The organism is Desulfothermus okinawensis JCM 13304, from assembly GCF_054654515.1.
This window is the reverse complement of the sequence record NZ_BAAIEW010000017.1, coordinates 1-57671: the sequence shown is the minus strand read 5'-3', so window position 1 is coordinate 57671 and position 57671 is coordinate 1. Positions and strand designations below refer to the sequence as shown.

At 34.3% G+C, this 57671-nt stretch carries 52 protein-coding genes, 1 pseudogene and 2 riboswitches (1 of these 55 running past the window's edge); of the genes and pseudogenes, 21 read left to right on the top strand and 32 right to left on the bottom strand.

Going from position 1 to position 57671, the window contains the following annotated elements; translation table 11 throughout:
- The 10 genes from ACYQ0O_RS07995 to ACYQ0O_RS07950 all read right to left on the bottom strand — a co-directional run.
- On the bottom strand, window positions 1–317 hold the beginning of the coding sequence (locus tag ACYQ0O_RS07995) for a TonB-dependent receptor plug domain-containing protein (protein WP_459891909.1). Its footprint begins 1654 nt before the window's first position; the window shows 317 of its 1971 coding nt (coding positions 1–317); it begins with the start codon at window positions 315–317; its stop codon lies beyond the left edge, outside the window.
- A gap of 53 nt (window positions 318–370) precedes the next feature.
- Window positions 371–631: a hypothetical protein gene (locus tag ACYQ0O_RS07990; protein WP_459891907.1), complete on the bottom strand. Its 261-nt coding sequence runs from the start codon at window positions 629–631 to the stop codon at window positions 371–373.
- A gap of 129 nt (window positions 632–760) precedes the next feature.
- Window positions 761–1042: riboswitch (cobalamin riboswitch) on the bottom strand.
- Complete coding sequence (locus ACYQ0O_RS07985; RefSeq protein WP_459891905.1) at window positions 1035–1952, bottom strand: ABC transporter substrate-binding protein; 918 nt, start codon at window positions 1950–1952, stop codon at window positions 1035–1037. (Overlaps the previous riboswitch by 8 nt.)
- Before the next feature lie 56 nt (window positions 1953–2008).
- On the bottom strand, window positions 2009–4039 hold the full coding sequence (locus ACYQ0O_RS07980) for an adenosylcobinamide amidohydrolase (RefSeq protein WP_459891903.1): 2031 nt from the start codon (window positions 4037–4039) through the stop codon (window positions 2009–2011).
- A 1-nt stretch (window position 4040) separates the two neighbouring features.
- Entirely contained in the window at window positions 4041–7973 is a 3933-nt protein-coding gene (locus tag ACYQ0O_RS07975; RefSeq protein WP_459891902.1) for a cobaltochelatase subunit CobN, read from the bottom strand.
- Window positions 7915–8253 (bottom strand): DUF2149 domain-containing protein, encoded by a 339-nt coding sequence (locus ACYQ0O_RS07970; RefSeq protein ID WP_459891901.1) that lies wholly within the window; start codon window positions 8251–8253, stop codon window positions 7915–7917. Before ACYQ0O_RS07970 ends, ACYQ0O_RS07975 begins: the two co-directional genes overlap by 59 nt.
- On the bottom strand, window positions 8250–8873 hold the full coding sequence (locus tag ACYQ0O_RS07965) for a MotA/TolQ/ExbB proton channel family protein (protein WP_459891900.1): 624 nt from the start codon (window positions 8871–8873) through the stop codon (window positions 8250–8252). Before ACYQ0O_RS07965 ends, ACYQ0O_RS07970 begins: the two co-directional genes overlap by 4 nt.
- Window positions 8870–9589, bottom strand: coding sequence for a DUF2162 family putative transporter (locus ACYQ0O_RS07960; RefSeq protein ID WP_459891898.1), 720 nt, complete (start codon window positions 9587–9589; stop codon window positions 8870–8872). Before ACYQ0O_RS07960 ends, ACYQ0O_RS07965 begins: the two co-directional genes overlap by 4 nt.
- 119 nt (window positions 9590–9708) lie before the next feature.
- Window positions 9709–9987: riboswitch (cobalamin riboswitch) on the bottom strand.
- Between the two features lie 126 nt (window positions 9988–10113).
- Window positions 10114–10236, bottom strand: a complete 123-nt coding sequence (locus tag ACYQ0O_RS07955; RefSeq protein ID WP_459891897.1) for a hypothetical protein — start codon at window positions 10234–10236, stop codon at window positions 10114–10116.
- Between the two features lie 20 nt (window positions 10237–10256).
- Complete coding sequence (locus tag ACYQ0O_RS07950; protein ID WP_459891927.1) at window positions 10257–10871, bottom strand: hypothetical protein; 615 nt, start codon at window positions 10869–10871, stop codon at window positions 10257–10259.
- On the opposite strand from ACYQ0O_RS07950, the gene ACYQ0O_RS07945 reads away from it, so the two are divergent.
- The 3 genes and pseudogenes from ACYQ0O_RS07945 to ACYQ0O_RS07935 all read left to right on the top strand — a co-directional run.
- A complete protein-coding gene (locus tag ACYQ0O_RS07945) occupies window positions 10798–11157 on the top strand; it encodes a nucleoside recognition domain-containing protein (RefSeq protein ID WP_075070220.1) in 360 nt (119 codons plus the stop codon). The genes ACYQ0O_RS07950 and ACYQ0O_RS07945 overlap by 74 nt on opposite strands.
- A 6-nt stretch (window positions 11158–11163) precedes the next feature.
- Window positions 11164–11772 (top strand): nucleoside recognition domain-containing protein, encoded by a 609-nt coding sequence (locus ACYQ0O_RS07940; RefSeq protein ID WP_459891925.1) that lies wholly within the window; start codon window positions 11164–11166, stop codon window positions 11770–11772.
- Between the two features lie 128 nt (window positions 11773–11900).
- Window positions 11901–12917: pseudogene (locus ACYQ0O_RS07935) on the top strand (IS256 family transposase); the annotation flags it as partial.
- On the opposite strand, the gene ACYQ0O_RS07930 reads toward ACYQ0O_RS07935, so the two are convergent.
- The 3 genes from ACYQ0O_RS07930 to ACYQ0O_RS07920 form a co-directional block, all read right to left on the bottom strand.
- Window positions 12815–14011 carry a FeoB small GTPase domain-containing protein gene (locus ACYQ0O_RS07930; RefSeq protein ID WP_459891896.1) on the bottom strand — a complete coding sequence of 399 codons (1197 nt, stop codon included), beginning with the start codon at window positions 14009–14011 and terminating at the stop codon, window positions 12815–12817. The pseudogene ACYQ0O_RS07935 and the gene ACYQ0O_RS07930 sit on opposite strands and share 103 nt — an antisense overlap.
- Window positions 14008–14247, bottom strand: coding sequence for a FeoA family protein (locus ACYQ0O_RS07925; protein ID WP_459891895.1), 240 nt, complete (start codon window positions 14245–14247; stop codon window positions 14008–14010). Before ACYQ0O_RS07925 ends, ACYQ0O_RS07930 begins: the two co-directional genes overlap by 4 nt.
- 70 nt (window positions 14248–14317) lie before the next feature.
- Window positions 14318–14536 (bottom strand): FeoA family protein, encoded by a 219-nt coding sequence (locus tag ACYQ0O_RS07920; RefSeq protein WP_075069606.1) that lies wholly within the window; start codon window positions 14534–14536, stop codon window positions 14318–14320.
- Between the two features lie 696 nt (window positions 14537–15232).
- Here ACYQ0O_RS07920 and ACYQ0O_RS07915 point away from each other — a divergent pair.
- The 3 genes from ACYQ0O_RS07915 to ACYQ0O_RS07905 all read left to right on the top strand — a co-directional run bounded on the left by ACYQ0O_RS07915 (window position 15233) and on the right by ACYQ0O_RS07905 (window position 18552).
- On the top strand, window positions 15233–17230 hold the full coding sequence (locus tag ACYQ0O_RS07915) for a TonB-dependent receptor plug domain-containing protein (RefSeq protein ID WP_459891894.1): 1998 nt from the start codon (window positions 15233–15235) through the stop codon (window positions 17228–17230).
- 14 nt (window positions 17231–17244) lie between these two features.
- Window positions 17245–18027 (top strand): DUF4198 domain-containing protein, encoded by a 783-nt coding sequence (locus ACYQ0O_RS07910; protein WP_459891893.1) that lies wholly within the window; start codon window positions 17245–17247, stop codon window positions 18025–18027.
- Window positions 18028–18093: 66 nt separating this feature from the next.
- Window positions 18094–18552, top strand: coding sequence for a hypothetical protein (locus ACYQ0O_RS07905; protein WP_459891892.1), 459 nt, complete (start codon window positions 18094–18096; stop codon window positions 18550–18552).
- Between the two features lie 304 nt (window positions 18553–18856).
- On the opposite strand, the gene ACYQ0O_RS07900 is transcribed toward ACYQ0O_RS07905, so the two are convergent.
- From ACYQ0O_RS07900 to ACYQ0O_RS07870, 7 genes are read right to left on the bottom strand one after another with little or no spacing between them, the layout of a single operon-like run.
- Window positions 18857–19597, bottom strand: coding sequence for an ABC transporter permease (locus ACYQ0O_RS07900; protein ID WP_459891891.1), 741 nt, complete (start codon window positions 19595–19597; stop codon window positions 18857–18859).
- 4 nt (window positions 19598–19601) lie between these two features.
- The gene (locus ACYQ0O_RS07895; RefSeq protein WP_459891890.1) at window positions 19602–20435 is read right to left on the bottom strand and encodes an ABC transporter ATP-binding protein; all 834 of its coding nucleotides are present in this window, start codon (window positions 20433–20435) and stop codon (window positions 19602–19604) included.
- Between the two features lie 2 nt (window positions 20436–20437).
- Window positions 20438–24313: a cobaltochelatase subunit CobN gene (gene cobN, locus ACYQ0O_RS07890; protein WP_459891889.1), complete on the bottom strand. Its 3876-nt coding sequence runs from the start codon at window positions 24311–24313 to the stop codon at window positions 20438–20440.
- Window positions 24310–25080 (bottom strand): ABC transporter ATP-binding protein, encoded by a 771-nt coding sequence (locus ACYQ0O_RS07885; protein ID WP_459891888.1) that lies wholly within the window; start codon window positions 25078–25080, stop codon window positions 24310–24312. The genes cobN and ACYQ0O_RS07885 overlap by 4 nt, the downstream gene beginning before the upstream one ends.
- Window positions 25080–26099, bottom strand: a complete 1020-nt coding sequence (locus ACYQ0O_RS07880; protein ID WP_459891887.1) for a FecCD family ABC transporter permease — start codon at window positions 26097–26099, stop codon at window positions 25080–25082. The genes ACYQ0O_RS07885 and ACYQ0O_RS07880 overlap by 1 nt, the downstream gene beginning before the upstream one ends.
- Entirely contained in the window at window positions 26086–27129 is a 1044-nt protein-coding gene (locus tag ACYQ0O_RS07875; protein ID WP_459891886.1) for an ABC transporter substrate-binding protein, read from the bottom strand. Before ACYQ0O_RS07875 ends, ACYQ0O_RS07880 begins: the two co-directional genes overlap by 14 nt.
- Complete coding sequence (locus ACYQ0O_RS07870) at window positions 27071–29257, bottom strand: TonB-dependent receptor plug domain-containing protein (RefSeq protein ID WP_459891885.1); 2187 nt, start codon at window positions 29255–29257, stop codon at window positions 27071–27073. The genes ACYQ0O_RS07875 and ACYQ0O_RS07870 overlap by 59 nt, the downstream gene beginning before the upstream one ends.
- 140 nt (window positions 29258–29397) lie before the next feature.
- Between ACYQ0O_RS07870 and ACYQ0O_RS07865 the strand changes: the two genes are divergently transcribed.
- Both ACYQ0O_RS07865 and ACYQ0O_RS07860 read left to right on the top strand, forming a co-directional pair.
- A complete protein-coding gene (locus tag ACYQ0O_RS07865) occupies window positions 29398–31389 on the top strand; it encodes a magnesium chelatase subunit D family protein (protein WP_459891884.1) in 1992 nt (663 codons plus the stop codon).
- Entirely contained in the window at window positions 31386–32414 is a 1029-nt protein-coding gene (locus ACYQ0O_RS07860) for a magnesium chelatase ATPase subunit I (RefSeq protein WP_459891883.1), read from the top strand. The genes ACYQ0O_RS07865 and ACYQ0O_RS07860 overlap by 4 nt, the downstream gene beginning before the upstream one ends.
- A gap of 5 nt (window positions 32415–32419) precedes the next feature.
- On the opposite strand, the gene ACYQ0O_RS07855 is transcribed toward ACYQ0O_RS07860, so the two are convergent.
- Window positions 32420–33376, bottom strand: a complete 957-nt coding sequence (locus ACYQ0O_RS07855; protein WP_459891882.1) for an FmdE family protein — start codon at window positions 33374–33376, stop codon at window positions 32420–32422.
- A gap of 412 nt (window positions 33377–33788) precedes the next feature.
- On the opposite strand from ACYQ0O_RS07855, the gene ACYQ0O_RS07850 reads away from it, so the two are divergent.
- The 3 genes from ACYQ0O_RS07850 to ACYQ0O_RS07840 all read left to right on the top strand — a co-directional run bounded on the left by ACYQ0O_RS07850 (window position 33789) and on the right by ACYQ0O_RS07840 (window position 36920).
- A complete protein-coding gene (locus ACYQ0O_RS07850; protein ID WP_459891881.1) occupies window positions 33789–34805 on the top strand; it encodes a TRAP transporter substrate-binding protein in 1017 nt (338 codons plus the stop codon).
- 88 nt (window positions 34806–34893) lie between these two features.
- Window positions 34894–35376: a TRAP transporter small permease gene (locus ACYQ0O_RS07845; RefSeq protein ID WP_459891880.1), complete on the top strand. Its 483-nt coding sequence runs from the start codon at window positions 34894–34896 to the stop codon at window positions 35374–35376.
- 233 nt (window positions 35377–35609) lie between these two features.
- The gene (locus ACYQ0O_RS07840; protein WP_459891879.1) at window positions 35610–36920 is read left to right on the top strand and encodes a TRAP transporter large permease; all 1311 of its coding nucleotides are present in this window, start codon (window positions 35610–35612) and stop codon (window positions 36918–36920) included.
- 22 nt (window positions 36921–36942) lie between these two features.
- Here ACYQ0O_RS07840 and ACYQ0O_RS07835 read toward each other — a convergent pair whose 3' ends face one another.
- Window positions 36943–37629, bottom strand: coding sequence for a DUF1847 domain-containing protein (locus tag ACYQ0O_RS07835; RefSeq protein ID WP_459891878.1), 687 nt, complete (start codon window positions 37627–37629; stop codon window positions 36943–36945).
- A 468-nt stretch (window positions 37630–38097) separates the two neighbouring features.
- Between ACYQ0O_RS07835 and ACYQ0O_RS07830 the strand changes: the two genes are divergently transcribed.
- Window positions 38098–39939, top strand: a complete 1842-nt coding sequence (locus ACYQ0O_RS07830) for a tetratricopeptide repeat protein (RefSeq protein ID WP_459891877.1) — start codon at window positions 38098–38100, stop codon at window positions 39937–39939.
- A 27-nt stretch (window positions 39940–39966) separates the two neighbouring features.
- A complete protein-coding gene (locus ACYQ0O_RS07825; RefSeq protein WP_459891876.1) occupies window positions 39967–40959 on the top strand; it encodes a DUF4384 domain-containing protein in 993 nt (330 codons plus the stop codon).
- Between the two features lie 67 nt (window positions 40960–41026).
- On the opposite strand, the gene ACYQ0O_RS07820 is transcribed toward ACYQ0O_RS07825, so the two are convergent.
- Window positions 41027–41716, bottom strand: coding sequence for a PHP domain-containing protein (locus ACYQ0O_RS07820; protein WP_459891875.1), 690 nt, complete (start codon window positions 41714–41716; stop codon window positions 41027–41029).
- A gap of 57 nt (window positions 41717–41773) precedes the next feature.
- On the opposite strand from ACYQ0O_RS07820, the gene map reads away from it, so the two are divergent.
- Window positions 41774–42655, top strand: coding sequence for a type I methionyl aminopeptidase (map, locus tag ACYQ0O_RS07815; protein WP_459891874.1), 882 nt, complete (start codon window positions 41774–41776; stop codon window positions 42653–42655).
- On the opposite strand, the gene rpiB is transcribed toward map, so the two are convergent.
- Genes rpiB through ACYQ0O_RS07785 form a run of 6 tightly spaced genes read right to left on the bottom strand, consistent with a single transcriptional unit; the run spans window position 42650 to window position 47665 of the window.
- On the bottom strand, window positions 42650–43084 hold the full coding sequence (gene rpiB / locus ACYQ0O_RS07810) for a ribose 5-phosphate isomerase B (RefSeq protein ID WP_459891873.1): 435 nt from the start codon (window positions 43082–43084) through the stop codon (window positions 42650–42652). The two genes, map and rpiB, sit on opposite strands and share 6 nt — an antisense overlap.
- Window positions 43085–43140: 56 nt before the next feature.
- Window positions 43141–43476: a hypothetical protein gene (locus ACYQ0O_RS07805; RefSeq protein WP_459891872.1), complete on the bottom strand. Its 336-nt coding sequence runs from the start codon at window positions 43474–43476 to the stop codon at window positions 43141–43143.
- Between the two features lie 14 nt (window positions 43477–43490).
- Window positions 43491–44243, bottom strand: a complete 753-nt coding sequence (locus tag ACYQ0O_RS07800; RefSeq protein ID WP_459891871.1) for a hypothetical protein — start codon at window positions 44241–44243, stop codon at window positions 43491–43493.
- A 32-nt stretch (window positions 44244–44275) separates the two neighbouring features.
- On the bottom strand, window positions 44276–45946 hold the full coding sequence (locus tag ACYQ0O_RS07795; protein ID WP_459891870.1) for a tetratricopeptide repeat protein: 1671 nt from the start codon (window positions 45944–45946) through the stop codon (window positions 44276–44278).
- The gene (locus ACYQ0O_RS07790; protein WP_459891869.1) at window positions 45925–46680 is read right to left on the bottom strand and encodes an HD domain-containing protein; all 756 of its coding nucleotides are present in this window, start codon (window positions 46678–46680) and stop codon (window positions 45925–45927) included. The genes ACYQ0O_RS07795 and ACYQ0O_RS07790 overlap by 22 nt, the downstream gene beginning before the upstream one ends.
- The gene (locus ACYQ0O_RS07785) at window positions 46670–47665 is read right to left on the bottom strand and encodes a sigma-70 family RNA polymerase sigma factor (RefSeq protein WP_459891868.1); all 996 of its coding nucleotides are present in this window, start codon (window positions 47663–47665) and stop codon (window positions 46670–46672) included. Before ACYQ0O_RS07785 ends, ACYQ0O_RS07790 begins: the two co-directional genes overlap by 11 nt.
- A 26-nt stretch (window positions 47666–47691) precedes the next feature.
- Here ACYQ0O_RS07785 and ACYQ0O_RS07780 point away from each other — a divergent pair, with 26 nt between their 5' ends.
- The 5 genes from ACYQ0O_RS07780 to radA are packed head-to-tail and all read left to right on the top strand — an operon-like array spanning window position 47692 to window position 51381.
- Window positions 47692–48159 carry a TlpA family protein disulfide reductase gene (locus ACYQ0O_RS07780; RefSeq protein WP_459891867.1) on the top strand — a complete coding sequence of 156 codons (468 nt, stop codon included), beginning with the start codon at window positions 47692–47694 and terminating at the stop codon, window positions 48157–48159.
- A 3-nt stretch (window positions 48160–48162) separates the two neighbouring features.
- On the top strand, window positions 48163–48630 hold the full coding sequence (locus ACYQ0O_RS07775) for an N-acetyltransferase (RefSeq protein ID WP_459891866.1): 468 nt from the start codon (window positions 48163–48165) through the stop codon (window positions 48628–48630).
- A gap of 28 nt (window positions 48631–48658) precedes the next feature.
- Window positions 48659–49186 (top strand): hypoxanthine phosphoribosyltransferase, encoded by a 528-nt coding sequence (gene hpt / locus ACYQ0O_RS07770; RefSeq protein ID WP_459891865.1) that lies wholly within the window; start codon window positions 48659–48661, stop codon window positions 49184–49186.
- Window positions 49187–49213: 27 nt separating this feature from the next.
- Window positions 49214–50017: a DUF3426 domain-containing protein gene (locus tag ACYQ0O_RS07765; RefSeq protein WP_459891864.1), complete on the top strand. Its 804-nt coding sequence runs from the start codon at window positions 49214–49216 to the stop codon at window positions 50015–50017.
- A gap of 2 nt (window positions 50018–50019) precedes the next feature.
- Complete coding sequence (radA, locus tag ACYQ0O_RS07760) at window positions 50020–51381, top strand: DNA repair protein RadA (RefSeq protein ID WP_459891863.1); 1362 nt, start codon at window positions 50020–50022, stop codon at window positions 51379–51381.
- 6 nt (window positions 51382–51387) lie between these two features.
- On the opposite strand, the gene ACYQ0O_RS07755 is transcribed toward radA, so the two are convergent.
- Together ACYQ0O_RS07755 and ACYQ0O_RS07750 are read right to left on the bottom strand one after the other, a co-directional pair.
- Window positions 51388–52053, bottom strand: coding sequence for a septal ring lytic transglycosylase RlpA family protein (locus ACYQ0O_RS07755; RefSeq protein ID WP_459891862.1), 666 nt, complete (start codon window positions 52051–52053; stop codon window positions 51388–51390).
- Window positions 52050–52844, bottom strand: coding sequence for an undecaprenyl-diphosphate phosphatase (locus tag ACYQ0O_RS07750; RefSeq protein WP_459891861.1), 795 nt, complete (start codon window positions 52842–52844; stop codon window positions 52050–52052). The genes ACYQ0O_RS07755 and ACYQ0O_RS07750 overlap by 4 nt, the downstream gene beginning before the upstream one ends.
- A 129-nt stretch (window positions 52845–52973) precedes the next feature.
- On the opposite strand from ACYQ0O_RS07750, the gene ACYQ0O_RS07745 reads away from it, so the two are divergent.
- Complete coding sequence (locus tag ACYQ0O_RS07745; protein WP_459891860.1) at window positions 52974–54245, top strand: radical SAM protein; 1272 nt, start codon at window positions 52974–52976, stop codon at window positions 54243–54245.
- Window positions 54246–54559: 314 nt separating this feature from the next.
- Here the strand turns inward: ACYQ0O_RS07745 and ACYQ0O_RS07740 are convergent, their stop codons facing one another.
- Window positions 54560–55831: a multiheme c-type cytochrome gene (locus ACYQ0O_RS07740; protein ID WP_459891859.1), complete on the bottom strand. Its 1272-nt coding sequence runs from the start codon at window positions 55829–55831 to the stop codon at window positions 54560–54562.
- A gap of 317 nt (window positions 55832–56148) precedes the next feature.
- Between ACYQ0O_RS07740 and ACYQ0O_RS07735 the strand changes: the two genes are divergently transcribed.
- Complete coding sequence (locus ACYQ0O_RS07735) at window positions 56149–57564, top strand: ISAs1 family transposase (RefSeq protein WP_459891858.1); 1416 nt, start codon at window positions 56149–56151, stop codon at window positions 57562–57564.
- Window positions 57565–57671: the final 107 nt, after the last annotated feature.

Sequence of the window (57671 nt, the reverse complement as noted above, 5' to 3'; positions counted from 1 at the left end):
AGAACATGCCCAAGTAAATCATTTCCATGTGTATCTGTCCTAAAACCCCTGATCCCTACTGACGTGAGAGTACCAGGATACTCCCTAATTGTGCCTATCCCTTTTTCAGCAAGAAGCTCCCCTAAATCTTTAGCAGATGATGCCTCTATCTCTTTTTGTCCAATAACCTCAACATTCATAGGGGTATCTTTTATAGATTCTTTGTATCTACTTGCAGTTACCACCACTGTATCCAGAGAATATTTACCTTGCTGTGCAAATGAATTTTGTGAAACAGTAAAGATTAAAATACCAACAAGAAAAATCCATTTTTTCATTTTTACTTACCTCCTACCCCAAGTTTGCCAAAACCTGGGTAAAATAAATTTTGTTAACCATATAATCTCATTTCTTTGCCAGTAAACTTGATTCCCATGTCCCTTCCAATTTCAACAAATCTGAGAAAAATTCTTTTCATGCCTTTGGTGGTCATCTGCCACCACGCCCTCATTATGTCTTCTTCACTCCCTGGAGAATGGGCAATTTCTATTAAGTCTGCATCCTTAAAAACCTTCTTTAACTCATTTTTTACCTGGTCTAAATCCAATCTCTCTGTGTCTGTCCTTACATAACAAATAACTCCTGTCTTCATAACCATTCCTCCTTTTTCTGGTTTTTAAATAAAAAAATCCCTGAAATCCTAATTAGTTAAGGACTTCAGGGATTTCCCGTTTTTATCCCCAAAGACTTTTGTCTTAAGCCCCTTGCCCCGAAGGAACTTAAAAATCTCATTGTTCAGGCAGGTCTTCTGACTCAAAGGATCATCCTACTCGCTGCGCCTTCCCTCTCCCCGCCACCTTTTTAAGCAAGGACATAGGTGAAGCCAAAAGTTTTTGACCTTCACATACTGCTACTTGCAAATAGCAAGTCCTTCACTTGAAAAGGTGGCGGGGGAAAGTGGCCTTTTGCAACTTTCGTCCCCTTATCACAGCCGCGGGCCGGTTCCGGAATCTCACCGGATTCCCTTTTAAGCTTAAATGGCACCTGAACAATTTTTAATTGCTAATTTTATTTACTGCCTTTTCAAAGATCATGGACAAAAGTTTTAGTCCTTTAATCGCCCTTGGAGCGGGACGATTAAAAAAATCTGAATTTACCACGAACACATTTGAGTATTTAACTGCATCAATCTCTTTATATTTTTCCCAGAGACTTTTCAGTCTATTTAAATTTGAAGCAGAATGGACCATTGAAGTTATTATGATAATATCTGGATTTAGTCCAATTACCTGTTCAACGGATATTCTGGGATAACCATGAAAACTCCCAAAGATGTTTTTACCTCCAGCTATCTTTATCAAATTATCTATTAATGTATTCCTTCCAACTGTCACCATGGGATCTATTCCTATTTGAAAAAAGACCTTTGGTGGATATTTAAACAATTTTCCCTTTTGTGTGATACTATCTACTTCTTTTCTTAATCTGTCCACCGTTGATTTGGCCTTTTTTTCGCATCCTACTAGTTTTCCCAGAACAAGCATGGTGGAAAATAAAGAGTGAATATCCCTTGGATCTACTACAAAGACCTTTATGCCAATATTCCTTAATTTTAAGACTATGTGCCTTGGATTCCCATCTTTAGTTGCCAGAATTAGATCTGGTTTTAGAGATAATATCTTTTCAATGCTTGGATAAATATATGACCCTACCTTTGGTAATCTTTTTACCTCTTGTGGATAATTACTAAACTGTGTTACACCAACTACCCTATCTCCAGCACCAATTGCAAAGAGACACTCTGTTATACTGGGAGCAAGGGATACTATTCTTTTTGGATAAAAGGGTAGTTTTATAGTAGTCCCTGATATATCTTTTATTTGTTCACAATGTCCTGAAATTAACATTAGATTACAATATATTATTATCATTACTATTCCAAAACATCCAAAACACCATCTTATTATCTTCATGCGTATGGATGTACATCAATTGTTGTTGTCAGTCAAGCATTCCATAACACATACAATTAGTTTAGATTACTTTTATTTGTGCTCATATGTTTAATGTTATTAAATTTATCTGATATACCACTTAACATTGAATCAATACATATTCTTATGGGTAGGGGAATAGATTTATCATTAACATAAGATTTAATCTTAATATTATTATTCATTGCTATAGATGATGCTATGTGTTTTGCTAATTTTCTTAACATAGATAAATTATAAATTCTGCCATTTTCATATTGATCTGATAGTATGAGAAATTCATCAAAAACAGATGCATATTCTGGAGTTAAAAGGAGGCCTTCCATTTCTTTGATATACTGATTTTTCTTATATGTTGGAATAATTGGACTTTTATAAATTATATCATATATATTTATATATCTTTCTTTAAGTCTTTTAAATATATTTCTATTGAATATTATCTTGTTTTGTTTTGAAATAGCTTCTGTTACTGCATCATATACAGCCCTTGCAATTAGTTCTCCAAGTTTTGAATGGCCACCTGCATTGTGAAGTACCATTTCACCATCACCCTGAACAACTATTATATTGTCAGTTCCCGTACCTGTGGCCTGGTATTTTAATGGATTATATGAACTCCTTATATCCAGATCATTTAATGCTGCTGTTTTTGCTTCAGTGGCTGTAATAATAGCCCTGGTCATTGCCCTTTTGGTGAGTTTTGCATTGGATAAAATAATCATATTTATTGTACCTGGTTCAAAATAACTACCTACATCTTTTGACATCCTCATTGCATTTGACTCAACCCCGGCTGTGGCAATGACTACTACCTTAAGACTTTTATATTCTTTTGTTGCCACTGCGAGATTGTCCATATTTGCCCCAGTGAACAAAAGAGAGCTATTTTTCTCATCCAGATTTAATGCCTTGTAAATCCTATTTCTGGATTTCTCTAATCCAAGGTAATGTGTGATTCTCCAGCATGGAGGGGGAGTATAGTGATTTCCCACATATGTTATATTTCCCCTTGGCCCTTCTAAAGAAGAAACTATATACATGGGCCTTTTAAATTGAATTAGAAGGGTCTTGTTTATAAAGTCAAATACATATGATTTTATAATTGCAGCCTTTTTTATATAGTCTAAATCTATCTTTAATGACTTTTCTGAAATCTTATGATCTTTGTACTCCCAGTTTTTATCATTTAAAAACTGCTCAGAATAAATATCTGCTGCAAGCCATGAAACAAAATAACCAGTGTGTGCAGATAATCTACATGTAAGGCTACAGGGATATATGAACACTCTATTATTTTTTATTGCAGAAATAGAACTATACTCAGGAGTTTTTTTTATCTTTTCTATTAGTTTTTTATCTCCATAACATCCATATATCACCTGGGGATTAAATTTAATGAATTCATCCTCTGTAACGCTTACCATTTTCCCAGGTCCCTGAAAACGAGGTGGTATACCTCCAGCAAGGGAAATTATCATGTTCTGAAAAGAATCAACACCTGGAGTCATAATTGTATCACGCCCCATTATCCTCATAACCCTGAGTCTTTTTTTGGCAGGTATATGTTTTAACTTTGTCTTTATATGTTTTATCTGTCTTTTTATATCTGCAATTAATTTTTGACCCTTTTCTCTTCTATCAACTATCTTTGACAAAATCTCTATTGTGTTAAATAACGAATCTAGATTATTAGGAGATAAGAGTATAACTTTAATATTATTTTTTTCCAATTGAGACAGATTGTGAGCATTAATCTTAGAAACAAACACTATATCTGGCTTAAGCTCTTCTATCTTTTCTGTTGATGGATATAAAAAACCACCAACAATCTTTGCACCATCTATTATATATCTATCATAATAGGTAATGCCTTTTAAAAGATCCTTTGCTCCAATCTCAGCTAATATTTCTGTTATTGTTGGGCTAACAGATACAATCCTTTTAGGTTTTACAGACAAAATAATTTTTTTATTACTATTATCTGTAAAAGATACATAATATCCCATTGTTATTTTAGGTATAAACATTAAGACCGCTCCCATTAAATAAATTATAAATCTCATCTTATCTCCTGTCTGTTTTATGTCTTGTGATAGTACCAATTGACATCACAAATATAATCATTCCAACAAGCGCCATTAAATACCACTGAACTCCAGAAGAAGATAGCTCACTATCTTCTTTTTTGGTTTCTTCTTTTAATTCAAATCCTTTTATCTTTTTAGCTGTATTTATTTTACCATCTACATTTTTATTTTTCATATCCTTTATTATATTGCCAATTCTTTTTAAAAGCTTTTTTCTCTCCTTTAATTGCTTTTCAATAGTCTTTCCCAGTGCCTTAGAGAGGATGGCCTTAAATTTTTCTACTATTTTAGGGCTAAGCACACCAGGGATGGATACAATATTTACAACCATCTGATTTAGCATAGGGTTGTTACATGTATGGTCACAACAGGCAACACCATTTTTTACAACATTTGTTACATATTCTACTGCTAATTTTTGTATAATCTTTTTATTAGGCTTCCAATATCCTTTTCTAACCGCTTCTAACATCCTTGCTGTTATTGATTGATATGCCCATGGATTTTGTTTTTCAAAAAATTCTTTTATATTTAATTTATAGGAATCTTTCACATATACATTGTATGTTAGTTTCCACTTTACATCATCAACAGCAGATGGGACTGTTACCTGCCATCCCCACATATATTCCACAAATTTACTCATTTCCCTTGCACCTGCATAGCCTTCTTTCATCATTGCCCTGATCCACTCTGGATTTGTATATCTAATTCTAAATTCCTTTCCTATGGTCCTGGATATATCTTCAACAAATGAATTTTTAGGATCAGCACTTCTTGCCACATAGAGTTCAGGGGACTTTCCCTTTAATGTCCTTACAGCAAGCACTGCTCCACCAGCATATTGAAAGAAATCATCATTATCCATGGTTCCATATAGATTTGTAGAAAGGCTATGCACCACCACATCCACATCTTTTAACTGGGTTTTAAATATGTTTTTTAGAGGTTTCCCCCAAAAATCCCTTGAATAGCCATATGAGAGTCTATTTATATACACCTCTGCAATATCAGTTGAATTATCCCACATCCCAGAGTTGCCTGTGAGTTCAGCCACCATTGTACCATATGCAGAAGGTGGCGCACCAAATATTCGTATTCCAGCCAACTTTTCTGCCATGGTTTTCTTTACACCCTTTTTAATTAATTCTACTTCTATTTTTTTTGAATGAGCAGCTATAAAATTCTCAATATCCTTTTGTCGTTGCGCCATTTTCACTGCATCATCTAAAAGCTGAATGATATTTGGAAACATATCTCTAAATAGGCCAGATGGTTGCATAAGCACATCTATACGTGGCCTTTGTAGCACTTTACCTGAAATTGGTATCACCCCTATCACCCTGCCCTTTGAATCCCAAACAGGCTTAATCCCCATATAATATAGGGCTTGAGAAATATTTATCCCTTCATCTCTACATGTTTCCACACTCCATAAGATCACCTCTACTTTTTCTGGATATCTTCCACCATGGTATGTTTTATATTTTTCCAGGGACTCATCCACCAATCTTTTTGCAACCTTATATGCCTCTTTTGAAGGTATTTTGGAGCTGTCAAATGCATACAGATTTCTTCCAGTGGGAAGTGAGTCAGGAGACCTTATGGGGTCATTTCCATGACCTGGCGGGATATACCTACCATTTAGGCCATTAATTAGATTTTTTATCTCAAGTTGAGCGCTTTGTTTAAGCCTACTATAAAAATATTTAATGGGGTCTTTAGAGATATCCTTATAATTTTCAGCAAGTGTTTTTGCAAAATCCCTTGCACCTTTGTCCTGGATTTTTCCGTAAGTGTGCAGACCATAAGGCAGGTATTGCTGTTTTAGATCTATTAGATAATGTTCTATATCCTCTAAAGATTCTTCTGTGATCTTTTTGATCTTAAGATCCCTATCTATCCCTGTTTTCTTTACAAGTCTTTTTATCTCTAAAAGTTTTTCCTCTGTTACCCTGCTATTTTTATTTTTTGCAACTTCATATTCATTTAATTTTTCTTCAAGTTTTAAATATTTATCAAAGAGGTTTCCCTTTTTTATAACTGGAGTTAAATGGGAAAGTATTATTCCCCTGCCCCTTCTCTTTGCCTGTATTGCCTCTCCTATATCGTCCATTACATAAGGATATAATACAGGTATATCTTGAACTAGATAATCCCCATTATCCCAGTAAATGGTTCCAGCCTGCTTCCCTGGCATCCACTCATGGGTACCATGGGTTCCCAAATTGATTATTGCATCTGCCTTAAACTTATTTTTAAGCCATAGATATACTGCTACATATTGATGATGAGGAGGTAGTGTCACATCATGATACATCTTTATTGGATCCTGCCCCCATCCTCTAGATGGCTGGGGCAAGATAATAACATTATCACTTATCTTTACCATTGGAATAATAAAATTTCCCTTATAAACCATTATCTTACTATCTTCAGGAGCTCCCCATTTTTCCATAACTGGGGCTATAAAATTCTCAGGACAATCTTTTATCCATTCTTTGTATTTTGATATTGGTAAAAGTACTACTTTTTTAGAATCTACTAACCTCTGGATTTCTCCTTTTGCATAATTTCCAACATTTCTACCTGACAAAAGCATTGCATTTTTTAAAGTCTCATAGTCTAGTTTAATGTTCTCTCCTATATTGTATCCCTGTTTTCTTAAATTAATTAATATATTGGATAAAGATTTCATAACATTCAAATAACTTGCACCTATATTTTGTTTACCTGGATGATGATTGTAATAAATTATTGCTATTTTTTTATATTTATTTTCTTTTATCTGGAGTCTTCGCATTGCCTTAATCCTGTTTATTAGCCAATCAACTTGATAATCAATTATTTCATCTTGAAAATAATATTTTTGGACAGAACTATTGTATCTCTTTTCTTTGGAACTAATAACTGTGGGTTCAATAATACCACCTAATTCAGGTATGGATATCTGAAAACTAACCTCAAAAGGAGTAAGTCCAGTTTTAGATAATTCCCATTTATTTTTACTTAAATTCAGCAAGGAAATAACATTATAAACAGGGACATTGAGCTCCTTTAGTGTATTTTTGCCATTATCATCTAATGATGCAGAAAATTTATAGGAAATCCCTATAATAAAATCCACTTTATGGGGAAGTAGAAACTTCCTAACTCCCATGTAGGCTGGGAATCCATATACTACCATTACATTTATATTATTTGCCTCAAATTTTTGCACCAATTTTTTGATTAATGTATTATTTACCATAGAGCTATAATATGTAATTGCCACCCAAAAACCATGTTTTTTAAAATGCTTTGAACTTTTATACCATCTTAGATAATCTTCAATATTTGTAAAAAATTTGTCAGAGTAGGGATGAGCAATAAAAATTTTTGGAAGTATTTCAGGCTTTTTATATGATATCTTTACATTTAATTCTTTGTTTAGGACATATTTTAATAAATTTTCAGTGTTAGATGGAGATGGAAACAAAAAATATTTTATTATATTATTATCAAATATTAGTCTTTTTTCAGTAAAATATCCACCATGTTTTCCTCTCAATGAAATTATCTTTTTTTTATTAGATATCATGGAAATTATTTTTTTTGTGGCTGGATACATTATATCTACTAAAAACACATGGTATTTTCTTAAAAAGGATTTATCAATCTTCTTAAAATGTGATACCACCACAAAATCTATGTGTTTTTTTACATATATCTTTGGATATTTTTTATCTATATTATTTATAGCATGTAAAATTGGAGATGAGTAAGGTTCTCCTATTAAAAAAAGTATCTTGGAGTTTTTGGCATAGCAAATATTACTTAATACCACAAAAATAAAGAGTGAGAAAATAATTTTATTGGTTTTCTGGGATATAGATAATTCTACCATCTTTAAGCCTGTATGCTGTGCCAAGTTTTTCCCCTTCTCCCTGACCTATTTTTTTTGTAACCTTATATGCCTTTATAACCTTTCCCTTTTTTGTAATTATCTCCATTTTCACATGGTTATCTTTTTTTATTATGGTTATTTCTGTGTCTTTATTAAAAAAATCTGTTAAATGATAAACGCTTAAAAGAGCTAAAAGAAGACTTACAATAAATACTAGACCAAGATCAAAGAGGTTTGCAACTCCAGATAAGGGATCATCGTCAATATTAGAAAATTGATATCTCCTTGTTTTTAAGAATTTCATTTTAATACAATCCTCATAAAGGCCTCTGTGATTACCTCTATATACATGATATCTTCTTTAATCCATCTTTCCTTGATAATAGAGTAAAAGTAAGCAATAACTCCCAGGGCAAGCCCAACAACTGTTGTGGTAAAGGCAATAATTAAACTTGAAGATAACCGGGTAATGTCCCCTGAGCTAAGTGAACTAAGACCTGTTCCCATTGGAATAAGAGTGCCCATGAGTCCAAGACTTGGACCTATTCTAACTATCATTTTTATTCTGTTTAGTTCTGAAATCATATTTAATTCTGTATGTTGCAATAGATTTTCAACTGTTATATCAAGGAATCCATTTTTATTTTTTATTATATTATTTAATTTAAGCACATAATTTTTCACATTAAAGGTAAATTTATCAAGATATTGATCAGATAATTCTTTTTTACTGTCTATATCATTTAATAATATATCAATATTTAATGATTTTACTTTTCTTTTTCGTTCGACAAATTCAGATAAAAAATTACCTGAAACATACAAAATATAAATACCTAATATTACCAACAAAATCATTACAGGAAGCATCAGGGAAGATGAGATAACATATATAATAGTTTGTAAAATAGAGTTTATATTCATTTTATTAAATTCCTTTTATGAAAATAGCCAAATAATATTATAATAAGTGAGCTTATTATGATATACATATCTTTTAGACTAAATTTATGGCTTAAATTAGAATGCATTGATAGACGATAGATATTAGTGAGTTGTCCAATTTGTGGTGCAAGTAAATAAACCAATAAAAAATATATTCCTATAAAAATAAGTGTATATCCTAGAAAATTTATAAATGATACTTTCCTGTACCATCTAGTTAATATATCCAATAATATAAGGGTAAAAATTTGAATAGCTAAAAATATAAAATAAAAACTAATAAGATATTTGATATTATACTTACCAATAAATTTAAATAAAAAAGATAAAGTTAAGAATATAACTATCATACAAAGGGGACATGGTATTAATAAAAATAAATAGGCCTTTGTATTTTTTATTTCCTTACAAAGTATATTAATCCCCCAATATATCATGCCAAGTGCCATTATTAGATGGATGGACATTCCTGATTTTAAAAATCTTTCAAATAGAGGAAATATACTTGTTATATCAACGTATTTTATAATAAGATAAGATAAATAAAAGATAGAAAAATAGATAGCTACAGTAGTTCCCAGCATTGTATAATAATGCCTCTTGTTATTTTTTATATAATATAACCCCATGGCAGATTTTACCGCGAAAATTGATAGAGTAAATATTATTCCAATCAAAAATGACCTTATAATCATCCTTAAACTTTCCCTGAAAATAAAAAAATCCCTGAAATCCTACCAATTAGGACTTCAGGGATTTCCCGTTTTTATCCCCAAAGACTTATATTTTTAAGTCCCTTGCCCCGAAGGACCTTAAAAATATCCTTGCTCAGGCAGGTCTTCTGACTCAAAGGATCATCCTACTCGCTGCGCCTTCCCTCCCCCGCCACCTTTTTTAGCAAGGACATAGGCGAAGCCCAAAATTCTTGACCTTCACACACTGCTACTAGCAAATAGCAAGTCCTTCACTTGAAAAGGTGGCAGGAGAAGTGGCCTTATGCAGCTTTCGTCCCCTTATCACAGCCGCGGGCCGGTTCCGGAGTTTCACCGGATTCCCTTTTAAGCCTGACGGCACCTGAACAATTTTTTGTTTCTGCTTGGTTGAATCAATGCTTACAAAGATTAATTTTTGTTGTCAAGTTAGTTTGACAAAAGGATTTAATTAAATAACAGCCTCAATTCTTGTTACATTTTTATTGAACTAATTCAATTTCTTAAATTTATCCTATCCTTTTTATTTTGATTTTTGACTGGCTGTTAATCATACCATATTTTTTTGAATTCCATTTTTTCTTAATTATTTTGTCCCATAAATTAGATAAAAGATCTTTTCTAACACTCATCTGTTATCCCCCTTTTTTGTTTAATCATTAATAGACATGGGACATATGGAACTATTGCTACAACCATCACATCCTATATGTACTTGTTTTTTCAATGTCTCCACCTCTAAAATCTCAGCGCCTTTTGTTTTGAGAAAATAAAACAAAGCCATAAAAAATATGCATATTCCAATAATCCATGCAATTGATAAAATAGGGTGTTTATTAAATGTGGCAAGCTGATAAAATAGGGTAGATACTGACCAGGCAATGATTATTGTATATATTACAATAAAGGTTGTCCACCTTGGTCCTGCTTCCCTGTAGATTGTGGCAACTGCAACTAAACATGGGGGAATACCTATATTTTTATTTGCAATGTATCTTACCTTTATGTTTACTATTAATGTTGGAGGATGTTTTATTGATTTTTTTGATATTTTCTGTGGAACAGTATTCGTAGATGGTCTATCCCACTTACTAAGTAATTTCCATTTTCCAGCATGGATTATCACAATACTCGCCAATGGAGTAGGAGCGGGCATCCAGACTGTTGCAACCTTTATCCCCCCAATAGGATTTATGTTCCTGTGCCTTTCTATCTTAGAGGATTCAGGATATATGGCCAGGGCTGCTTTTGTTATGGACAGGCTCATGAGGGCAATTGGTCTACCTGGAAAGGCATTTATTCCAATGTTAGTTGGTTTTGGGTGTAATGTCCCTGCCATTATGGCAACCAGGACCCTGGAAAACGAAAGAGACAGGCTCATGACCATAGCCATGAACCCATTTATGTCTTGCGGCGCCAGACTCCCGGTGTACGCCCTATTTGCAGCTGCATTTTTCCCAACAGGGGGAACCAATTTAATATTTTCCCTGTATTTAATTGGCATCCTAATAGCCGTGATTACAGGTATCTTATTAAAAAATACTGTTTTATAGGGAGAGATTTCTTCATTTGTAATGGAACTTCCCCCCTATCACATGCCTACTCTTAAGGGCACTTTAATACACACTTATGACAGATTAAAGGTGTTTTTATTAAAGGCAGGTAAGGTAATTATTGTTATAGTAATGGTTTTGAGTTTCTTAAATTCCATTGGCACTGATGGAACATTTGGACATAAGGATACAGGTTCTTCTGTATTATCTCAGATCGGCAAGACCATAACCCCCATATTCCATCCCATTGGAATAGAAAAGGATAACTGGCCTGCTACTGTTGGGCTGTTTTCTGGTATATTTGCAAAGGAAGCAGTGGTAGGGACACTTAATTCCCTCTATGGAGCTGAGGCCAAATCAAAAACTAATGAGGAGACTGAAACATTTAGTTTGATTCAAGGGATAAAAGATGCATTTAACTCAATTCCTGAAAACCTATCAGGACTTATGGCTTCAATTACTGATCCCCTTGGAATTAGTTCTGCAACAAATGAAGGGCCTGAGGATGTGGAAAAGGCTACTTTTCAAATTATGCAGACCCATTTTCATGGAAAAGTAGGGGCATATGCCTATCTTCTCTTTGTACTCTTATACATCCCATTGTTTGGAAGTTAAAATAATTTTGTGTAAAGAGGGAATAGATGATAATATGGAGAACATAAAAGGGTATGGAAAAAAAAGATAGAGGTTCCCTATAGGGAACCTCTGCGAAAAACTCACTCCAAAACAAAATAAGTAAAATAATGAATAAAGACACGTTAAACAATCTCTTAGATGAATTAATACAAAACCTGATATCTGGCAAGTTATCTTCCCAAGATTTCTATGAAAAAATTAAACTCTCTGTAGTTCCTTTGATCCTTAATACCATTATGAAGGAAGAGAGGAATATTTACTTAAAAGAAAACACAGAAGAATATGCTAATGGTTTTTATCCAAGAACCCTGTATCTAAATAACACTCCTTTAAAAGTTAATATCCCTCGCACAAGAACTTCCAGCTTCTTTCCATCCTCTATTCCAAAATATAGTAGGTATCTTCCACAGGAATACTCCCATATCGTAGAAAGCCTATTTTTATCTACCAGTTCTATAGAAGCTTTAAAAGCTTCTCTTAAGAAACTAAATCTCCCTTTTTCTTCAGAAGAAATAAATAACATTACAAACAGGCTTTCAACAGAATTTCAGGACGTTATCACAAGGGAACTTTCTTCTCATTGGTTTGCTGTTTTTATAGATGCAAAAACTTTAGATGTAAAAGAAGATAATAAAGTAAAAAAAATGGTGTTATTAACTGCCGTAGGTGTTAATATGGAAGGCAAAAAAGAGGTTATAGGATCAAAACTCTTTGAAGGAAATGAAAATATTACTGTCTGGAGAGAATTTCTTTTAGACCTTAAAGATAGAGGTCTATTAAGGGTACTTCTATTTGTAACAGATAACTTTCCTGGCTTAACTAAACTCATAAAAGGACTTTTTCCCCTATCAATGCATCAATTATGCATTGTTCATCTAATAAGAAATGCAAAACTCCACCTCTCCAAGGATGAATACAGATATTTTAAAGAGGTGATAAGAGATATAGAAAATGCAAAAACTTTTGATAATGTCTATACATTATTTATGGAAATGATAGAGAAAATTAAATCCAAACATCCTCATTTCTCTAAAGAACTTAAATCAAAAGCCGAACACTTTCTAACCTTTACACGTTTTCCTGAACAGTTGAGATCCAGACTAAAATCAACCAATGCATCAGAAAATCTCCATAAAGAACTTGAAAAAATAATATTAAATACTGGAGGATATTTCCAAAGTAAAACAATATTCCATGCTAAATGGCACGTCTTTCTTAAAAAATTACATGCTAATAAATGGCAAAAACCAGAGCCAAAATTTAAAAGCGCACTCCCAAAATTACACTCTATGTTCCATAAAACTTTTGAAACCGATAATTCCTCCTTGGAGAATTTATATGCCTTTACACAAAATTCTTGACAAGTGCCCAAATAACGATTTAAAACAATTGAATCAATTCTATCAGTAATAGATTTTTTTAATGTCTCTTTTTTCTTTATTGCATTCTGGCATAAACTTTCTATGGCCATATATCTTGATGACGCTACAAAGGCATCCATATCCATGTCTGTTTTTTCTTTAATACTATTATTTGTTTCATCTAGATAAGAGCTTAAATCATCCTGTATGTATGAATTAATAGTATCATCTCCCTCTAATAATTTTATTGAAATCCAATCTTTATTTGGTACATTTATATCATCGGATATATAAGACTTTACTTTTTCTATTGCCCATTTTAATGGAGGGTTATAATTTATCTCAAAATGGCTTTTTTCTTTATTAGATACCACAGTTACAATTGTCTCTTTTAATTTATCAATACCTTCACCTTTTTTGGCAACAATTGGAACAACAGGACATTTTAAGGTTTTAGCCATTGCCTGTATATCAATTGTAGTCCTCTGTTTTTCTACTATATCCATCATATTTAATGCAATAATAACATGAACTCCCATTTCCAGTAACTGAAATGTAAGATATAAATTTCTCTCCAGGTTAGATGCATCTACTATATTTATTATTACATCTGCCTCGCCAGATAATATGTAGTCCCTTGCAATGGTCTCATCCAGGGAAGTTGCTGATAGGGAATATATCCCTGGAAGGTCCACCACGTTTACCTTTGTGTTCTTAAAGTTAAATTGACCTGTCTTTTTTTCTACTGTAACCCCAGGCCAGTTTCCCACTTTAAGATTTGCACCTGTAAGCTGATTAAAAAGAGTGGTCTTTCCACAATTGGGATTTCCAACAAGGCCAATTGTAATACTCTTCATCTCTCCCTCCTTTTTACCAGTAATATATTTGCTTCTTGTTTTCTTAGGGATAGATTAAATCCCCTTACACTAATCTCCACAGGATCTCCCAATGGAGCAATTCTCATTACTTGAAATTCAGACCCTATAGTGAGCCCCATTGCAAAAATCCTGTCTAAATACCCTTTGGCGCCTTTGCCATAACCTATAATCTTTCCCTTTTCTCCAACCTTCATCTCACTTAATTTCAGTTCCATAGTCTTCCTCCTTTTTAAGTTAGATAGGCTTATCTAAGTTAGATATATCTAACTTAGATGTTAAAAAAAATTATTTTACCATAATCTTTTCAGCCATGCCCCTGCCAAGTACAAGTTTAGAATTCCTGGCTACTAACACAATAGGACCTGAAGAGTTATTGTTAATTGTTTTTATCTTAATTCCAGGGGTAAGGCCCATGTTAAATAGTTTAGATCTAATACTCCTGCCTCCAATTATGTCCATAAGGATTACCTCATCTCCTTCAGTAACCTGGGAAAGTCTTTTCATATAGCCCTCCAACTTGTTATTATATTTCTTAATATTTTTATGTTATTATCGAATTTTTAGAAAATATTCGAAAGAATAAATTAATCCAGTTATATCTATCTTTTTCTTGATAAAAAAGTACAGATAAAATTAGTAAGATCAAACTTTTTAGCCATATAGCTCACTACCAACTCATTTTTTGCGTTCTCGTAGGACCGTAGGGTTAATAACTAAGTCTATATATTTTTATTAGATGCTACTAAAAAAGTTAGATAAGTCTAACTAATTTAATATTAACCAGCTGTCAAGTTTTTTTCTTAAAAAGTTAGAAGTTATTAAACTAACTCATAAAATTCATTATCAGTGGTTTTTGGTAATATTTATTTAGAATAAAATATTACTAAATAACAAAAAAATAAAATATTGACATAAAAAATTTTATTAAGTATACAGCTTTTCACTTAATTTGATAGTTAATTCTTATCGTTAAGTTTATAATCTTTTTTCAATATTAATCCTTATTCTTAGATAAGTATTTAAATATCTAAGAATGTTATCTTAACAATCTATGTTATTTTTTGTTTTTTTAGTTGTATTTTTTATATAAGGAGGTGGTATACGTGTTATAATTAATGCTGAGAACCTACAGCAAAGTTTTATATCAAAAGGACGGGGAAAATTTGTGAGGAACCCTATGAAAAAGGAGGAATGGATGAAATGGTTTTATGTAGGTTTTTAAAAAAATCTTTCTGGCTAGAAGACCCCCTGGTTTTATTTTTTTTCCTAATAGTTATGTTATGCTGGTCAAATTTTTCTTTAGCAGCAGATAAACAGCTGTCAACGAACACATTAAATACTGTGGTAGTAACAGCAACCAAGACACCTCATACCCAAAAGGATGTCCCCATTCCAACAAACGTTATCACTAAGGAAGATATAGAAAAAATGAATGCGCAGAACTTAATGGAAGTACTTAGGCATATTCCTGGTATAGATGTGTCAGTACATGACGATATCTTTGGGACTTATACCTGGAGAGCAAAATTACAGGGCCTTAGCATTAATGATGGATACGCCCTGGTTTTGGTTGATGGCCAAAGGGTCATGGGATGTGGCCAAAGTGGAGGCATGGGAGAGTATGGAATAGGTTTAAATCAAATTCCTGTAAGTATGATTGAGAAAATAGAAGTAGTACAGGGACCAGCATCAGTGTTATATGGTAGTGATGCAGTAACAGGTGTAATAAATATTATTACAAAAAAAGTTCCTAAAAAAGCTGAAGGTGGTGCTGGCGGATGGTATGGTTGGTATAAGATAAAGAAGAGAAAAAAATCTGACGGTACTATTCAAAGGCCCTCTGATTATGGTTCATATAGAAGTATGTCTCAAGGTTATGTATTTTATGGAGACAAATTATCTGAGAAATATGGATATTTATTACATTATTCCTATGAAGATGCAGAGGATGTTAGCGAAGATCCAATAAGGTCATATCGCCATTCTTTTATGTCAAAGTTTCATGGTGATATAAATGATAATCTTAATTTTGGTTTAAAATGGGAGTTAAGTGATTATTCCAAAACAAATAACAGAGATGAGAATACATATAGATTATCAGGAAACATAAATTTTAGACCCTTTGAAAATCATTTGCTTACTATAAAAGGTTACACATATTTATGGGATTTTGAACATGGTTATCCTGGATATGCATATGGATATAAAAATGGTGATATTGGATATAATCAAGGGGAGTTACAATATAGCTGGACTATTCCAGATGCAAACATCCTCACCCTGGGAGGAGAACTTCAAACTCAAAAAATAGATTATTCAATTGAAAATCCCGATGGAAGCCATATAAAGGTGAATGAAGATATAAGGACATCAAGTTGCTATATCCAGGATGAGCTTACCCTTTTTAAGAAATTAACCTTTCTTGGAGGTGTACGACTTGACCACCACTCTATATTTGGCAGTGAAGTAAATCCCAAGGTTGGAATAATGTATAAACTCACTCCTACTACTACCATAAGGGGTTCTGTTGGTAGGGCATTTAAATCTCCTACTATTCGACAATTATATTACGATGCACCATACAGACATGGGAGTTATTATATACAGTCCAATCGCAATTTAGACCCTGAAAAATCCATTGGATATACCATTGGATTGGAGCAGTACCTATTTAATGGAGATACTGTTTTGAATATAAATGGATTTAGAAATAATGTTGATAATATGGTTATTCGAGAAGATACAGGAGGGACATATAATGGTTTACCATTAAAGATATATAAAAACGTAGAGGAGGCATGGACTCAAGGACTGGAACTTAGCTTGAAGAGTTATATAACAGATCAACTCTCACTCTCCATGTCCTATACATATACTGATTCGAAAAACAAAGATACAGACAAAGAGCTAACTTATGTACCACATCATCAGATTAATATTTCACCTTATTATGAATTAAAGAAATTTGGTATAGGAGCTGGGATAGATTATTCATATGTAAGTAAACAATATACCAATACTGACAATACCAAACAAATTGATCCATATAGCTTAGTTAATCTAAATATATCTAAAAAGCTGTCTGATAAGGCAAAATTGACATTTGAGGCAGATAATATATTTGATTCTGATAAAGGAGATGAAACCCATTATAGAGTTGGGACATCATTTATAGTAAAATTAGACGTAAAATTTTAAGGAGGAAAAATAACATGAAAAATAAAATAATAAATAATATAAGATTTACTTTTATATCTATTTTAAGTGTTATGTTTATTTTTATCTCAACCTGTTATGCACATTATCCATGGATAATTGCTTCAAACTATAACCCAGATTTAGGAGAACCAATAAGGATATTAATTGGATGGGGGCATCGATTTCCAATAGATGGTTTTTTAGAGCCTTCTTCATTAAAAGAATTAAAGGTGTTAAACACAAAAAACAATAAATTAACCTCCATTTTAACTTCAGATACTATAATCAAAACAGACTTCACATCAACACCTGGGACATATATAATTTATGGGTCCAGAAAACCTGGCTTTTACACCAAGACTTATGAAGGGGGTAAAAGACAGTCAAAAAAAGGCCTTAGTAATGTAATTAAGTGCTATTATTCCACAATGTATTTTAAGTCCATAGTAAATGTTGGAGAATCCAAGGGAATAGTCAATAAGAAAATAGGACAATCACTTGAGATTATACCACTTAAAAATCCTATTACCTTAAAATCAGGGGACTATCTCCCAATAAAGGTCATTTTCAAAAATAAACCATTTAAAGGTGTTGTGTATTCTACTTACATGGGCTTTTCCACAGATAAAAATGTATTTGCATACACTACCAGTACTGACTGGTCAGGAAAGGCTTATATTAAGATAATTCATCCTGGTGTCTGGATGATCAAGGTAGCAAATGAAGAGCCGTACAAAGATAAAGATGTATGTGATGTTGAGTCTTATGTAGCTACCCTTACCTTTGAAGTTAAGTAAAAAAAAGTAAAGGGGGTTGCTTTATTGTTAAAGTAACCCCTGCTTTAAATTGCAGGAGTATGGTCAATGAAGATTATACCTATATTGTTTTTTTTACTATTTGTTTGTAATATGGCCTTTGCTCATGGAGTTAAAGGGGAATATTTCTTTACAAAAAAAGCCTTAGTAATAGTTGCCATGTATGATGATGGGGAGCCTATGGCCTATTCTAAAGTGCAAATAAAGAAGATAGATGATGATCATCCATATCAAATTGGTTTTACAGATTACAAAGGAAGATTTTCTTTTTTACCTAACAGTGGAGGAGAGTGGATAGCCACAGTAAAAGATGGAATGGGGCATATGTTGCGTCTAAAAATCAATTTACATGAAAATTTAAATCCTAAAGATATAAACAATAAACAAGCGGTAAAATCAGGACCTAGATTCACAAAGCTACAGGGAATTAGTCTTGGACTTTTATCTATATTTCTTGTATTTGGATTGCTTTTTTGGATTTTATCTTTTAAGAATCGAATAAGCTAAATTTAGCACTTATAACATTCCCATTACTTCACAATAATTTTAAACTGTTCTATCAACTATTGAGATTACTTTTTATACGTAATATATGTGGTGAGGTCTTTTTAATGTATCTCCTTATTAAATGGAAATTATTCAAAAAATAAGTGCATATGGTGCCATGAGATAACAATATGGTGGTAATGTGGATATAGGTAATATTTGGTTCAGGAGTTGTAGAGTTATGTGTTGCTTGTATGAATATTATAACTATTACTTATGCCAAATTGCCAAATTAATGGAATAAGCAGGTTATATTAAATTGACTTTAATCTTTTGCCCTGGAGACACAACTAATTGAAATTAAAAAACAAAGAATACCTATTATTGCAAGCATTATATAGGAAGAAATCTTGGGGACAAGATCAAAACATGCTGCTCTAATAGCTTTAGTTGCATGGGTGATAGGTAAAAGATAAATTAAGTTTTGTGCCCAGTGGGGCAATTTATCAATTGGGAAAAAAGTTCCACCTAAAAATGCCATGGGAGTTATAACAAAACTGGAAAACATAGCCTGGTCTGCATGGGATTTAACTACCATTGCAAGCGCAACTGCTAGGGAAGAAAATACAAAACTGTTTAAAAAAACAGCAAGCCATAATTCTATATTCACATAACTAAGAGACACATGGAATAAATATCCAATAAGCAATATAATTATTACAGATAGAAATGCTCTTGATATGCCTGCAAGTACTTCCCCTGCAACATATATAAAATTATTTATAGGTGCTGCCTGAAATTCTTCAAATATATGCCAGTAAAAGCGTGCTACGTTTATCTCTACAGATATTGAAAATGCCTGGGTCATGCTACTCATTGCTATAAGTCCAGGGATGAGAAACTCTCTATAGGTATGACCATTAAATTTTATTGAATTTCCTATAGCATATCCAAAGGCTATCATGTATAAAATGGGGGATACTGACATACTTAATATGTGTCTTGTAAGCCTGCGTCTCAAGATAAAGACTTCACGTAAATATACCGCCAAAAATTGATTGAACATAAGATTAGACCCTTTCCCCTGTCAATGATAAGAATGCATCCTCTAAATTTACCCTTCGCAAAGTAAAGGTTTCATATCTCTCAACAGCATATTTTTGTGCTTGTTCTCTTGTTTTAAAGTAAATGCTAGTCATTTTACCATTATCTATTATATCTATTGCCCAACCACCTACCTTGGAGATTAGATTTTGAGGAGTATCAACAGTTACTATTTTGCCCTGATTTAAAAAGGCTACTCTGTTCGCCAAAAATTCAGCTTCCTCAATATAATGGGTGGTCAAAAAAATTGTTGTTCCTTCCTTTTGACGTTTTTTAATAAGCTCCCAAATACCTCTTCTTATAGATGGATCTAAACCAACAGTTGGCTCATCTAAAAAAAGTATCTTTGGCCTATGTAACATTGCCCTTGCGATAGTTACCCTTCTTCTCAATCCCCCGGATAAGTTTTTTATTAAACTATCTTTTCTATCTACCATCTCTACATACGAGAGCACCTCGCCTATCCTTAACTTTCTTTCTTTATAGGACAAATTAAAAAGTCTTCCGTGAATATCCAGATTTTCATAAACACTTAACTCTAAGTCTAAATTAATAGATTGCATTACCAATCCAAATTTCCTTTTCGCTTTAATTGGATCTTTGAAAATGTTAATACCATCCAAAAGCACAAAACCAGAACTAGGTTTTGTAATTCCTGTGAGTATCCTTATTGTAGTTGTCTTTCCTGCACCGTTAGGTCCTAAATATGCAAATAACTCTCCTTTAGAAATATCTAGGTCAATACCTTTTAATGTTTCTACATGCCCAAACTTTTTTGTAAGATTTTTAATTAAAATCATTTTTATTTATTTTCCAGGATATCATTTAATTTTTCTTTCCACGAGCTTATCTCTTGGGCCGTATAAATATCAATATTTCCGCCCTGAAACTCACCCCTTATTTCATCTAATGTATCTTCTAAATTACCTTCTATTTCCAGATATGATGCCTTCAATTTGTCCAATGTTTTTTTATCTGGTTTCCATATCTTCCGTGAAGCTGCTTCAATAAGTCTTCTTCCTATTTCTTCAATAGCCCATGGATTTACATCTAAAAACCACTTTTTCATTTCTTCATTTAGCACAAAGTTATTGGCTATTTCATTAAATACCCAGTCCTCTACCTCACCAGTAGTAGCTCCAAAGCCATAGACCCTTCCAATCCTTTTGGAGATATCACCTGCCCCTTTATATCCATGTTTTTTCATGCCCTTTATATATTTGGGATTTAATAGTTTAGCAAGAACCACCCTGTTTATTTCTTCTTTAAGGTCAACCACATCCACATTGGCGGGATTTCTTGTGTCCCCATAATAAGTCTTTGGTTTTTTACCAGATATATCCTTAACTGCCGTTGTCATGCCACCATAATTTCCAAAATATGCGCAGCAGCTCAAAAAATCTGTTTCATCAGATATGTGCTTATCAAAGGTAACTTCTACATCTTTTAAGCTATGTACAAGTTCTTTGTGTGCAGGTACTCCAAAATATTTGCCTTGACCTCCTCCACCATAGGCATATCCGTTCCAGTAGACATAGATATCAGAAAGGTCTTTTTCGACTTTCCAGGCAGAGGCATAGACTGCTAGGTTGACTCCAGATTTATATACTCCAGGCTGGGCGCAGAAGATCCTGAAGCTAAGCCTTCTAAACACATCAGGATTATCTATATCCTCTCTCTCTTTTCTTGCAAGTTCCAGAATATGCTTTTTTATATAATTTTTGTCTTCAGGCTCATCTAAAAGAGCAACCCTTGATATTGCCTCGTCCACATAAGATATCATAGCAGGGAAACAGTCCCTTAAAATTCCTGATACCCTAATATGCACATCGATCCTTGGCCTTTTTAGTTCATCCAGAGGGATTATCTCAAACCCATCTATCTGTCCATTTTGCTTCCATTTAGGCCTAACCCCTATTAGATGAAAGATCTGACATACCTGCTCTCCATCTGCCCTCATTATATCAGATGCAAGCCATACCATACCTATTTTTTTTGGGTAGTTTCCCTGTTCTTTTAGGTATTTTTTTAAAAGAGATTCTGCGAGTAATACCCCAACCCTATGAGCTGACTTAGTTGGGATACGTGTTATATCCACATTGTAGAAATTCCTACCAGTTGGAAGGATATCATATCTTCCCCTTGACAAAAATCCAGAAGGTCCAGGGGGTATATATTCTCCCTTTGTCCCCTTTAATAATGAGCCAATTTCATCTGATTTTTTTATCCTTTTGTCTATGTCTTCTACAAGATCAATAAATCTTAAAATCCTGTTTTTTACTTCTTCATTGATGTCTTTAATTTCCAGACAATTTATAATGTCTTGTATGTCTTTCCCCTGTAAAATCATAGATATTATTTTAATGGCTTTTTGTTCTGCTATATATATTAGCTTTGAATATGGTATTCCCTGCCTATTTAATTTCTCTGGAAATTTTAAGGCATATGATATATCTTCGTTCCATGCATCAAATACTATTTTATAAGTATTTAGCTCATTACTGGTATCAAATCTAAGAATTGTATTTATTAGCTCTTTTGTCTTATCCCTGTCCAATTTTTCCCCAAATATATGCATTCCTGTCTTTGTCTGAGAATTTTTTACCTTGGTTATAATCTTGTGTAAATAAGAAACAACTTCATTAAAATTATTAAATTTTTTATTGAGTATTTTATCTTTTAAAAATGATTTTTCTATTTGATCATTTATTAAATGTTGTATTTGATGAGCCCTTGCCCTATCTAGATCCTTTGCCTGGAGATATTCATTTATAAGTTCATCTAATTTTGCAAGTTCATTATATGTATCAGACGTCTGTTGTGGTGCCTGTAAATGATCTATTAATGTTGCATAACTTCTTCTTTTTGCAACAATGCCTTCAGCAGGGTTGTCACAATTATAGATATAGAGGTGTGGTAAATGCCCAATAGCAATATCTGGCCAGCACGAATTAGAGAGTCCGGCTCCTTTGCCAGGCAGCCATTCTAGATTTCCGTGGGTACCAACATGGATTATAACATCAGCTTTAAATATCTTATCCAGATACATATACGAAGCAATATACTGATGTGGAGGAGGTATGTCAGGATCATGGAGTATCTTGCACACCTGTCCATCGCACCTGGATCCTGCGCACCCCCTCTTGGGCTGCATCATTACCACTGCATTGCCAAATTGTAACCCTGTAATAACCAATTTGTCTTCATACACCATACTGGGAGGAACCCCGTTTAATTCCTTTCCTGGTGGTTCTCCCCAGGCATTTACAATATCTTTTTGGGCCTTAAGGGAAAGTTTATTGAACCATTTATTATAAATTTTTGTTGGTATTAATTCTAAATAGCCTCCTTTGGAGATGATTTCGTCCACAGTGGTCCAGCGAAATTCAGCTATTGCTTTTTTGTTCAGGATCTCTTTAAATAAGACCTCTCCTGTATTCGGGATATTATCAATCTTATATCCCTTTTCTTTCATTAGTTTCATTATCCTTACAATACTCTCTCCACTATCCAGTCCTGCAGCACTTCCCAAGGTGGCCTCTAATCCTGCACATTCATTTTTATGGATAATAAATGCAACCTTTCTCCTATTAACTGGCTTTTCTTTGAGCCTTACCCATCTTGCTACTCTTTTGGCAACGTGTTCAATCCTTTCTTTTAATGCATATCTTTTTTCATAAGAACTACCTGTTTGTTTATCTGAAAATTTTTCACTACAACCTATAATAATTGGTTCAATATTCCCTTCAAATTCTGGCATTGCAATACCAAAGGTCACATCTGATATTAGACCTTGTGGGCTTTCATACCATTCTTGTGGCGTCAAAGAGTAAGATATAACAGGCTTAAATACAGGAATATTTAGTTTTTTAAAAAAATTTACACTTTCGTTTGCAACTTCACTGGATTTATCTTCCCTGCCCATAAAGAAAAATTGCATATTTATAAGTGCAGAGATTCTTATATTTCCTGACCTATCAAAGAAATACCTTTTGGCAGTTTCAATAGGACCAATTGCCCCTGCATCTTTATCTACAACCCAATGACTAAATACCGGCAAAATATTTAGACCCTGCTTTTCCAGTTGAAAAATTAGTTCTTCTTCTATTATTCTGTCACTGTTTATAAAGGTATTTCTGGAAAACAGTATGCCAACTGTAGGACTATTTTTCTTGGGATATTTTTCTAAGTATTCTTCATAAGTTGAATATACCTCAGTATCCGGAGGCCTTATAATACCCTGATAAGGCATGGGGGAGGGCTCTTCACAAATGATGTTTTTATCTAGTAGCGATGCAAGATATATGAGGAGTCTCTTGTAATTTTCTTCACCTCCATTTGATATATATTCATAAGCCCTGGCACATACATCTACATCTACATTTGCTCCCTTGCCCCATTTTATGGGATCAAAAGAAGTGCTTATAATAAGCTTACCCTGAGATTGTTTTGTCATCTCTTCATATATATTGTCCCAAAATCCATCATCAGTAAGGTATAGAAAAACAATATCTGACTCTTTTGAATATTTAAGGAATTTATCTAGTGCATCTAAATCTTCTGTTATTTGTTTATGTGAAAAGATGTGCAGATTGATAAAAGGAATTTTTTTTGAAGCAGATATAAAAGAAGGCACATAAGAACTCCACATAATTGAGGTTATGGTAATTTTATTCATTGCTTACTCCTTTTTAATGGATGTATAATGGTATAATCTTCAGATTTATATATATTTACATCTATTTTATATACCTCTCTGATATTTTCTCTATTTAATACATCTATTGGTTTTCCCTGTTTAAATACTTTTTTCTTATTTATAATTAAAATTTTATCTGTATAATTAATAGCCAAATTTAATTCGTGTATAGCAATTAAAATTCCCAACTTGTCTTTTTTTGCCTTTTGTTTTAAGATATGCATAATGTCCAATTGATGATATATATCAAGATTATTTATAGGTTCATCTAGTAAGATATAAGGTGTATTTTGAACAAATGCCCTTGCCAATAATATTTTTTGAAGCTCACCACCACTTAGGGTATTAATGTCCCTTGATGCAAGGTGTAGAAGTCCCATATCCTTCAGTACTAACACTGCTTTATCAATATCTGTGTTATCTGGTTTCCAGTTAATATGCGGTTTTCTTCCCCTGAGTACCATTTCAAACACTGTTACTGGAAATTTTATATGATTATATTGAGGCACGTACGCTATTTTCTGGGCAATATTTTTCTTTGATAGATTTGATATTGATCTATTGTCTATTAATATATCTCCAGATAAAGGCTTGATTAGTCCCATAATACATTTTATTAAAGTAGATTTTCCCGCACCATTTGGACCTGCCAAACTTATAATTTCCCCAGGAACAATTTTTAGATCTATATCTTTTAAGATATGTTTTTTATTATACTCGCAACTTATATTAATTAGTTCAATCATTACCAATAGGTCTTTTTTCTTTTAATTAAAAGGTACATAAAAAAGGGTACGCCTATAAAAGAAGTCATAATACCGATTGGCATTACTGCAGGGGCACAGATTATTTGACCCAACATATCTGCAATTATAACAATAATTGCGCCGTTAATAGCTGATCCCAAGATCAAAAATTTGTGGTCATTTCCAATGCACATCCTGGTAATGTGTGGAGCAACCAGTCCCACAAAACCGATTATTCCAGTAAAGCATATTGATGCAGATATAATAATTGATGTTAATACTATGGAAAAAAATCGTATTTTTTTTACATCTACACCAAATGATTGTGCTATTTCGTCCCCTTCGGTCAAGATGTCAAAGTCATAAAAATGATATATAAAAAAAGGAATTGGCAATAGTATCATAAGACTGGCAATAGAGATTTCTCTCCATCCTGGTTTGGCTAGACTCCCAAAGAACCAGAACACTATCTCATGTACCTGATCAGTAGTGCCTATGTATTGGAAAAATGATATAAGAGATGAGTACAAAAACATCTGGGCAATTCCTGCGAGTATTAATGTTTCTGTGGAATCATCTTTTAGTTTGGCAATTGATATAATAAATAATGTAGATAATATGGAAAAACCAAAACTTCCCAATACAACCATATCTTTATTATATCCACCAAATAACATAATCATAAGTACTGCACCAAAACCTGCTCCTGATCCAATCCCCAATGTATATGGGGAAGCTAGAGGATTTTTGAGTATGGATTGTAAAATACATCCAGATATGCCAAGTCCAACACCCACTAAACAACCTGTAATTATCCTAGGCAGCCTTAACATCCATATAATTGTAGCTGTCCTTGTATTAAAATTTATTATGTCATGTATAGCTATTTTTGCTGGACCGATACAAATTGATACTAAAATAAATAAAAATAGTAATAAAATTGATATAAATATTATAATATATTTTTTTTTGATATCTTTAATGTAAGATATAGGATGTGTTTTATTAATTTGATACATAGTATCCTTTGTACGGAATTTTTTGAAACCTTTCTAAATACTCTTTATGCCATAAAGAAGGATCAAATTTTTGGAAAAGAGTTGGATAAAACCACTTTACTAAATACCCAATGCCAATTATAGCCTCTGGTCCACACCATATTGAGCTATCTATAACATAGACCCTATTATTTTTAACTGCCTTAGTTAAAAAGAAACCAGGTCGATTTATGATATTGTTTTTTATTTTATTAAAAAAATCTTTACTTTTCCGGGAATATCCTTTCCCCCAACTTGCAGGTTTTATTATAATTTCTGGGTCTTGTGACACGATCCATTCTGGACTAACATGGGGATAGGGGATATTAAACTCCCTGCCAATATTATATCCACCTGCAATACTACACATCTCATCTGCTCCAGATCCTGGACCTGATGCTATATAATCATTATAGGATTCCACATAGACCTTTGGTCTGTTTTTTGTGTTGAGCAATTTATTTTTTACAAATTTTAGTTTTTTTTCATACCACTCTAAAAACTTTTTTGCTTCTCTTTTTTTGTCCAATATATTACTTATGGTGATTAATTCTTTTTTGAATGTATTTATTTTGTAAAAATTCAACCTGAGTAAACTAATATGCAATGTTTTGAGCTTGGTATCCAACTCAGGACCAGGGTTTGTGCCATATGCAATCACAAGGTCTGGGTTTAAAATTGCTATTTTTTCAAAATTTGCACTATTCCAGTTTCCCACTTTAGGAAGATTTACTAAATTGCCCCAGAATTCAGGTTCTTTGGTGATTTTTGAATAGACTCCTACAACTAAATCCTCTGCATTGAGTAAGCGAACAACCTCCAGTGCGTCTGAATTTAGTACTACTATCCTTTTTATGGGGAGGGATATTTCTATCTTCCTACCCAAACAGTCTATGACCTTTATGGTCTTTGCAAAGGAAGTTATATTCCATATGCAAGTAAATAAAAATAAGCTAATAACGATAAGTAATTTCGAACAGACATATCCTGCCAGGGGTTTTATAGTATTCATAATACCTCTTATTTAGTATATTATCCACGCTAAGAGAGACTTCCATATGTTTTATGGGTGTTATAATTATTTTCCCATCCATCAAAAAGGCTGGTTCATATGTTCCGTATACTCCTTCTTCTTTATCTTTATTATGGTCGTCTGTGTAAATTTTACTGAAATAGCGTCCCTCTAATGAGGCCTTAATAATTTTATAACTTGTATCTATCCCAAAATTCCATGTTGTGGTAGGAATACCTGGCACTTTTTTGTCTTCACTTTCTGGATCTGCAGGGTTGTCTGTTATTTTTGCATTGGTGAGAGTTAAATTGGTCCATATATTCATCCATGGAAATAACTTGTGGTTTATTCCAGTCTCCAGACCATAGGTCCTTCCTTTACCTGCATTGGTCCTGATTTTATTGTGTCCCTCTATCCTTGTGTATACCAGGTCGTCTATGTGATTTAGATAACCTGTAATGTTTAGTTTTGTCTTTTTATTGAATAGATACTGTTCAACCCCTGCTTCATAGGTCCACACGGTCTCAGGTTTAAGATTGGGATTGCTTTGATAAGTGGTACTCCACCACTGCCATGTCCTGTATAGTTCATATATTGTTGGTGGTCTAAAGGCATTGCCTGCAGAAAGTCTTAGAACAGTATTTTCTAAGGGTTTATATACTAGAGATATTTTGGGGCTTACATGAGAATCTGTATTGCTCTTATATTTTTCTTCTAGGTTGGGTTTACCTGAATATCCATCAAACACCTTCCACCAATCATATCTTGCCCCAAGATAAATGGTAAGGTTATTTAGCAAATCCCATTCTTCTTGAAGATATAATGCCCATGTCTTTGACTCTCCTCCAGAATGGAATGTGCATTCTTCGTGATGATCAAAACTCCTGTAAAATGGTATGGGATATTCATTGGTATCTGCATCATCAGTCCTGTACGAAGTACCAATGGTGAGTGTGTGTTTTTCAAATAAATGAAAAGATCCCCTTATCTCCCCAAACCATGCCCTGGTTTTAGTAATAGATAACTTTCCAGGAGAATCATAGTAGAAATTTAAGGATGACCCCTTTGCAAGGGTGTATTTGTCCTCAGTCTTTACCAAGCCGACTTGGGAATAAAAATTGAGGTTCCCAAAAATATCTTCATATGATAATGTATAGGCACCTGTCTCTTTTCTCCCTATACCTGTATAAGATATAAAGTCATACGGTTTAAACTGTGCCTTTTTGTCCTCCCCTGCAATGGCATAGGTAGATGTACTACCATAGGTTCCCATATAGGTATGGGGTTTGTCATAGTCATATTTATATATACCATTTATTGTTGTAAAAGATATTTTCCCTGTTTCTGACAAATCAAATTTTAATTTTCCAGTAATGACATTTCTTCTTGCACCATTATCTCCCTTATTTCCAACAACCCAGTACTTGGGATGCCCATATTTATCATTCATTAAATATCCGCCACTGACGTTTCCTGTCCCAGTTCTGATGCTTTTTTTTACCACTGTAGTGGGATAGCCATCTGTTTCCTCTCCTTCAAACCCGATCATAAAACTCAATTTATGGAAAATTTTGTCTCCACCTAAAACAGAATATTTTTTTGTTGAATATGTTCCCAAACCACCTTTTGCCTGAAAGTTGAATTTTTTTGGGGTCTTTGTGATAATGTTAATAACTCCAGCAACGGCATTTCCACCATAAAGTGTTGAGCCTGGGCCCCTTATTATTTCAATTTTTTCAACAGAATCTATAGGAATGTCATCCCATTTAACCCCACCAGTATAAGCGTCATTTATAGGAAGGCCATCTATCATTATAAGTACATATTTGTCTCCCATAAACCCTCTCATTCTTATACCTGCAGTGGAGTCCATTAAGAATTTTGACCTCTTAAAATAAATACCCTGCAGGTCATTTAATACATCATCTATGCTATGCATTTCTTTTAATTCTATGTCCTTTGAAGTAATAACACTAACACTTGCAGGAACATTAGAAATTTCCTTTTTGGTTTTGGTAGCAGTGACTACTATTTCATCTAAATTGTAGGAGTTTTTGTCAGACTGACAATAACATATGTTAATACAAAATGAAAAAAAACATAAAAGAAAAGCAAATAATTTTTTCATTTCTTCCTCCTCCCATTATTTTTTGTGTGAGAGTAGCAAATAATGTTATTATGTCAAGAATAAATATTACTTATAAATAAAAATTTAATTGACAATATGTATGTAGTTATATAAATAAAAATTTTATAGGAGGACAGAAGATGAATTTTCCTTTTGGTGCTATTGTGGGGCAAGATGATCTAAAAAAAGCCATTCTAGTCAGTTTAGTGAATCCCCTGGTTAATGGTGTGCTTATTGAGGGAGAAAAGGGAACTGGTAAGTCCTCTATAGTTAGATCCATTTATGATATCTTGCCTGATATTGAGGTGTTTGAGGGTTGTTTGTTTAATTTAGGTCCAAAGGATGAATATTATTGTAAGGGGTGTTCTTTTTGTTCTTGCAAAAAAAAGAAGATAAAAAGAAGGCCTTTTGTACTTACCTTGCCCCTTAATGTCACTGAAGATATGGTGGTTGGGGGAATAGATTTTGAAAAAACCTTAAGATCAGGAATGGTAAGTTTCCAGCCAGGGATTTTGGCCCGTGCTAATGGGGGAGTCTTGTACATAGACGAGATAAACTTACTCCCTGACCATATTGTGGACATTATATTGGATGTCCTGGAATCCAGAGTAAACATAGTTGAAAGAGAGGGCATATCTGTAACACATCCTACGAAATTTACCTTAATTGCCAGCATGAACCCTGAAGAAGGTGATCTCAGACCTCAACTTAAAGACAGGTTTGGACTTTGTGTTAAGGTAAAGGGACTAAGAGACCCAAAGCAAAGGGTTGAAACAGTATTGAGAAGGGAGGGATTTGACAGAAATCCAATTAGATTTTTTGATTCATTTTCCCCTTTGAATAAAAAATATATGAACCAGATAACAAAGGCTAAATCTATCCTACCACGGGTAAGAATATCAAATAAACTGAGGATACTTATATCAAATTTATGTGTGGAACAAAATTGTGCAGGCCATAGGGCCGACATTATTTTAGAGCAGGCTGCAAAGGCAGATGCAGCCTTGAATTTTAAAGAAGAGGTAGAAGAAGGCCATATAATGGAGATGGCTCCTTATGTCTTGGAGCATAGAAAAAGAATGGCTACAAACAAGCAGGAGCAAAAAAAGAGTCCTCAGAAAAAAAACAATGAGTCTAAATCCAGGAATAATAAGGAAGAGAGACATAAATCTAAAACTCACAAACACAAAAATCAAACCTCTACAGATAATGAACATATAAAGCCAGAAATGAAAACAAGAGATCATATAAAAACTAAAAATGGTGAGTTATTAGAAAAGATTTTTAAAATAGGTGAGACATTTAAACCCAAGAAACTTTTACCTTTTAAGGATAGAAGATTTAGGACAGGGTCAGGGAAAAGGGCCACCTCAAAGACCAGGGCAAGGGCAGGGCGTTATGTAAGTGCTAAAATGAAATCCTATAAAAATGACATTGCCCTGGATGCAACTATCAGGGCAGCGGCTCCATATCAATTAGAAAGAAAGACAAAGAGTGAGAAAAATCTTGCTATTATAATTAATAAGGAAGATGTGAGAGAAAAAATTAGGGAGAAAAAGATAGGAACCCTTATACTTTTTTTAGTGGATGCCAGTGGTTCAATGGGTGCCATGGCCAGGATGTCTGCAGCAAAAGGGGCAATAATGTCATTACTTTTAGATGCCTATCAAAAGAGGGACAAGGTGGCCATGATTACCTTTAACAGGGATAGGGGGAGATTGATTTTGCCTCCAACTAATTCAGTTGAACTAGCTGGCAAATATTTATCTGATCTGCCCGTTGGAGGAAGGACCCCTTTATCTTCTGGATTGTATGAGACCTTTCGTTTCTTGACATTTCAAAACATAAAAGATCCTACTTTGAAGAAAATTGTTATCCTTATAACAGATGGTAGGGCAAATGTTTCACTGGGATATTTTGATGATCCAATTAAGGAGACTTTTTTAATGGCAAAAAAGCTTGGCTCTGAGTTTAAGGATACAAAATTTTTTGTAGTGGACACAGAGAAATCTGGAATAATGAATTTTGAAATGGCAAAGAAACTGGCTTATTTTTTAAATGGTATTCATTACAAACTTGAAGATTTAAAGGCAGAAAATTTATTGAATATAACAGGCAAGGAGCTATTATGAAAAAAAGATTATATCCCTTTGTGGCAATAGTAGGTCAGGAGAAAATGAAATTATCACTGATCTTAAACGTTATAAATCCTACCTTATCAGGTGTATTGATTAGGGGAGAAAAGGGCACTGCAAAATCTACGGCAGTAAGGTCCCTTGCCAGCATACTCCCAGAAATCCAAGTAATAAAAGATTGTCCATTTCAAATATCACCCAGTGATTCAATGGATGTTTGTGAGGGGTGTTTTAATGATAAGTGCAGAGAATTAAGATTAAGAGGTGAAAATCTGGAGATTATATCCAGGCCTGTAAATGTTGTAGACCTGCCCATTGGTGCAACTGAAGATAGGGTAGTAGGTACACTGGATTTAGAGCATGCTTTAAAAACTGGGGAAAAGAGGGTTGAACCCGGTATACTGGCCCAGGCGAACAAAGGTATCTTGTATGTGGACGAGGTAAATTTATTAGACGATCATATAGTAGATATTTTGCTAGATGCAGCTGCTATGGGAGTAAACACAATTGAGAGGGAAGGCATATCCTTTTCTCATCCAGCTAGGTTTGTCTTAATTGGAACAATGAATCCTGAAGAAGGGGAGTTAAGACCTCAACTCCTGGACAGATTTGGACTATGTGTGCATGTTAAAGGAGTAAGGGACCCAAAAGATAGGATAGAAATTATGAGAAGACGATCTGAGTTTGAAGAAGGACCAGAAAAATTTATAAAAAAATGGGAAAAAGCCTCTCTTGAACTAAAAAATAAGATTCAAAGGGCAAAGGAAATTTATTTCAGTGTAGGGATGAAGGAGGATTTATTATTTAAAATAGTAGAAACCTGTATTAATTTAAATATTGACGGACATAGGGGTGATATAATTGTATATAAGACTGCCAAAACGCTGGCAGCTTTTAATGGCAGAGACGTAGTTAAAGAAGAAGATGTTGATTTGGCGCTTCAATTAGCCCTTCCACATAGGATTAGAAGAAGGCCATTTGAAGAGGTCAGGGAAGTTGATTTTACTTCTGTAGATAATTAATATCGTTATTGTACATTTAAACAAGTTAAATCACATTTAATTTTATTTATACAACTATTACAATAAAATCTATTTTTATAATAAATTAATTTTGACCTGAGTACTAATTCTTTACAATTAGAACATATTCCATATGAACCAGCTAGTTCATATTCTGGTTCCTTCCATGGGATTCTTTTTATATCAAATAAATAGCGTGGTGCTTTATTTATTAATTTTACAATTTTGTTGGCAATTTTTTCTTGATATTCTAAGATATCATCCATTGTTGCAATATTTTTTAATATCTTTTCTTCAATTTGAATAAAATTAGAATCATCTGCTATTGTCATATATTTAAATGAAAATTTGAATGCTTCCATATAATTTATAAAATATAGATAATAATTATGCTTGCCTGTATCAAATATTTTTAAACGTTGATTACCTATTGTTGTACCAAGCAAAATTTGAATTGAATCCACTGCTGAAGTAGAATTTTCAGATACAACAAATATATTACTATATTTTTCTCCTTTTTGATTAATAAGTTGCATAACATACTCACAAAATTTTGCTCCAATAACAAGTTCTGGACATAGGTGTCCGTGAAAATCTGTTATCCTCTTTAATATCATATTGACCAGCATGTTTACCTCTTTTTTGGGAAAAATTTTATTATGAACCAATACCTTATAGCTAAGCACCCAATTTCCTTCATTAAATACCTTTGATTTTAAAAAATTAAAAAAATGAAAATATAAGAAGTATACCTGTCCATTGGACCTCACAATAAAGCCATTTATTGGAAAATCATGACATGTTTTAACCCTTAATATGACCTCGTTTATCCAATGCCAAGTATCTTCAAAGAAAAACCATCTAGGTAGCCTTGATTTAGGGTCCAGTTTTACTTTTACTTTTTTCTGAATGTATTCAATCTGGTCAAGATTAATTGACTGGAGTATTTTATACTTGTCCATAAGTTATCTTCTTATGTCTGGAATGGATTACTAAAATAAAAATTTTTAATTTGCAAGAAAAAAATATTACTTTTATAAAAAAGATAACATAAATAATATAATTAAAATAATTTTGTATTAAAAAATCCTGGTCCACCAATATTGTATTAACACAAAGGTAAAAAAGGTCCTTTTATAGGATAACTCAAAAAGGTCTTGACAAATGGGATCTTGTCCCATAAATTTTCATGTCATGAAGGTCATAGTCGCATCTATCTCCTATACATGGAATTTAAATTGGTGGTGGCGTTTCTGGGGAGAGGTGCGGTCTGGCCTGGATGTTTTTTAATAAAAAAAGAGAAAAAGAGGTCAAAGGCCGCAGGCAAAACAAAGTCTGCGGCCTTTTTTTTAATCAAAAAAATAGGAGGCAGTTATGAGACAAAAAGGATTACTTGTAACATTACTTTGTTTTGTGTTCCTATTTAGTGGGGCACTACCCAATTTATGTAGGGCAGGTTCCATCCAACTAACCTATGCCAACTTTCCTCCAGCATCCACTTTTCCGTGTATTCAGATGGAGAGGTGGAAAAAGGAAGTTGAAAAAAGGACTAACCATAAGGTTCATGTCCTCACATTTCCAGGGGGGACATTGCTCGGTGCAAAGGACATGTTTAGGGGAGTTATACAGGGCCAGGCTGATATTGGTTGCCTTTGTATGGCTTATCAGCCAGGGGTCTTTCCTTTAACTACTGTTATTGGACTACCACTTGGCTTTAAGGATGCGAAGACTGCGTCATTAGTGCTTTGGGAGATATACAGGAAATATCGGCCAAAAGAATTTTCAAAAGTAAAAGTAATTACGCTTTTTACGTCTGCACCGTCAAATATCATGTCCAAGGTTCCAATTAGGTCTTTAAAGGATTTACAGGGTCTAGAACTCAGGGCATCTGGCACTGCATCTAAGATTTTAGAGATTCTTGGGGCAACGCCTGTGTCAATGCCCATGTCTGAGACCCCAGAAGCCATCCAAAAAGGGATTGTTAAGGGGCTGTTATCTTCTTTAGAGGTATTAAAGGACTTGAATTTTGCTGCCTATTGTCCATATGAAACCATTACTACTTTTCAGGTGTATCCCTTTGCAGTGATAATGAATAAACAAAAATGGAACTCACTTCCTAAAGATGTTAAAGATGTGATTGACTCCATGTCCAGGGAACAGGCATCCTGGACAGGGGAATATATGGATAATCATGTCAAGGAAGCAATTGAATTTGCAAAACAAAAATACAATGCAAAGCTTTTTCATTTCTCAAAACAGGATACAATTAAATCTAAAAAACTATGTGAGGAAGTAATAGTAGAATGGAAAAAAATGGCCACTAAATCCTCTATTCCTGCTGATAAAGTTTTAAAAGATGTGTACAGACTTAAAGCAAAATATGAGTATTAGTTAGAGTTAACAGGGATGGGATAACAGCAATATGGTATCTCTTCCCATCCCTGTTACCCATAACCAAAATAAAAATACATATAAAATTATGAAGACAATAAAAAAGATAAACTATGTACTTAACTTTTTAGGTGGACTGCTTTTACTTTCAATGATGCTTGTGGCCTCTTTTAATATTATTTTCAGGCTGTTTGGCCATCCCATAAAAGGGACATTTGAATTATTGGGTTTTTTAGGCGCCATGGTTTGCAGCCTCTCCCTTGCAGAAACTGAAGCAAAGGGAGGTCATATTCAAGTGGCACTCCTGTATGAAAAAATGCCCAAGAAAATAAAATCAATACTAGATGTAGTGACCTTAATTTTATCAATTGGATTTTGGTCCCTTGTTTGTTTTAAGCTCTTTCAGCTTGGGCTCTTAATAAAAGATTCTGGAGAACTCTCTGAGACCTTGAGGATCCCATTTTATCCTGTAATTTTTTTGTGCTTAATTGGGGTCTTGGCTTTAATTGTATTTATTTTCTTGAGATTTTGGAAAAAAATATATGCCTATTTCTTTAGCTCTGCTTATTGATTGGGTTATGGAGCAGGTGATTAGTGAAAGGTAGAGGGATGAAGGGTGTATGTGAAAGTGTGAGTGTATGTGTGTGTATATGGAAGTTACAGACCACAGACACAGATCACATACACAGACACATCAGAGCTTGAGACTCACGAGTTAATGGAATAGGCAGATAAATTAAAATTATAATAATATGTTAATCCCTATATTTTGATAAACTAGGATTAAGTAATGTAGGTGTTCTTATGGATTTTTCACTCATAGGTATTTATGGAATAGTATTACTTTTGCTTATTATGTTTTTGCTTCCCATCCCAGTTGGGTTGGCAATGGGGATTGTGGGGTTTTTGGGGTTTTGGGTGTGTATAAATTTTAATGCAGCAGTTGGCATGGTAGGTGAGGAGACGTGGAAGGTATTTTCTTCTTATGGACTAACGGTAATCCCTTTGTTCATATTGATGGGGCAAATATGTTTTTATTCAGGTGTAAATAGGAGAATGTATAAGTGGGCCAATATACTCCTTGGACAAATAAGAGGTGGCCTTGCCATGGCAACTATCCTTGCGTGTGCAGGATTTGCTGCTATTTGCGGATCCAATACAGCCACTGCAGCTACCATGGCCACTGTGGCTTTGCCTGAGATGAAAAAATATAATTATGACCTTGGTTTTAGTGCAGGAGTGGTAGCAACAGGGGCCACACTTGGGGTAATGATTCCGCCCAGTGTGGTGCTCATTATAATAGGGCTCCAAACTGGACAATCAATAAGTGTTTTATTTCTAGGTTCCATTATCCCAGGCATCTTGCTAACCATTGGATTTATACTCGCTGTGGCCATAATCTGTAACATATATAAAGACCTGGGACCTTCCACTGAGTCCACCATGGTAAAAGACAAGCTAAGGGCAATATTGGGTTTTTGGGAAATATTTTTATTATTCTCTCTTGTTATGGGAGGTCTGAGCTTTGGTATATTTACTCCAAGTGAGGCTGGTGCCGCTGGTTCAACCCTGGCCCTTCTAATCAGTATCTTCAGGAAGGATTTAGATATGGGAGGTTTCTCAAAGGCAATCTATGATACATTAAAGATTACCTGTATGATTTACATAATTATACTTGGTGCAGTAATCTTTGGTCGTTTCTTGACCATCTCGCGAATTCCATATGACGCTGCCTCATATGTGGCAGGACTAAAACTTCCCTCGTGGACTATAATGGGATTTATATTTTTGATCTATTTGATTGGTGGAGCAATAATGGATGCACTAGCCTTGCTCCTTGTTACAATCCCAATTTTTTTCCCAATTGCAAGGTCCCTTGGATATGACCCCATCTGGTTTGGTGTCTGGATTACATTGGTAACGACCATGGGTGCAGTTACCCCTCCTGTGGGGATCAATGTGTTCATAGTCTCTGCCATGGACCAGGAATTAAGTATTGCCAGAGTCATAAAAGGGGTAGTCTATTTCCTCCCTGTGTTCACAATACTTGTCTTTTTGTTAATAGGGTTTCCCCGATTGGTCCTGTGGCTGCCTTCACTATTTGGAGCCAGGTAGACTACTCTATTCCTATATTTGCTTATTTATTTATATTCTTCAAATATCTGTAATAGCTATTAATATTATAAACTGCAGCAAGGGGATTGTGGCCAAGTAGTCTGTCTTTAACAGCAAGGACAGTACAAGGGGATTTTGCATATTTTAAAAATAATGTATCGTGACCAACGCATAGACCAAGGAGTATATCTAGATCTGTCCCTTCTGAATTAAGCACCATTGCCTGTAAAACGGGATTGCACATTGATTCAAACTTACCAATTGCAATCTTCTCATTATCTGAGATGCCAATGGTCTCTTTGGGAACTGCCCCAACTTTACACACTACAGATACAACATCAAATCCCATGTCTGAATAAAATTTTTCTACAACCTTGGCCTCCTCCCTTAAGCCCACGCAAAATGCTATGCCAAGCCTCCTAAATTTCATCTTTTTTGCATATTCTGCTATTTCTAAAATCCTAGGTTTTATGGGTATTACTTTATCATATCCTTGCTCTTTGTTCCCATACCCTTCTGCTTCTTGGAGGGAGGCATTTTGTGCAAGGATGTAGATATCTTCTTTTTTGTATTCCCTTAAACTTTTTTCAATCAGATCTTTTTTTGTGATTGTTGGACAATTTTTGGGATGTTTTCCTCCTGTATCTCTCCGACAAACCCTTTCTGATAAGGCTATTGAACATGCTGCGCAATTTGGCTTTAAATCCATTTTAGACCTCCTGCTGAGTAATATAGTTTAATGGTGTTAAAAGACTATTTCTCTCTTTTTAATCCAAGTTTATTCAAACTTTGGTTAATTTATTTAAATTGTGTTAGACAGCTGATACCATTGAACCAATAGACTTTTACTGACTCACTCTGAAAATAATATCATAAAAAGATAACAATTGAACGAATCAAAATTAAAGGAATTGTGTGAATAGTTCAAGTCTGTGATTGAAAACTGATTTTTTTACTGAATAAAATAGTAACTATCCCAAAAAAACAACTTATCTTAAGAAGATGTTATATATTACTAGCTACAATTGGGTATTTTGTTCGGTTAAAATTTAATGGAAAATAGTGAAACAGACTATACTTTTTTTGTAAATTTAGTTATTGAAAAAAATAATGAAATGGTTTAAAAAATAATAGTTAATAATTTTCGTATGCTATTAAATTTAAATGGAAAATTAAGATGATATATATTTTTGTTTTTATATTAAACATAAGTTTATTTATCAATTGTTCAATATTACAGGCATATTCAATTAGTAATGAAAATAAAGCAAAAGAATATGTAAAATTGTGTTATGATTACAATAATAGGGCTAGATATAATCTGGCCATTTCTGCCTGTACTAAGGCAATTAATTTATATCCCTATGATTATTATGCATATTTTAAGAGGGGACTTGCATATGGATATAAAAAACAATATGATCTTGCTATAAAAGATTATTCAAGATCTATAATACTAAATCCAAATTATGCTCCAGCCTATTATAATAGGGGATGGGCCTATGGGGAAAAAAAAGAATATGATCTTGCTATAAAAGATTATACTAAAGCTATAAAGTTAAATCCCAATAACAAAGATGCCTATTATAATAGAGGATTTGCATATGTTAATGAGAGATTATATGATTTAGCAATTAGGGATTTTTCATTTGTGCTCAAAAAAGATCCAGGATACGAGCGAGCCTATTTTTGGCGTGGTTTTGCATATGGAGAAAAAGGAGAATATGATCTTGCCATAAAAGACTATTCAAATACTATAAAATTAAACCCTTATCATGCTGGGGCCTATTGTAATAGGGGCTTTGGTTTTAGCAAAAAAGGACTCTATAATTTAGCCATTAAAGATTATACATCTGCCATTAATATTGATCCCAAAATGACCATTGCCTATTTAAATCGGGGGATAGTATTTGGTTATTTGAACAAATGGGAAAAGGCCCTAACAGATTTCAGGGCATTAGTTTATCAGAATCCAACAAATCCTTTTTATCGTTTGGACTATGGTTTTGTATTATCAAAAGCAAATCAGATAGAAGAAGCAAGAAGACAAATCCAACTTGCCTTAAAGTCTGCTCCAACTCTGTTACAAAAAAGGGGAAACTACTTATCATCCCTTTACTTTAATAAACAGATATTTCCCACCTATTTTTATGCTGAAGAATATCTCTTTGCTTCAAGATACACATCTGTTTCCCCAGAATATTTAAACCTTTCCAAAGATATATTGAAAATAAAAACTCCAGTTGGAAATGGAATAAAAAGGGTTTCTACACCAGTTTCAAAACATCACTGTGTAAAGCCTTATCCAAATAGATATTTATTCGCTATTTTGATATCAAATTACTCTGAATTACCTGAACTCACATTTGTTAAACACGATAAACAAATCCTTTTAAAATTAGCCACATGTTTTTTAGGCGTTCCAGATGAAAATATCATGATATTAGAGAATTCTTCACTTGGGAGGATCAAACATAGAGCCAGAAATTTCTTTTCCAATATAACCAAAAAAGATGCCCTTGTTTTTGTTTATTACTCAGGTCACGGTATAACTGACACTAAAGGAGAATTCTACCTTCTTCCCAAGGATGCATCTGTGGATTCTGAAGAAGACCTTAAAGAGACTGGTCTATCCATAAGAGAATTAAGTAAAAAGATATCCCTTGCCAGGGGATTAAAACTTGCCATGATTGATGCATGCAGGGTTCCCTTGGCGTGGAAGCCTGCAGTATTGATAAGAAAAGAAACTGGTCCCAAGGACATGGCTCTATTATTTGGCACAAAACCCGGGAAAACCAGTGTAAAAGAGAAGGAAGGAGAATCCTCTGCATTTATCTCAGCCCTATATCAAATGGCAACATCAGGCCTTACAAACATAGATCAAAATGATGATGGTTATGTGGAGATTGATGAATTAATTATGCCCCTAAAAAAATGGATTAGGAAAGTATCATCTGATCCTTCTCAGTCTCCAGAGGTATGGGGAAAAAGGGATATACCTGTATTTCCAGTGGAATAAAAAAGGCGACTTTATAGGGAGGTATGTGTGAGGAAATTATTTTTATATCCCCATCTAGCTCTTGCAACTTTTATATCTATAACCACATTTACCATTGTGGCCTTTGGAGGTCCTGCCAGCGATTTTGCAAAAGATTTAAAAAGCAAACTAAGATTCAATCAACGGGTGGCTATAACTTATATATATGATGCAAAAAGTTTTAATATTACTGCATATGGAAATTTGTGGAGGGACAAAGTTTCCACAGCTCTAAACCTTGAAGGAATTAAGGTAGTATCCAGAAAGGAACTGGGGATTTTAATGGAAGATATAACATCATTTGAGGATACAAAAAAATCTGGAGATGATCTAAATAATCTTAATGTAGATGTACTTATTATGGGAAGTTATTATCTTGAGCCATGTAAAACTATGGTTAAAGTAGAGATGGTGTTAAAGGGAATAAATCTAAAAAATTTTGAAATATTGACTTCAAGAAATTTTTCCATACAGGTCCCTTTACAAAATGCAATATTACTCACCCAGGTATTAGGTAATTTAAGAGACAACAAAATGGAAAAAATTGGAACTAAAACTATTTTTTTAGATGCCTCTTTAAATAAGGCCTGTTTTTCACCTGGAGAAAAAGCATACATAAAGATCAATACCCAGCCTGGTATGTATGTGTATATTTTTAATATAGCTGCTGATGGAAGTGTTGTTAGGATATTGCCAAATTCCATATTTAAAGAAATGGCATTACCTGTAGGTGAAATTACCTTTCCACCACCAAAGATTCATAATCTCTCCCTTGTAATGGCAGCATATCCCAATATTGATCCAGCTTATGAAAGCTTTAGAATTATAGTTAGTAAGCACCCTTTAAAGGAAGAAGGATTTCCCATTCCAGATAACCAGATAATAATTGGAAACAAGGCACGCACAATAAAGGATTTATATCACTTAGTTGCAAATAACAAAGATATAGCAATAAAAGACCTCCCATATCTGGTGGGTGAAAGTTGTAGAAAAACACAATAATTATTCACAAAAAACAGATAACTTCTCCTTAAGAATAGTCTACTGAAAAACTATTTCTTTAAAAAAATCAAAATCTCTTCATAAAGTTGGACAACACTTTTGTATTCTGGAACTGTTCAATTTTTTTTGTTTTTAAAACATGGGCAAGTTCTTCTTCGTCTCCAGGGATTTTGCTGCAAGATATTTGATTTCCAATGGTCCCGACACAAAGGGAAGAGTGACTGTCTGTGTTATAAACAGCGATTAAGTCCCATCTATTCTTTACGTCATTATACAGATCAAGGTTATATGGTTTATATTGCCCATTTTTCAATTTATCAAAGCCACTAATCAATATATTGATGGAGTTTAGCTCTATACCATGTATTTTTGAAAATATTTTTTCTTCATCAATACTTAAGTCATTTGACCATCTAAAGAGGTGGGCAACAAATATAAAGCTTTTTGAAAAGTCAATTTCTGGGATATTAAGTAGCTCATTAAAGGAAATCATAAAGTCTACTTTTATTCCTCTGTTTTTTGTAATGATTACAAGGTCAATCCCCTCTTGCAAGGTGACTTCCAGTCCAGCATATAACTTTATCTGGGGAAATTGGTCTTGAAGCTCCTTGATTTCATTTTCATTCCATTGTATCTGGTGTTCTGTTATAACAATTGCGTCAAAGCCTCTTTCTATGGCTAAAGCACATGCCTCTTGGGGGCTTAGATGAGAGCAGGGGGAATATCTGGTTGTGTGGAGATGCAGGTCAATTATCACACATCCTCCTTTTGTTTAAAGTAACTATTTAAATTATTTATTTGTGGAGTGCAAGTTATGAAAATAGGTAGAAATGATCCCTGCCCATGTGGCAGTGGTTTAAAATACAAAAAGTGTTGTATGAAAAAGGATAAATCTAAACAGTCCTTTAATACCTTAAAGGAGTTATATTTTAGAAAGTACAAGATCAGGCTGAAAGAAAAAAAAGATATTTTAGGTATTAAGAGGGCAGGGGAGTTAGTTGTAAAGACTTTGGATATGGTGGAAACAAAGATACGCCCTGGAATTACCACTGATTATATAAATACACTGGTACATGAATTTACCATAGCCCATGGAGGGATACCAGCCCCACTTAATTATAATGGATTTCCAAAAAGCGTATGTGTTTCTGTAAATGAGGTAATTTGTCATGGTATTCCTGGAGACAGGGTGTTAGAAGAAAGTGATATTGTAAATGTTGATGTGACCACTAAATTAAATGGGTATTATGCAGATGCCAACAAGACCTTTTTTGTGGGAAAGGTCTCAGAAGATGCAAAAAAAATTGTAAATGTTGCAAGGGAATCTTTAAAAAGGGGACTTTCACAGGTAAGGCCTGGAAATACAGTTGGAGATATTGGATGGGCTATACAGCAGTATGCAGAAAAAGAACAGGGATGTTCAGTGGTAAGAGAAATGGTGGGTCATGGAGTTGGATTCCAGTTCCATGAACCACCTCAGATCCCCCATTATGGAAAAAAAGGTCATGGAATAGTGCTTGTACCTGGAATGGTTTTTACTGTTGAACCCATGATAAATCTAGGAAAAAGGGACTTAGTTATACTTCCAGATAACTGGACGGCTGTGACCAGAGATGGATCCCTCTCTGCCCAGTTTGAACAGACTGTGTTGGTGACAGAGACTGGTTATGAGAGTTTGACCCCTTATGATCTATAAGGAGTCTATTTGATTAATCCGTCTCAGGTGCCTTCCTCCTTCAAACTCTTCCTGCAAAAACGCCTCCACAATACTTAGGGCCAGATCCTCTCCAATGACCCTGGCCCCAAGGCAGAGGACATTGGCGTTATTGTGCCTTCTGCTCATTTTTGCCATGTATTCATTGAAACAAAGTGCAGCACGAATTCCCTTTACCCTATTTGCACTAATTGACATCCCAATCCCTGTCCCACAGATAAGGATTCCCAGGATAGAATCTTCCACAACCTTTTTACATAACTTAAAGGCAAATTCAGGGTAATCACAAGAGTTCTCCTTATCACACCCAACATCTATTACCTCATAACCTTTGCCCTGTAAAAAAATTTTTAAATTTTCTTTTAAGGGATAACCTGCATGATCCGATCCCATAACGATTTTCTTTTCCATATTTTCCCCTGTACTTTAAAATTGGCTCCCCGATTTTGTCGGGGAGTCCCTTTGTGTTAGAGGTCTTCAGTCCTTTTTTTTATAATTTCATCCCTTAAGTTCTCTATTTGCTTTTCAAGTGAGCTTATTTCACTCTCCAAGAATTCGATTTGCTTTTTGGCAACCTCTATTTGTTCTTGCTGATTTTCATCATCTTCCTTGAGATTATAATATAGTTTTCCCAGATTAAGGTATTCCCTATCCAGCCTTTTTTTCAAATCCTTTATTTCCCATTTTCTAAGACCTTTTATAATGTTAAAATGGACTTCACTGATAATTGCCTTAATACTCAAGGGAATTGTTTGTAACAAGGATGGTTTCATGGTGCTGGCACATGCATTTTCTTTTGACATATTTCACTCCTTTTTTAGTTTTGGGTTGTGTTGCCCTTTAATATAACCTCTTTGGTAACATTCAACGGTGTTTTTAGGTTCAGTTCCTTTAATTTAAACTTATCCTTAAAACAATTTTTTTTCCTGATTTTAAAAACTAGCTCCCCAAGATTGGTGTCTTTTAATACCACCTTTGAATTATTAAAAATTTCGATTCTCCCTCCTGCACATCCTTTTATAAGGATTTTGTTTAAGTCATAGGCTAGTTCCATCTCTTTGACTAACTGGTCATTAAAATAGTATTTGACCCCGTTTTTGACTTCCTCAATTTTTTTTGGTTTTGAGATAAATGTTTTCCACTCCCCAGTCAATACTTTTAATAAAAACCCAGGAGGTATATTGGCATTAACTCCAAAAATAGTAAATATTTCACTGGGTTTTTTTAAAATATACACTTTATTTTCTTTAATAGAAAAGACCTTTACTATGTCTTTTTTTATTTCAATCATGGACAATAGGGTTCCAAATGGGGATTTTATTTCCATAATCCATGGAAAACTAGTATTTCCCTTTAGATAAAATCTCCCTCTGAAATTTTGATGTTTGGAAAAATAATATATTATTCCCTGGATATTGTATGCCTGACATCTATCCTGTTCCCCAGATAGCCTATATCTATTTAGGAGTTCATCAGGTGATGGTTTGGTGTGATCTTTTTTAAATGTTGCACAACCAGAGCTTAAAGAGAAAAATAACAAGAGGATAAATGATTTTTTAAAAAAATCCATATTATTAATACAGGAAGGTGTAATAGTGTTTTTTATTTAAGGGCATTCAATTTTTTCTTAATTTTTAAGGGGTCTTCAGGCTCATTTAATAAGGAATTTTTATAACCTTTTTTCGCTTCCTTAAAATTTTTTAATTTAAGGGCAATATCTCCGTAGTGTTCCCATATTGTGGGGTCCATTTTTGTATTTTGAACGGCCTTTTTTATATATTCCCACGCTTTCCGGTAATCTTTTATTTTGTAATAATACCATGCCATGGAATCCAAGAAATATCCATTGTTTGGCTCGAGTAAAAGGGCCTTTTTTATTAGCTCATACCCCCTTTTTAAATCTGTCCCTTTTTCAACCAGTGTATAACCTATGAAATTTAAGGCTGAGGCATGATTTGGGTCTATTTTTAGTATCTTCTCCATGATGGACAAAGAACTCTCTATGTTATTTAATTTGTAATAGATTGTACCCAATTGAAATAGAAGGTTTAAATCATCTGGATTTTGCTTTAGAGATTCTTCAATTATTCTTTTTGCCTCATTGTACTTTTTATTTAACACATATAAATCACTTAAAAAAATTCGTAGTTTTTTATTATTTGGATGTTTTTTTACTTGTTCTTCTAAAATTTTCTCTGCAGCATTATATTTTTTCTCATTTATCAATATTTTTATTTTTAGATCCAGTGCATTTAAATAAATGTCACTATCTGTGGGGATTTCGTCAATTGACTTAAGGGCACTCTCAGCATCTTTATATTTTTTTAGTTTTATTAGAGCATAGTAATATGAAATTCTAGGGTATTCGTCTTTAAAGTTCTCAATTGTTTTAAGGAGTTCCTCTGCTTGATCGTATAGATTTTCCTTTAAAAAAAGTCCTATTGCATCTATTAAATCCTTAGGATCAGATATATAATCCTGTGCAATGGAAAATGCCTTGTGTATGTTTCCAAGATTAATATCTATTTCAATTAACCTTAGCAGCAATTCTTTGTTAGTAAATCCCTGGGATATGAGTTTTGAATATATCTTTTCTGCTGAGACTAAATCATTTTCAAGTTCATATAAATAAGCCAGCTCAACCCATCCCCTTAAAAAATTAGGATTCAATTTTGTCGCCTTTTTAAAGTGGTATATTGCTTTTTTTCTGTCATTTATTTTTAAGTAGCATTTTCCTAAAATAAAATGGGTTTTGTAACTTCTCTTTTCTTGGGGAATTTCCAATAGGTATTTTATTGCAGTGTTAAATTTTTTTTCCTGAAATAGAATATCCGCAATCTTCTCCCTGGCAATATAGTCATTTGGATGTTCTTTTATGTATATTTTTAACAGAGAGTATGCATTGTAGTGTTCTTTCTGATACATGTATATGTCTGATAAAAAAAACACCAACTCTTTATTTCCTGGATTTTTTTGTAACCCAGCTTTTAAGATATCTTCTGCCTCTTTAATTTTTTTTTGGGATATTAGAAGACGTGCGTATTCAATGTAAAATTCAGGATCTGCTTTATAATTAAGGGCTTTTTTCAGGGACTGCTGTGCCTCTTTGTATTTTTTTTGTTTGGCAAAATCCAAGAATCTTAAATAATAGTAGGTAGATAATGCGTCAATATCAATGGGTGTGGGTTTGTAATTAAATGTGTGTCTTTTAAGTCCACATCCTGCCAAAAACACAACTAAAATAAAAATAACTAGTTTTTTTCTTCTTTCCATAATCTTATCAACTTTTGGTATACAAAGTTTCCAATTTTAACTCCTGCCTCAATAAACTCTGGGCCATAAATCTGGCCTGTAGCTGTCCTAAAGGTATTTGATATGGATTTAATAATTTCAATGCCCTTGGGAAATCTTTCTATTATCTTATCTATTGGCCATTCCTGGTAGTCACAAATTTCCCATAAGGTGGTGGTAAAATTATCTGGCCCCCACCTGAACTTGTCAGCGTCATATAAAACATCTCCAAGTAATTTGGCATTTGAATTTGGTGGAGGATCTATCTCTTTAAAGGCCTCATGATTTTTTATTGCATAAAAAATGGCCTCTTTATCTTCGTCTGATAAGGGGAAATCCTGTATTATTTTCAGGGCTAAATGTGCTCCTTCAGTTGCGTGGTCAGGTTCTAACCTGCATATATCGTGCATAAGACCACACATCTCTGCAAGGAGCACCAAATATCTGCACTGTATAGTATCACTGTGAAAGCACTCTATTAGTACCAAGGCCCCTGCTTCTATTGCAACTTTTTTGGAATGTTCAACCCCATGCCCAAAATCATCATACAAAAAAGGGAGTACATCTTCTGAACATCTAAGGATTAAGGGGTGATCAAAAAAAAGTTGTCTTGCATAAGATATTTCAGCTGCAAAGTGATCATAGAAGCTTAAATTAAATTTAGAGGCATATGCCTTTGTTTCTTCCTTTACTGTATCAAATATTTTATTCTTCATGAATCCAATCTTTTGAAAAATCTTTTATAGATGATGAAAAATGGTCCCTTAGCTTTTGAAGCAGCCTATTTTCTATCTGTCTCACCCTCTCTCTTGTGATCCCATATTTCTCACCTATTTCCCTCAAGGTCAAGGGGTTAGATGTGAGTAATCTCAAATAAAGGATATCTTTTTCCTTGTCATTTAATTTTGGCTCTATTTCTTTTATTTTTTCTTTTAACTGCTGAGATATTTCCCTTTTTGCAAGGTGTTCTTCAATACTAGCTTCTAATGCTGGAACCATATCCAAATGGGTTGTGTTTGAGTCTTCACTACCAAAAGGAGTATCCAATGATAGATCTTGATGTGCCATCCTCTGGGCCATCTCTATCACTTCTTTTTCATCTACGTCCAGCCTTTCTGACAGGGTTTCAGCATCTGGATTTACCCCTAGTTTCTGGAGTTCCTGGCGTTCTTTATTTAAGTTGTAGAAGAGTTTTCTCTGATTTTGAGTGGTACCAATCTTAACAAGTCTCCAGTTGTCCATGATAAATTTAAGTATATATGCCTTTATCCAAAAGGCTGCGTAATAGGAAAATTTAATTCCTTTTTCTGGATCAAACTTCTCAACTGCCTTTAAAAGACCGACATTACCTTCCTGTATGAGCTCAAACAAGTTCTGCATCCACCTTCTTTGGAATTCCATTGCTATTTTTACAACTAGCCTTAAGTGGGATGTGACCAGTTTTAAAGCAGCTTCTTTGTCCCTTTTATACTTTACCCTCCTGGCCAGTTCCAGTTCCTCCTCAGGAGTGAGTGTTGGATATTTCATCACTTCCCTGATATACCTGGCTACAGGGTCTTGAATGGCAGGTGTTTTTGGTGCTGATGGTATGGGTAAAGTGGGGTCCAGGTTGTTTTTTGTAGAGGTCAAAATTTCAGGGTCTACACCAGTTGAAGCTTGATTGTCTTTTTCTCTTGGGTTATCGTTAATTGCTTTTGTCATAATCCTCACACATTGGGAGATATTATATGATTTTTAAAAAATTTTGTGTTGGTTTGATCTTTTTTTTCATAACTTGCTCCTCAGCATATTCCAACTCAGTGGTGGAGGTCAACTCTAATAATCTCTTTTCAATTATAGCAAATTCAAAGGGAAAGGTTTTGGTGGTAAATTTCTGGGCATCCTGGTGTCCATATTGTCAAAAAGAGACAAAAGAGCTGACTAACTTGAGGAAGGAATATAACTCTGATAAATTAGAAATTTTAGGTGTTTCTTTTGATTCCAGTAAAGGGAATTTTTCTGATTTTTTAATCAAATACAAAATAAATTACCCATGTTATTTGGCTTCTGATCCCAGTATAAGTATGATGTTTAATGTATTTGGTATTCCAGCAACCATAGTTTATGACAGGGATGGAAGGGTTGCTAAGCAGTTTTCAGGGTATGTGGAATATGGTCAATTGAAAAAAATAATTGATGAGCTTATTTCAAAATAATATATGGATAAATTAATTTTAAGAAAGGCCATAATTCACGATGTAGAGGGGATATACAATCTCCTCTTGGACTTTGGAAACCAGGGGAAACTCCTTCCCAGGTCCCTTAGCAATTTGTATTCAAATGTGCGTGATTTTTTTGTGGTGGTGAATCAAGAGGGTAAGGTGTATGGGTGTGGAGCCCTGGCCATAATATGGAGAGACCTTGCAGAAGTCAGGTCTGTTGCAGTGCACAGTGAAATCCAGAAAAATGGATGGGGAAAAAGGATAGTTGAGGCTTGTCTCAGTGAGGCCTTGACTTTAGGTATTTATAGGGTTTTTGTCTTAACCTATGAAGAGTCATTTTTTGCAAAATTGGGTTTTGAAGAAGTGGATAAAAAAAAGCTTCATGAAAAGATCTGGGTGGATTGTTTTAATTGTCCTAAATATCCAAACAATTGCGATGAGATTGCCATGATAATCAACCTGTAAACAATTTTTTCAGGAGGTTTTAACTTAAATGGATAGATTAAAACCAGTTGTAGAAGAAAGGAGAATAAAAAAAAGGATAGTAGAACTTGGAGAGGAGATTTCCAGGATTTACAGAGACATATCTACTCCCCTTATCTGTCTATGTGTCCTAAAGGGAGCAGTCTTATTTTTTTCAGATTTGATTAGAGAGATGGACCTGGACGTGGAAGTGGATTTTGTGAGGTTATCTAGCTATAGAGATGGGACCTCCCCTGATGAGAAGGTCTTGTTTACTAAAGATATGGAACTATCTGTAAAAAATAGGCATGTATTAATTATTGAAGACATTGTTGATACTGGCGCAACCATAGCATATTTAAAAAAAGTACTTGAGGCCAGAGGGCCACTTAGTGTTAAAATATGTTCCCTTATCCATAAGGTGGAAAGGAGAAAAATGGAAGTTGATATTGATTTTTATGGTTTTAAGATAGAAAGGGGTTTTTTAGTTGGTTATGGTCTTGATTGTGCTGAAAAATACAGAAATCTAAAATGCATTTATGAACTAATAACTGACTAATAGGTCTAAAAGGATTTGGAGCAGATCATGATTATATCGTGTCCCAAGTGTAACACAAAGTATAAGGTCAAGGACGAGTTGTTAAATCCCGAGGGAACAAAGTTAAAGTGCTCCAAGTGTGAACACATATTTATTTTTTATCCAGAAAGTAAGCTTATACAAGAAGAAGGGGAAAAGCACAAAGAAGAATCCATACAAACAAAAGAAATAAAAGATAAACAAGAACCACTTAAAGAGAAATTCTCATTGGAAAAATCTAATATAAATGGAATAGGGGGTATAAAGAAAATTAGAAAGATTGTTATAGCTGTTGTGGTAATAGGTTTGTTGGCAGGATTCATATGGTATTTTTTTCCAGTAATATCTAAAAAGCTTCCATTTCTTTCCCCAAAGAAGGAGTTAAAACAGGTTTCAACCAATGCCACTTCAGTAGAATCTGTGAAAAAGATTGATCTGGAAGATGTAAAACAGTATTTTGTAGATAATGAAAAAGTTGGAAAGATACTGGTAATACAGGGGAGGGCAGTAAATAAATTTAAAAAACCAAAGGAACTTATAAAAATTCGTGCAACACTATATGACAGTAAAGGAGAGGAAATTGCCAAAAAGACCATTCTCTGTGGAAATAAGCTATCCCTATTTCAACTTCAGTCGTGGACCAAGAAACACCTAGAAAAGGAGCTAAATTCAAAAGTAGGCGTGCTCATGAAAAATACCAATCTCCAACCTGGTATGGGTGTAGATTTTATGATCTTGTTCTATAATCCACCAGAAAATGTGTCTGAATATGGTCTTGAGGTAGTTCAGGCACTGGACGTGGAACAAAAGTAAAAATGAAAAAAAAAGGTTATATTTGTTCTTCTTGTGGTGCCAGGTTTGTAAAATGGCAGGGTCAGTGCTCTAAATGTGGTCTCTGGGGAACAATTAAAGAAGTAGAAGATATTTCCTTTAAAGAAGATTTAAATCTTCATGAGTCAAAAATCACTCCAATCTCCTTAAAAGAAATTTCAGAAGAGAGTATAAAATCTTTGACCTCTGGCTCTCGCATATTTGATCAATTTTTGGGTATGGGGATGGTGGCAGGTAGTGTGATTTTGCTTGCAGGGGAACCAGGGGTTGGAAAATCCACATTTCTTATGCAACTTCTATCTGGCTTTTTAAAATCTGGCCTCAAAGGGCTTTATGTCTCTGGGGAAGAGTCCATTTATCAACTAAAACTCCGTGCTGAAAGGCTGGGTGTTTGCGACGATAGATTTAAACTTCTCTGTACCCAGGATGTATCCCCTGTAATATCAATTATAAGACATAAAGATGTCCCAGATTTTATTGTCATAGATTCCATTCAAACCCTAAAGTCCAGTGAAGCACCTGGTATTATGGGTGGAGTATCCCAGATAAAGGAAGTTGCCTCTAAGTTATATGAAGAGGCAAAGAAAAGGGAAATAGTGCTCTTAATTGTGAGCCACATAACAAAAGATGGGCAAATAGCAGGTCCAAAGCTATTGGAACACATGGTAGATGTGGTTTTATACATGGAAGGTGATAGACTGAGTTCATTTAGGATTATCAAAATTACAAAAAACAGATTTGGGCCAAGTAACAATATCCTTGTGTTAGAGATGGGTACAGGTGGATTAAAAATTGTAAAAGACCCTTCTACATTTTTTTTGACTTCAAGGGACCCATCTTCCCCTGGCAGCTCCCTCGTTATGGCAATGGAAGGTAAGAGACCACTGGTTATTGAAATTCAGGCACTTGTTACAAAATCCTTTTCACAAAATCCAAGACGCACTGCTCTAGGAATTGATCTAAATAGACTATATTTGCTACTTGCCATTTTGGAGAAAAGGTTATCTCTTAAGTTTAATGAAAGAGATGTCTATGTAAAGATAAGTGCAGGGATAAAGATATCAGACCCAGCTTTGGATCTAGGGATCTGTTCTGCCCTCATTTCATCCTATTTTGATGTTCCTGTTCCTGATAGGGCTGTTTTTTGGGGTGAAGTTGATCTAAATGGTTTTATAAGGCCCTCTTTTGGTGAGGACAAAAGAGTGTTACAGGCAATTACCCTTAATTTTTTTCCCATAATATGCCCAAAATCAAAATATGTAGCTGAATTTTCTGAAGAAAAAATAAATCCCCTCACAAACATAAATGAACTAACAAAATTCCAATTTTCTCGAAATTCCCACTAGGTATCTTTATCCTTGTTTTACCACAATTGATTCAACAAGGACCTTGGCTATTCCTTTTTTGTAAAATCCCAGTCGTTTTGCCCCTTCAATTGTTAAATCAATTATCCTTCCTTTAACAAACGGTCCCCGATCATTTACCCTTACTATAATAGACCTACCATTCTCAAGATTAGTCACTTTTACATACCATGGTAAGGGTAAGAGTTTATGTGCAGCTGTTAATTGGTGTGGGTCAAATAATTCACCATTTGCAGTCATGTGCCCACCCTTTTGTCTCAAGGTTTCATATCCATACCATGAAGCATATCCCACTTCCCTGTAATTTTTTGCCTCATCAACTGAGAAAGGGACATACCTCTTTCCAAAGACTATATATGGAGAATTTTTTACTTTTCTTTCCTTAATGGCTATTTTAGGTGGAAGTCCGTCAATTGCCTCTATCTCTGGATGGGTCAATGGAAGGTTAAATGGTGCCTTTGCCACAACATAAGTAAATTTCCCAACCTTATAGACAACTTTGCCTGCAAATATGGTTGTCTTTACAGTAAATTTTGTAACTCTGTAGGTGGTCTTTATTGCTGTTTTGGTGACCCTATAAGGGATAGTTACAACACTACAAGATTGGATATAACAATAGGATAAGAATAAAAAAATTAAGCCGTACCTTTTCATGATTTCATAAACATCAGTACCAAAACTGCCAATATGACCCTATATACCCCAAATGGTCTTAAGGTGATTTTGGATAAGAGGTGAATAAATCCCTTAACAGCTATGTATGCAGAGATAAAAGATACTACAAAGCCCATTGAGAGCACAACTAAGTCATTTAAAGAAAACAAGCTATAATTTTTCACCATTTCAAGGGATGTTGCTGCAACCATAATAGGTACTGCTGCAATAAAAGAGTATTCAGCTGCTAGTTTCCTGCTTGCTCCCAAGATCATTGCTCCCATAATTGTTGCTGCGGACCGGGAAAATCCAGGCCAAAGGGCAAAACACTGAAAAAATCCTATGCCCAAAGCCAGATATGGGGTGATCTCATCTAAAGAAATAAATTTTTGCTTCTTTTTTAGACCTTCCACAATAAAAATCAAGATACCACCAACAAAGAGGGCCATGGCTACGCTTTTTGGATAAAATAGGTATTCTTTTATTCTCCTTTCAAACAAAAGACCTAGTATTGAAGCAGGTAGTGATGTTAAAAATAAAAGATATAACCCATAAATTCCACTAAATTTTTTATTACTGGGCTTAATTAAACCATAAAATCTTTCCCAGTAGATACACACAACTGATAAAATTGCCCCTAGTTGTATTACAACTTCAAATATTTTTGCCTTTTCACCTGTGAAATTTAGGAGATCACCTACAATAATTAGGTGTCCAGTGGAGGAGATTGGCAAAAATTCAGTTAATCCTTCAACAATACCCATGATTGTAGCTTTCAACATAATATCCATGTGGAATTTATAATTAAATAATTTTTCATAAGTCAACAAAATAATTAGATCCTACTCATGGACATGCTGCTTGAATAGGATGTGTTTTTTTTGTACAAGTATCTCCGAAGATAACAAGCTGGAAAAAACATGAATATCTATACATTTGAGTGTGACAAACTAAAGGTAACCACTCCTTTTTTGGGTGATAAATATTATAGAAAAGTCTCTTATCCTATAAAAGTTGGCCTTTTTACCTTGGTTGAGACCAGAGAAGCCAGGTTGTTTTTTGATTTAAATGGAGAGATAAAGTTTATACACGGGCTGACTCCCAATTGGCCCCATCCAAATGAGTTTATCAAAAGGACCAAAACCAATGATTTTATATATTATTCATCTGGGGAATATTATGGAGGAATCTATGATGCAACAGGTGAATACTATGTCCCATGTTTTATGTATCCTTCAAATAATTTGTGGAAAAAGGATATAAAAAAAGTTATAGATATGGGCAAGTCCCTATGGAAAAAAACAATGGGAAATTTGAGAAAAATTTCTATATATGAAATTCCCTCTAATATGAGGACAAGAATAGAAAAAATTAGATATATAGATGAGAGATATCTTGAAAAAAGAGCTGCTCAGCTACAAGGTATTTATAAGACACACATAAGCGTACTTCCACCAGATACAAGGCATGTTGATTATGATGTGATACCAATAATTATATCAGATGGATGTCTATACCACTGTAAATTTTGTAGGGTAAAATCAAAGGACAAATTTTCAGAAAGATCAAAAAAGGATATACTGGAGCAGATAATAAGTTTAAAAGAATTTTATAAAGACGATATAAAGAACTATTCCAGTATATATTTAGGTCTTCACGATTCACTAAATTGTTCCTTTGAAACAATAAAATTTGCAATTGAGAATGCAAGGGAAATACTTTGTCTTGACTCGTCTTATGTAAGAGATAAATCCATATTTATATTTGCTAGCGTTCATTCTTTTTTAAATACAAAAGATTTTGTCTTTGAATATTTAAATACAATTTCAGATACAAAGGTATATATAAATATTGGTCTAGAATCAGTAGATGATAAGACTTTAAATATATTAGGTAAACCCATAGATTCTTTATCTGTTAAACAAAGTTTTGAAAAGATGGTTTATATTAATAAAAACTATCTAAATATAGAGGTAACAGCGAACTTTATTTTGGATCTTTCTTTTTCCAGGGAACATTTTGAATCCTTGATACATTTGATTAGAGATAGTGTCAAAAAACCCTATTACAAAGGTACCATCTATTTATCTCCATTAAAAAACAATGATAAAATGGCCCTTTTAAAAAAGGTTATGGAATTAAAAAGACAGAGCTTTTTGCCAATGTGTTTATATATAATTCAGAGATTTTAATGAAGTTTAAAATAGAAAATTTGTTTATCTGCCTATTTCTTTAGCTCCGCTTATTGATTGGGTTATGGAGCAGGTGAATAGTGGGTGTATGTGTGTGTGAAAGTGTATGTGTGTGTATGAGAAAGTTACAGACCACAGACACAGATCATATACACAGACACATCAAAGCTTGAGACTTCGACTCCCATACCTCAAGCTTTGATGAGAGATATAGAACAATGATTTAAAATAGCCTTCAATTACCCTCAAACTGAGCCCGGAAAAGGGCCCAGTTTGAGGGGGGGGAAATCAATGCCACATAACAAATTGTGCTCCTATTTCATATTTGCTTTTGCTAATCCCTTTTTCATCTGTGCTGCCAATTCCTTTATCTCCACAAGGTCCTTTTTCATCTTTGCATAACCATACCATGTGGTAAAATCAGGATTAATATGAAAGGCAGCTTGAAAGGTCTTCATCCTGTGGTCCATAAACATCTCATAGAGTACCTCTTCAATTTTTGTATTTACTTCATAAAAATTTAAGAGGTCAGGATAGGGCCAGGTAAACTGTTTTTGTTTTTTCTTGATGACCCCTTGTCTATACAAATCTGCTACTACCTCTATTGCTTCAGCAAACAGTTTGTCTGCTGCCTTTAGCATAAGGTCTGCATTTTTTAAGTTTTCTTTTACAAAGTTCTCTGAATGACACCTCTTGCATGTGGCAATATCCTGCTTTCTCTCTTTATCCCAAGCATCCTTGGTAAGTCTTGCCAGATTAGCTGCTTTGACCAATTTAAACCTCTCAGTGGGTTTACCCTTGTCATTTAACACTCCCAGTGCCTTTAAAATAGTCACCCTATAATTCCACCACTCCTTGTCTTGTTCAGGTACTCTGAGTCCCAAAAATCCCCAGGCAGTTATAACCTTATGGTTTCCTCCTGGCATGTGACAATCTTGACAGGTTGGTCCCCTATGGAGCTTTCTGTCCATGAGATATGCAGATCCATGTTTTGAATGGTACCAGAACTCCCATTGGGCATGGTCAAACCCAGTATGACAGCTATTGCATGCTTCAGGCCTTTTTGCCTCTTTCACAGAAAAGGCATGGCGAGTATGACAACTCTGACAGTCCATCCCATATTTATAATATTTTCTGAGTTTGTTGTTTCTTACATGCTTGTCTGTAATTCCCAGGTTATGACATCCATTGCACCCCTTTTGCCCAGCAATAAAGGCCTTGGGCTGCAGATGCATAAACCCAGGAAAAGCAGTTATAGCAACAAGTCCCAATGTGTGTTTCCCGCTCATATATTGTGTTACCTGCTTATTATGACATTTTTTACATGTAGTTATGGTGGGCAACTCTGCCTTATCGGCATTTTGGGCGTTATTATGGGCTTTTCCGTGACAGGAACTACACCTCAAAAATTTTGACATCTTTCCTCTGTTAAAATCTTTAACTATACCTGGGGTTACTTTTAAGTGGCACTTTTCACATGGAGAGGGTATTGCGAAACTAGACCCTGTGTCTAAGAAAAAGAGCAATGTCATTACAAAAAGTCCCATTATGAAAAATTTTTTAAAATCTACTTTGTAGCTATCCATGTCCATACATCCTTGTTTAGACGATTAATAGTATTGATTAAAAAAAATTCACATGTTGAAGGTAGCGCTTAAGAGAGTATTATTCAAGATAAAATTTTTATTAGATTTGTCGTTACATATTATCTAGCCCAGGTTTATCAAAATGATAAACCTGGGCTAAAAATGGTCATTATTTTCACAATATTCCTTCCTTTTCCTGTTTTAAAATCAATATTATACAACTAGTTAAGGCAGGGCTACGTCAAAGTCGTCAATCATATAAAAATATCAACATTATAATTTTTTGCTGTCCTTTTTTACCTGACTGAAATTTTTTTATGTTATTGAAACATGGAAAGATAAAAGTTTCAAGGCTGCCTTTAGCAATTCGTATAATACGTAAGGAAGAGATGTCGAGATGGCAGTCATTGATGGACCGGTATCATTATCTTGGTTTTAAGCATATAGTTGGGGAATCTCTTTATTATGTTGTGACCTGTGAAGGTGAGTGGGTTGCACTATTGGGATGGGGATCAGCGGCTTTGAAGTGTGCAGCAAGGGATAGGTGGATCGGTTGGGACCCTTCCTTGAAATACCAAAGGCTGAAGTTCATAGCAAATAATACTCGGTTTTTAATTTTACCAGGTTGGCACCTACCTAATTTGGCATCTCATATCCTTGCTATGAATACGAAGCGTCTTGGGGAGGATTGGTTACGTTATCATGGTCACAAGGTTGTATTGGCAGAGACATTTGTAGATTGTAGTCGTTTTGATGGTACATGTTACAAGGCTGCTGGATGGAAAAGGCTTGGAGTAACCCGTGGTTATTCCAAGAATAACAGTCGTTATTGGAAGAATAATCGTCCAAAATACATATTTGTTTTTCCTTTGCAAAAGGGGGCTAGAGATATTTTGAGCGGACTAAGTCTTCCTTTGGATATTATCAGGAACCAGGAGTTTGGAGCCATGTTAGATGTTAATCGTTTGCCATTAGAAGGTGAAGGCGGGCTAATAGAACTTCTTCGGAGTATTTCTGATCCAAGAAAGCGACGTGGGATAAGGCATAGGGTAGAGACCATATTGGCAATAGCGATTTGTGCTGCTTTGTCTGGAGCAAGGAGTTTTTCTGCCATTTATGAGTGGGCATTATCGGCAAGTCCTGATTTACTTCGCAGGTTGGGGGCAAGGCGCAAGGGGCCTCCTTCTGAGCCGACCATTCGTAGGGTTTTGCAGAAGATAGACCCTCTGGAGATAGATACTAAGGTTGGTGAATGGTTGTTAAGGCATACAGATGATTCAAATAAAATAATTTCTGTTGACGGCAAGAAGCTTCGTAGGAGTTATGATGATGGGAAAAAGCCCACTTATCTTTTATCTGCAATTGTCCAACATGAGGCAGTGGTAATAGGCCAGGTAGATGTAGATGAAAAGACCAATGAGATTCCCAAACTCAGAGAACTTCTTGAACCTCTTCCTATAGAAGGAACCATTGTTAGTGCTGATGCTATGCATACACAAAAAGAGACAGCCCGGTTTATAGTGGAAAAAAAGAAAGCGGATAATGATTATCTTGATTTTCCACATGTAGGGCAAGTTTTTTGTATAGAACGCATTAGAGAAACAATAAAGACAGGGAAAAGAACAAAGGAAGTAGCCTATGGAATAACCTCCTTGTCTCCAGAAGAAGCAAAACCTGCCGATATTCTCAATATAGTACGTAGTCACTGGAAGATTGAAAATAGTCTTCATTGAGTAAGAGATGTTACCTTTGATGAGGACCGATGCCGGATCCGCAAGGGTAATGGCCCCCATGTAATGGCCTCTATACGAAACATAGCTATTTCCCTGCTCAGATTAGT

What these genes read in the sequence shown, in the direction of transcription:
- ACYQ0O_RS07920 (WP_075069606.1), bottom strand. Translation starts at nt 14,536, where the DNA reads ATGAAAAGACTTTCCCAGGTTACTGAAGGAGATGAGGTAATCCTTATG.
- ACYQ0O_RS07860 (WP_459891883.1), top strand. Translation starts at nt 31,386, where the DNA reads ATGAAAAAAAGATTATATCCCTTTGTGGCAATAGTAGGTCAGGAGAAA.
- ACYQ0O_RS07735 (WP_459891858.1), top strand. Translation starts at nt 56,149, where the DNA reads ATGTTATTGAAACATGGAAAGATAAAAGTTTCAAGGCTGCCTTTAGCA.
- ACYQ0O_RS07795 (WP_459891870.1), bottom strand. Translation starts at nt 45,946, where the DNA reads ATGGAAAGAAGAAAAAAACTAGTTATTTTTATTTTAGTTGTGTTTTTG.
- ACYQ0O_RS07790 (WP_459891869.1), bottom strand. Translation starts at nt 46,680, where the DNA reads ATGAAGAATAAAATATTTGATACAGTAAAGGAAGAAACAAAGGCATAT.
- ACYQ0O_RS07905 (WP_459891892.1), top strand. Translation starts at nt 18,094, where the DNA reads ATGAAGATTATACCTATATTGTTTTTTTTACTATTTGTTTGTAATATG.
- ACYQ0O_RS07990 (WP_459891907.1), bottom strand. Translation starts at nt 631, where the DNA reads ATGAAGACAGGAGTTATTTGTTATGTAAGGACAGACACAGAGAGATTG.
- ACYQ0O_RS07870 (WP_459891885.1), bottom strand. Translation starts at nt 29,257, where the DNA reads ATGAAAAAATTATTTGCTTTTCTTTTATGTTTTTTTTCATTTTGTATT.
- ACYQ0O_RS07930 (WP_459891896.1), bottom strand. Translation starts at nt 14,011, where the DNA reads ATGAAGAGTATTACAATTGGCCTTGTTGGAAATCCCAATTGTGGAAAG.
- ACYQ0O_RS07895 (WP_459891890.1), bottom strand. Translation starts at nt 20,435, where the DNA reads ATGATTTTAATTAAAAATCTTACAAAAAAGTTTGGGCATGTAGAAACA.
- ACYQ0O_RS07915 (WP_459891894.1), top strand. Translation starts at nt 15,233, where the DNA reads ATGGTTTTATGTAGGTTTTTAAAAAAATCTTTCTGGCTAGAAGACCCC.
- ACYQ0O_RS07885 (WP_459891888.1), bottom strand. Translation starts at nt 25,080, where the DNA reads ATGATTGAACTAATTAATATAAGTTGCGAGTATAATAAAAAACATATC.
- ACYQ0O_RS07965 (WP_459891900.1), bottom strand. Translation starts at nt 8,873, where the DNA reads ATGAATATAAACTCTATTTTACAAACTATTATATATGTTATCTCATCT.
- ACYQ0O_RS07950 (WP_459891927.1), bottom strand. Translation starts at nt 10,871, where the DNA reads ATGAGCCTGTCCATAACAAAAGCAGCCCTGGCCATATATCCTGAATCC.
- ACYQ0O_RS07785 (WP_459891868.1), bottom strand. Translation starts at nt 47,665, where the DNA reads ATGACAAAAGCAATTAACGATAACCCAAGAGAAAAAGACAATCAAGCT.
- ACYQ0O_RS07865 (WP_459891884.1), top strand. Translation starts at nt 29,398, where the DNA reads ATGAATTTTCCTTTTGGTGCTATTGTGGGGCAAGATGATCTAAAAAAA.
- ACYQ0O_RS07970 (WP_459891901.1), bottom strand. Translation starts at nt 8,253, where the DNA reads ATGAAATTCTTAAAAACAAGGAGATATCAATTTTCTAATATTGACGAT.
- ACYQ0O_RS07945 (WP_075070220.1), top strand. Translation starts at nt 10,798, where the DNA reads ATGTTCCTGTGCCTTTCTATCTTAGAGGATTCAGGATATATGGCCAGG.
- radA (WP_459891863.1), top strand. Translation starts at nt 50,020, where the DNA reads ATGAAAAAAAAAGGTTATATTTGTTCTTCTTGTGGTGCCAGGTTTGTA.
- ACYQ0O_RS07980 (WP_459891903.1), bottom strand. Translation starts at nt 4,039, where the DNA reads ATGAGATTTATAATTTATTTAATGGGAGCGGTCTTAATGTTTATACCT.
- cobN (WP_459891889.1), bottom strand. Translation starts at nt 24,313, where the DNA reads ATGAATAAAATTACCATAACCTCAATTATGTGGAGTTCTTATGTGCCT.
- ACYQ0O_RS07845 (WP_459891880.1), top strand. Translation starts at nt 34,894, where the DNA reads ATGAAGACAATAAAAAAGATAAACTATGTACTTAACTTTTTAGGTGGA.
- ACYQ0O_RS07805 (WP_459891872.1), bottom strand. Translation starts at nt 43,476, where the DNA reads ATGTCAAAAGAAAATGCATGTGCCAGCACCATGAAACCATCCTTGTTA.
- ACYQ0O_RS07985 (WP_459891905.1), bottom strand. Translation starts at nt 1,952, where the DNA reads ATGAAGATAATAAGATGGTGTTTTGGATGTTTTGGAATAGTAATGATA.
- ACYQ0O_RS07830 (WP_459891877.1), top strand. Translation starts at nt 38,098, where the DNA reads ATGATATATATTTTTGTTTTTATATTAAACATAAGTTTATTTATCAAT.
- ACYQ0O_RS07775 (WP_459891866.1), top strand. Translation starts at nt 48,163, where the DNA reads ATGGATAAATTAATTTTAAGAAAGGCCATAATTCACGATGTAGAGGGG.
- ACYQ0O_RS07745 (WP_459891860.1), top strand. Translation starts at nt 52,974, where the DNA reads ATGAATATCTATACATTTGAGTGTGACAAACTAAAGGTAACCACTCCT.
- ACYQ0O_RS07900 (WP_459891891.1), bottom strand. Translation starts at nt 19,597, where the DNA reads ATGTTCAATCAATTTTTGGCGGTATATTTACGTGAAGTCTTTATCTTG.
- ACYQ0O_RS07755 (WP_459891862.1), bottom strand. Translation starts at nt 52,053, where the DNA reads ATGAAAAGGTACGGCTTAATTTTTTTATTCTTATCCTATTGTTATATC.
- ACYQ0O_RS07960 (WP_459891898.1), bottom strand. Translation starts at nt 9,589, where the DNA reads ATGATTATAAGGTCATTTTTGATTGGAATAATATTTACTCTATCAATT.
- ACYQ0O_RS07750 (WP_459891861.1), bottom strand. Translation starts at nt 52,844, where the DNA reads ATGGATATTATGTTGAAAGCTACAATCATGGGTATTGTTGAAGGATTA.
- ACYQ0O_RS07850 (WP_459891881.1), top strand. Translation starts at nt 33,789, where the DNA reads ATGAGACAAAAAGGATTACTTGTAACATTACTTTGTTTTGTGTTCCTA.
- ACYQ0O_RS07835 (WP_459891878.1), bottom strand. Translation starts at nt 37,629, where the DNA reads ATGGATTTAAAGCCAAATTGCGCAGCATGTTCAATAGCCTTATCAGAA.
- map (WP_459891874.1), top strand. Translation starts at nt 41,774, where the DNA reads ATGAAAATAGGTAGAAATGATCCCTGCCCATGTGGCAGTGGTTTAAAA.
- ACYQ0O_RS07880 (WP_459891887.1), bottom strand. Translation starts at nt 26,099, where the DNA reads ATGTATCAAATTAATAAAACACATCCTATATCTTACATTAAAGATATC.
- ACYQ0O_RS07800 (WP_459891871.1), bottom strand. Translation starts at nt 44,243, where the DNA reads ATGGATTTTTTTAAAAAATCATTTATCCTCTTGTTATTTTTCTCTTTA.
- ACYQ0O_RS07925 (WP_459891895.1), bottom strand. Translation starts at nt 14,247, where the DNA reads ATGGAACTGAAATTAAGTGAGATGAAGGTTGGAGAAAAGGGAAAGATT.
- ACYQ0O_RS07765 (WP_459891864.1), top strand. Translation starts at nt 49,214, where the DNA reads ATGATTATATCGTGTCCCAAGTGTAACACAAAGTATAAGGTCAAGGAC.
- ACYQ0O_RS07840 (WP_459891879.1), top strand. Translation starts at nt 35,610, where the DNA reads ATGGATTTTTCACTCATAGGTATTTATGGAATAGTATTACTTTTGCTT.
- hpt (WP_459891865.1), top strand. Translation starts at nt 48,659, where the DNA reads ATGGATAGATTAAAACCAGTTGTAGAAGAAAGGAGAATAAAAAAAAGG.
- ACYQ0O_RS07955 (WP_459891897.1), bottom strand. Translation starts at nt 10,236, where the DNA reads ATGAGTGTTAGAAAAGATCTTTTATCTAATTTATGGGACAAAATAATT.
- rpiB (WP_459891873.1), bottom strand. Translation starts at nt 43,084, where the DNA reads ATGGAAAAGAAAATCGTTATGGGATCGGATCATGCAGGTTATCCCTTA.
- ACYQ0O_RS07855 (WP_459891882.1), bottom strand. Translation starts at nt 33,376, where the DNA reads ATGGACAAGTATAAAATACTCCAGTCAATTAATCTTGACCAGATTGAA.
- ACYQ0O_RS07875 (WP_459891886.1), bottom strand. Translation starts at nt 27,129, where the DNA reads ATGAATACTATAAAACCCCTGGCAGGATATGTCTGTTCGAAATTACTT.
- ACYQ0O_RS07780 (WP_459891867.1), top strand. Translation starts at nt 47,692, where the DNA reads ATGATTTTTAAAAAATTTTGTGTTGGTTTGATCTTTTTTTTCATAACT.
- ACYQ0O_RS07740 (WP_459891859.1), bottom strand. Translation starts at nt 55,831, where the DNA reads ATGGATAGCTACAAAGTAGATTTTAAAAAATTTTTCATAATGGGACTT.
- ACYQ0O_RS07910 (WP_459891893.1), top strand. Translation starts at nt 17,245, where the DNA reads ATGAAAAATAAAATAATAAATAATATAAGATTTACTTTTATATCTATT.